Source organism: Streptomyces sp. NPDC058683 (assembly GCF_042716195.1).
Taxonomy (GTDB): domain Bacteria; phylum Actinomycetota; class Actinomycetes; order Streptomycetales; family Streptomycetaceae; genus Streptomyces.
Map to the genome: position 1 here is coordinate 1 of NZ_JBHXSK010000079.1, position 40,872 is coordinate 40,872.

The 40,872-nt window shown below is 72.3% G+C and carries 43 protein-coding genes; 39 read left to right on the forward strand and 4 right to left on the reverse strand.

Annotated features, from left to right (window positions below; translation table 11 throughout):
• Window positions 1-282 precede the first annotated feature (282 nt).
• From ACFWXC_RS49065 to ACFWXC_RS49095, 7 genes are all read left to right on the forward strand, one after another.
• Window positions 283-1,134 (forward strand): hypothetical protein, encoded by an 852-nt coding sequence (locus ACFWXC_RS49065; RefSeq protein WP_384490108.1) that lies wholly within the window; start codon window positions 283-285, stop codon window positions 1,132-1,134.
• 176 nt (window positions 1,135-1,310) lie between these two features.
• Window positions 1,311-1,604: a hypothetical protein gene (locus ACFWXC_RS49070; protein ID WP_384490110.1), complete on the forward strand. Its 294-nt coding sequence runs from the start codon at window positions 1,311-1,313 to the stop codon at window positions 1,602-1,604.
• A 128-nt stretch (window positions 1,605-1,732) separates the two neighbouring features.
• Window positions 1,733-2,233, forward strand: coding sequence for a DUF5949 family protein (locus tag ACFWXC_RS49075; protein WP_384490112.1), 501 nt, complete (start codon window positions 1,733-1,735; stop codon window positions 2,231-2,233).
• Window positions 2,233-2,817 (forward strand): vitamin K epoxide reductase family protein, encoded by a 585-nt coding sequence (locus ACFWXC_RS49080; RefSeq protein ID WP_384490114.1) that lies wholly within the window; start codon window positions 2,233-2,235, stop codon window positions 2,815-2,817. The genes ACFWXC_RS49075 and ACFWXC_RS49080 overlap by 1 nt, the downstream gene beginning before the upstream one ends.
• Window positions 2,818-2,958: 141 nt before the next feature.
• Window positions 2,959-3,474, forward strand: coding sequence for a hypothetical protein (locus ACFWXC_RS49085; protein WP_384490116.1), 516 nt, complete (start codon window positions 2,959-2,961; stop codon window positions 3,472-3,474).
• A gap of 139 nt (window positions 3,475-3,613) precedes the next feature.
• A complete protein-coding gene (locus ACFWXC_RS49090) occupies window positions 3,614-4,108 on the forward strand; it encodes a tyrosinase family oxidase copper chaperone (RefSeq protein ID WP_384490118.1) in 495 nt (164 codons plus the stop codon).
• Window positions 4,092-4,958, forward strand: coding sequence for a tyrosinase family protein (locus ACFWXC_RS49095; protein ID WP_384490120.1), 867 nt, complete (start codon window positions 4,092-4,094; stop codon window positions 4,956-4,958). Before ACFWXC_RS49090 ends, ACFWXC_RS49095 begins: the two co-directional genes overlap by 17 nt.
• 64 nt (window positions 4,959-5,022) lie before the next feature.
• On the opposite strand, the gene ACFWXC_RS49100 is transcribed toward ACFWXC_RS49095, so the two are convergent.
• The 3 genes from ACFWXC_RS49100 to ACFWXC_RS49110 form a co-directional block, all read right to left on the reverse strand.
• On the reverse strand, window positions 5,023-5,322 hold the full coding sequence (locus ACFWXC_RS49100; RefSeq protein WP_384490122.1) for a chaplin: 300 nt from the start codon (window positions 5,320-5,322) through the stop codon (window positions 5,023-5,025).
• A gap of 296 nt (window positions 5,323-5,618) precedes the next feature.
• Window positions 5,619-6,548, reverse strand: coding sequence for an NAD-dependent epimerase/dehydratase family protein (locus ACFWXC_RS49105; protein ID WP_384490124.1), 930 nt, complete (start codon window positions 6,546-6,548; stop codon window positions 5,619-5,621).
• Between the two features lie 27 nt (window positions 6,549-6,575).
• Complete coding sequence (locus tag ACFWXC_RS49110; RefSeq protein ID WP_384490126.1) at window positions 6,576-7,544, reverse strand: ScbA/BarX family gamma-butyrolactone biosynthesis protein; 969 nt, start codon at window positions 7,542-7,544, stop codon at window positions 6,576-6,578.
• 461 nt (window positions 7,545-8,005) lie between these two features.
• On the opposite strand from ACFWXC_RS49110, the gene ACFWXC_RS49115 reads away from it, so the two are divergent.
• Complete coding sequence (locus tag ACFWXC_RS49115) at window positions 8,006-8,812, forward strand: response regulator transcription factor (RefSeq protein ID WP_384490128.1); 807 nt, start codon at window positions 8,006-8,008, stop codon at window positions 8,810-8,812.
• A gap of 157 nt (window positions 8,813-8,969) precedes the next feature.
• Window positions 8,970-9,578, forward strand: a complete 609-nt coding sequence (locus ACFWXC_RS49120; protein WP_384490130.1) for a ScbR family autoregulator-binding transcription factor — start codon at window positions 8,970-8,972, stop codon at window positions 9,576-9,578.
• 61 nt (window positions 9,579-9,639) lie between these two features.
• Here the strand turns inward: ACFWXC_RS49120 and ACFWXC_RS49125 are convergent, their stop codons facing one another.
• A complete protein-coding gene (locus ACFWXC_RS49125) occupies window positions 9,640-10,221 on the reverse strand; it encodes a TetR family transcriptional regulator (RefSeq protein WP_384490132.1) in 582 nt (193 codons plus the stop codon).
• Window positions 10,222-10,621: 400 nt separating this feature from the next.
• Here ACFWXC_RS49125 and ACFWXC_RS49130 point away from each other — a divergent pair, with 400 nt between their 5' ends.
• The 30 genes from ACFWXC_RS49130 to ACFWXC_RS49275 all read left to right on the forward strand — a co-directional run bounded on the left by ACFWXC_RS49130 (window position 10,622) and on the right by ACFWXC_RS49275 (window position 40,752).
• On the forward strand, window positions 10,622-11,245 hold the full coding sequence (locus ACFWXC_RS49130; RefSeq protein ID WP_384490134.1) for an OvmZ protein: 624 nt from the start codon (window positions 10,622-10,624) through the stop codon (window positions 11,243-11,245).
• A complete protein-coding gene (locus ACFWXC_RS49135) occupies window positions 11,242-11,448 on the forward strand; it encodes a hypothetical protein (protein ID WP_384490136.1) in 207 nt (68 codons plus the stop codon). The genes ACFWXC_RS49130 and ACFWXC_RS49135 overlap by 4 nt, the downstream gene beginning before the upstream one ends.
• A 366-nt stretch (window positions 11,449-11,814) precedes the next feature.
• Complete coding sequence (locus ACFWXC_RS49140) at window positions 11,815-12,186, forward strand: dehydrogenase (RefSeq protein ID WP_384490138.1); 372 nt, start codon at window positions 11,815-11,817, stop codon at window positions 12,184-12,186.
• Window positions 12,183-13,187, forward strand: a complete 1,005-nt coding sequence (locus ACFWXC_RS49145) for an ester cyclase (RefSeq protein ID WP_384490140.1) — start codon at window positions 12,183-12,185, stop codon at window positions 13,185-13,187. The genes ACFWXC_RS49140 and ACFWXC_RS49145 overlap by 4 nt, the downstream gene beginning before the upstream one ends.
• 100 nt (window positions 13,188-13,287) lie before the next feature.
• Window positions 13,288-13,698 (forward strand): nitroreductase family deazaflavin-dependent oxidoreductase, encoded by a 411-nt coding sequence (locus ACFWXC_RS49150; protein WP_384490142.1) that lies wholly within the window; start codon window positions 13,288-13,290, stop codon window positions 13,696-13,698.
• Window positions 13,695-14,288 carry an NADPH-dependent FMN reductase gene (locus tag ACFWXC_RS49155; RefSeq protein ID WP_384490144.1) on the forward strand — a complete coding sequence of 198 codons (594 nt, stop codon included), beginning with the start codon at window positions 13,695-13,697 and terminating at the stop codon, window positions 14,286-14,288. The genes ACFWXC_RS49150 and ACFWXC_RS49155 overlap by 4 nt, the downstream gene beginning before the upstream one ends.
• Window positions 14,289-14,477: 189 nt before the next feature.
• A complete protein-coding gene (locus tag ACFWXC_RS49160) occupies window positions 14,478-15,785 on the forward strand; it encodes a cation:proton antiporter (protein WP_384490146.1) in 1,308 nt (435 codons plus the stop codon).
• A 151-nt stretch (window positions 15,786-15,936) separates the two neighbouring features.
• Window positions 15,937-16,596, forward strand: a complete 660-nt coding sequence (locus tag ACFWXC_RS49165) for a hemerythrin domain-containing protein (RefSeq protein ID WP_384490148.1) — start codon at window positions 15,937-15,939, stop codon at window positions 16,594-16,596.
• A gap of 60 nt (window positions 16,597-16,656) precedes the next feature.
• Window positions 16,657-18,129: an MFS transporter gene (locus ACFWXC_RS49170; protein ID WP_384490150.1), complete on the forward strand. Its 1,473-nt coding sequence runs from the start codon at window positions 16,657-16,659 to the stop codon at window positions 18,127-18,129.
• A 97-nt stretch (window positions 18,130-18,226) separates the two neighbouring features.
• The gene (locus ACFWXC_RS49175; protein WP_384490152.1) at window positions 18,227-19,267 is read left to right on the forward strand and encodes a methyltransferase; all 1,041 of its coding nucleotides are present in this window, start codon (window positions 18,227-18,229) and stop codon (window positions 19,265-19,267) included.
• A 138-nt stretch (window positions 19,268-19,405) separates the two neighbouring features.
• Window positions 19,406-20,326 carry a MarR family winged helix-turn-helix transcriptional regulator gene (locus tag ACFWXC_RS49180; RefSeq protein WP_384490154.1) on the forward strand — a complete coding sequence of 307 codons (921 nt, stop codon included), beginning with the start codon at window positions 19,406-19,408 and terminating at the stop codon, window positions 20,324-20,326.
• 233 nt (window positions 20,327-20,559) lie between these two features.
• A complete protein-coding gene (locus ACFWXC_RS49185) occupies window positions 20,560-22,275 on the forward strand; it encodes an NAD(P)/FAD-dependent oxidoreductase (protein WP_384490156.1) in 1,716 nt (571 codons plus the stop codon).
• A 31-nt stretch (window positions 22,276-22,306) separates the two neighbouring features.
• Window positions 22,307-22,882 (forward strand): flavin reductase family protein, encoded by a 576-nt coding sequence (locus ACFWXC_RS49190; protein ID WP_384490158.1) that lies wholly within the window; start codon window positions 22,307-22,309, stop codon window positions 22,880-22,882.
• Between the two features lies 1 nt (window position 22,883).
• The gene (locus ACFWXC_RS49195; RefSeq protein WP_384490160.1) at window positions 22,884-24,683 is read left to right on the forward strand and encodes an acetyl/propionyl/methylcrotonyl-CoA carboxylase subunit alpha; all 1,800 of its coding nucleotides are present in this window, start codon (window positions 22,884-22,886) and stop codon (window positions 24,681-24,683) included.
• A 16-nt stretch (window positions 24,684-24,699) separates the two neighbouring features.
• Window positions 24,700-25,650 carry a hypothetical protein gene (locus ACFWXC_RS49200; protein ID WP_384490162.1) on the forward strand — a complete coding sequence of 317 codons (951 nt, stop codon included), beginning with the start codon at window positions 24,700-24,702 and terminating at the stop codon, window positions 25,648-25,650.
• A 65-nt stretch (window positions 25,651-25,715) separates the two neighbouring features.
• On the forward strand, window positions 25,716-27,182 hold the full coding sequence (locus ACFWXC_RS49205; protein WP_384490164.1) for an FAD-dependent monooxygenase: 1,467 nt from the start codon (window positions 25,716-25,718) through the stop codon (window positions 27,180-27,182).
• Window positions 27,183-27,319: 137 nt separating this feature from the next.
• A complete protein-coding gene (locus tag ACFWXC_RS49210; protein WP_360483600.1) occupies window positions 27,320-27,649 on the forward strand; it encodes a TcmI family type II polyketide cyclase in 330 nt (109 codons plus the stop codon).
• Window positions 27,646-28,920 (forward strand): beta-ketoacyl-[acyl-carrier-protein] synthase family protein, encoded by a 1,275-nt coding sequence (locus ACFWXC_RS49215; RefSeq protein ID WP_384490166.1) that lies wholly within the window; start codon window positions 27,646-27,648, stop codon window positions 28,918-28,920. The genes ACFWXC_RS49210 and ACFWXC_RS49215 overlap by 4 nt, the downstream gene beginning before the upstream one ends.
• Window positions 28,917-30,125, forward strand: coding sequence for a ketosynthase chain-length factor (locus tag ACFWXC_RS49220; RefSeq protein WP_384490168.1), 1,209 nt, complete (start codon window positions 28,917-28,919; stop codon window positions 30,123-30,125). Before ACFWXC_RS49215 ends, ACFWXC_RS49220 begins: the two co-directional genes overlap by 4 nt.
• A 289-nt stretch (window positions 30,126-30,414) precedes the next feature.
• On the forward strand, window positions 30,415-30,690 hold the full coding sequence (locus ACFWXC_RS49225) for a phosphopantetheine-binding protein (RefSeq protein WP_384490170.1): 276 nt from the start codon (window positions 30,415-30,417) through the stop codon (window positions 30,688-30,690).
• Between the two features lie 110 nt (window positions 30,691-30,800).
• Window positions 30,801-31,586 (forward strand): 3-oxoacyl-ACP reductase FabG, encoded by a 786-nt coding sequence (gene fabG, locus ACFWXC_RS49230; protein WP_384490172.1) that lies wholly within the window; start codon window positions 30,801-30,803, stop codon window positions 31,584-31,586.
• 29 nt (window positions 31,587-31,615) lie between these two features.
• The gene (locus ACFWXC_RS49235; protein ID WP_384490174.1) at window positions 31,616-32,554 is read left to right on the forward strand and encodes an aromatase/cyclase; all 939 of its coding nucleotides are present in this window, start codon (window positions 31,616-31,618) and stop codon (window positions 32,552-32,554) included.
• Window positions 32,555-32,557: 3 nt separating this feature from the next.
• A complete protein-coding gene (locus ACFWXC_RS49240) occupies window positions 32,558-34,855 on the forward strand; it encodes an SDR family oxidoreductase (RefSeq protein WP_384490176.1) in 2,298 nt (765 codons plus the stop codon).
• A 4-nt stretch (window positions 34,856-34,859) separates the two neighbouring features.
• The gene (locus ACFWXC_RS49245; RefSeq protein ID WP_384490178.1) at window positions 34,860-36,596 is read left to right on the forward strand and encodes an MFS transporter; all 1,737 of its coding nucleotides are present in this window, start codon (window positions 34,860-34,862) and stop codon (window positions 36,594-36,596) included.
• Between the two features lie 2 nt (window positions 36,597-36,598).
• Window positions 36,599-37,054 carry an acyl carrier protein gene (locus ACFWXC_RS49250; protein ID WP_384490180.1) on the forward strand — a complete coding sequence of 152 codons (456 nt, stop codon included), beginning with the start codon at window positions 36,599-36,601 and terminating at the stop codon, window positions 37,052-37,054.
• 8 nt (window positions 37,055-37,062) lie between these two features.
• Window positions 37,063-37,908: a 4'-phosphopantetheinyl transferase family protein gene (locus ACFWXC_RS49255; RefSeq protein ID WP_384490182.1), complete on the forward strand. Its 846-nt coding sequence runs from the start codon at window positions 37,063-37,065 to the stop codon at window positions 37,906-37,908.
• A gap of 103 nt (window positions 37,909-38,011) precedes the next feature.
• Window positions 38,012-39,523: an acyl-CoA carboxylase subunit beta gene (locus tag ACFWXC_RS49260; protein WP_384490190.1), complete on the forward strand. Its 1,512-nt coding sequence runs from the start codon at window positions 38,012-38,014 to the stop codon at window positions 39,521-39,523.
• Between the two features lie 14 nt (window positions 39,524-39,537).
• Window positions 39,538-39,828 (forward strand): acyl-CoA carboxylase epsilon subunit, encoded by a 291-nt coding sequence (locus tag ACFWXC_RS49265; RefSeq protein ID WP_384490184.1) that lies wholly within the window; start codon window positions 39,538-39,540, stop codon window positions 39,826-39,828.
• Between the two features lie 35 nt (window positions 39,829-39,863).
• Complete coding sequence (locus tag ACFWXC_RS49270) at window positions 39,864-40,439, forward strand: nuclear transport factor 2 family protein (RefSeq protein WP_384490186.1); 576 nt, start codon at window positions 39,864-39,866, stop codon at window positions 40,437-40,439.
• Between the two features lie 4 nt (window positions 40,440-40,443).
• Window positions 40,444-40,752, forward strand: a complete 309-nt coding sequence (locus tag ACFWXC_RS49275; RefSeq protein WP_384490188.1) for an acyl carrier protein — start codon at window positions 40,444-40,446, stop codon at window positions 40,750-40,752.
• Window positions 40,753-40,872: the final 120 nt, after the last annotated feature.

Sequence of the window (40,872 nt, forward strand, 5' to 3'; positions counted from 1 at the left end):
GTCCCGACCCCCCCCGCCGCCCGCGCCCCGCCCCGCCCGCGCCCCCCCCCCGGCCGGTTCGTGCGTCCGGGCACGGTTCCCGCGCGTGTCCCGCTCGGGCGTTCCCTCGAACGGCCGGAGCCGGGGCGGAAGGGGCGAGGCGGCCTTGGCAGGGCACCTCATCAGGGGCGATGCCGACGGCACGGAAGGCGATCGGTGACGGTGGGCGGTCGAGCGGTTGCAGGCCGACGCGGGTGATTCCACGGTGGGCAGCACGTCCCATGCGCATCGAAAGGAACACCCATGCGTGCTCTGCCCGCACGGCGTCTCGCGTCCACCGCGCTCTGCGCCCTTCTTCTGGCCGGGATCACCGGCCCGGCGGCCGTCGCCGCCGACTCGGCCCATGAGCGCACCCACGCGATGTCCCAGGCGCCCGTCCCCGGGGCCGACGCGCTGCTCGCCCAGGTCAAGTCGCTGGGCAACCTCGGGACCGTGCTCAAGCCGGTCACCGACCTGCTCAACACCGTGCTCGCGGCGGACAACGGCCAGCTGAGCGCCGATCAGGCCACCCAGCTCGGCGACGCCGTGAAGGCGGCCATCGCCCAGGTCACGGCGGCGGCCCCGGCCGCGGCCCCGACATCCGCGGCCTCTCCCGCGGCGGCGAAGCCGGCGATCCCCGCGGCGATCCCGACGGCCTCCGCGGCGACCCCGACGACGACCGCGCCCTCCGCCGCGGCCGCCACCCCGAGCACCCCAGCCACCCCGAGCACCCCCGCGACCCCGACCGCCCCCGCCGCCCCGGCCCTGCCGTCGGCGCCCGCCGTGCCGAGTGCCCCCGCCGTGCCGGCCGCGTTCCCCGCGCCGGCCGCCGCCCAGGCCAAGGGTCTCGGTGGCGCCCCCGCCGCCAAGGACCTGACCGGCGACGCGCTGACCGCCCTGGGGACCGCGGTCGACAACCTCCTCAAGGCCGCCACCTCCGGTGACGTCAGCCAGGTGCTGCCGGCCGCCACCGCCGTCGTGACCGGCCTGGTCAACCTGCTCGCCGCGATCCTGCTCGGCAGCGGCCTGCCCGCGCCCAACCTGCCGGGGCTGCCGGGCCTGGCCGCCGTGCCCAGCCTGCCGGTCTCCCCGCCGCTCCCGCTGCCCACGGGCTGACCGGCCCGGCCCGGCCGGGCCGTCTTCGGCCGCCGGCCCTTTCGGGGATCTCATATGTCTTCCGAGCGCGGGGTTTCCGGCCTGCCGGGGCGTCGTTAGGCACGGCGTCAGCATTCCCCCTGGTGGCTTCCGTTGCGTGGCTCGCGCCGCCGAAAGCCGCCGAAGAAAGGAACACGATGAAGTCTCTGAAGGCTGCCGCTGTCGTTGCCGGTTCCGTGGCCCTCGCCGGCTTCGCCGCGCCCGCGTTCGCCCACAACAACGCCGACCTGACGCCCACCAGCCTCAACGGCGCCGTGAACACGCTCACCAAGAGCCCCCTGACCCTGGACCAGGCGATGCCGCTGAAGCACCAGTCGGACGCCCTCAACACCGAGAACAAGCGCTCCGTGCTCCACAAGGTCAAGCGGACGACCGGCGCCGTCAACCAGCAGCGCAGCCCGCTGCTCGGCGGTCTGCCGCTGCAGGGCTGAGGCCGGGCGGGAACGGTTCGGGGGACGCCGTAGCGGCGTCCCTCGTTCGTGTGGCCACACCGCCGGCTGTCCGCCGGTCGGGTGAGCGGGCGCCCGGCCGCCCCGCGGCCCGTCGATAAGGTCACGCGGTGACCTCAACCCCAAGCGCAACCCGCCCCTTCCGCCCGGCCGACCTCGGCACGGTCGCCGTGCTGGCCTGGAGCGGCGAGGCTCCCGACGGCAGTGACATGCCCTATCTGCTGGCCTACTCCCTCGGTGACGCCGCGGGCGGCGCGGAGGCCGGCTCGGCCGCCGTCGAGGCGCTGCTGGAGAACAACGGACTGCCGGTCGGCGGCGACCTCGTCGACGGCACCGCCCGGCCCCGCCTGCCCGTCACCCTGCTGGTCGAGTCCGGTACGGCCGTCCTCAACCTGGCCCCGCTCAGCGCCCAGTGCCCCGCGCCCGAGGAGTGGCTCGCCGCCGTCGACGAACGCGGCTACGCCTACCTGGTGTTCACCACCCGGCCGTGGCCCCAGGGCGAGCCCGGCAAGCCCGTCGAGGCGGCGGCGCTCAAGGACTTCGCCGGGGCCGAGGAGACCCTGACGGCCGCCGCGCACATCGTGCTGCCCGCCCGCAGCCTGCGCGGCTGATGCCGGGAACCGCAGCCGCCGGCCGGGGGTTCGCGCTGCTCACAGTGGTCGCGGGGGCGGCCGGGCTGCTGGCCTCCTGGGTCATCACCCTCGACAAGTTCAAGCTGCTGGAGAACCCGCACTTCGTCCCCGGGTGCAGCCTGAACCCGGTGGTGTCCTGCGGCAGCGTGATGAAGAGCGACCAGGCGGCGGCGTTCGGGTTCCCCAACCCGATGCTGGGCCTGGTGGCCTACGCCGTCGTGATCTGCGTCGGCATGAGCCTGCTGGCCGGCGCCCGCTTCCCCGCCTGGTACTGGCTGACCTTCGACGCGGGGTGCCTCTTCGGCGTCGGCTTCGTGTCCTGGCTGCAGTTCGAGTCGCTGTACCGGATCAACGCGCTGTGCCTGTGGTGCTGCCTGGCCTGGGTCGCCACCATTCTCCTGTTCTGGTACGTCACCTCCTTCGCCGTACGCCATCGATTCCTGCCCGCGCCCGCATGGCTGCGGGAATTCCTCGGTGAATTCACCTGGGTACTTCCGCTGCTGCACATCGGGGTCGTCGGCATGCTGGTCCTGACCCGCTGGTGGGACTTCTGGACGAGCTGAACAAGGGACTTCGGGACGAGCTGATGAGTGAACAGCCGACTAATGCTGCACCCGGGCGAAATGTGAACTGATGCCGTTTTCCGGCTCGTTACCCGGTACGGATGTCGCTCCTCCCGCCTCCTGAAAGGGCCCGTACCCGACATGAAGCCGACCACCCGAGGAACTCTTGCCGCCGTCGTCACGGGCGTCGCGGCCGTCGTGGGTGCCGCCGCCACGCCCGCCGCCGCGACCCCGACGGTGCCCGTCCCCGTACCGCTGGACGGTGTCGAGAAGTCCCTCCACATGGAGGTGCCCAAGCTCGGCATGGAGCTGCCGCTGCTGATCCCCGGCGTCCCCGAGGGACCGCGCTACGTCCAGGGCCGGCTCCTCCCGGACCGGACGCTGCCGCAGGTACCGCTCAACGGCGGGCTGCCCGGCGTCGGCCTCAGGGCGCCGCTGCCGCACCTCCTCGGCGACGGCTACGACCACATCGGTGTCGGCACCCCGGCCTCCGGCCTGCGCGCGCTCACTCCCGGCCTGGCGCTGGTCGCCCCGCTCACCGCGCCCGACCCGCAGCATCTCGGCATGCCGGCCCCGCAGATGCCCGACGCCGGCGTGCTCGCCCCGGCCCTGCAGACGGTCGTCGGCGGCGACCTGGGCGCCGGCCCCGGCCGCTGACCCGCCGGTGAGTACGGCCGCCGCACCGGCCGCTCCCCGGTCCCGGCCGTGCGCCGGATGGCGGCGCGGCGGTGACCGGGCGGCCCCTCGGGCGGTTACCGGTACCGACAGCGATCGGTGAACCGTAAGAGGAGTGAGCATGGTCGTCGGAGCAGGCGGTGTGGCGGTGGGCGCGGAGCCGGGGGCCGGGCGGCCGGACAGAGCCGGGGCGGGCGGGCCGACGCGGCGCGAGGTCACCCGGGGGCTGCTCGCCTCCGTGGCCGCCCTGGCGCTCGCCCCGGTCGTCGCCGCCTCCCGCCCGGTGCCCCCGGCGGACGGCCCCGCGGGCACCTCCTTCGACGAGACCTACCGGGGCCGCCGCATCCACGGTGTCCTGGTGCCGGTGGCGGGGCGGACCGACGACCGGGTCGAGTGGCAGGTCACCGTGGGGGGCCGGCCGCTGCATCTGATGCGGCGGGCCGACGGCACCTGGCTGAGCATGGTCGACCACTACAGCTCCTACCCGACCCCGCTGGAGGCGGCCCGGGCGGCCGTCGACCAGATCGGGCCCGGGCAGCGGCTGCGCGACCTGGCCCCGGGACCGATGGGCGGGGGGCATCTGCACATGGGGGGCGACCATGGCGTACGTGCGTAAGGACGTCGGCAGGCTGACGGCCGGCGAGCGCAAACGGCTCGTCGACGCCTTCCTGGAGGTCAAACGGCGCGGCGAGTACGACGAGTTCGTGCGGATGCACATCGACCACTACACCGCGGACGGCGAAAGAGGGCTGCGCACCGCCCACATGGCCCCCTCCTTCCTGCCCTGGCACCGCCGCTTCCTGCTGGAACTGGAGCGCGCCCTGCGCCGCGTGGACGGGTCGGTGACCGTGCCGTACTGGGACTGGACCAGGGACCGTACGGCGTCCTCCGTCCCCTGGACGAGGGACCTGCTCGGCGGGAACGGCCGGGCCCGGGACCAGCAGGTGATGACCGGCCCGTTCGCCTATGCGGCCGGGCACTGGACCATCAAGGAGGGCATCACCGACGGCCGGTTCCTCGCCCGGGACCTGGGCCGGGCCCGCGACCCGATCGCCCTGCCCACCAGGACCCAGCTCGCCCAGGCGCTCGACGACCCGGTGTACGACGTCGCCCCCTGGGACTCGACCGTCAGCCGGGGCTTCCGCAACAAGCTGGAGGGCTGGGGGTCCGGCAGCGGCAGCGCGTCCTGGCGCAACCACAACCGGGTGCACCGCTGGGTCGGCGGGGCGATGCTCGGCGGCGCCTCCGTCAACGACCCCGTCTTCTGGTTCCACCACGCCTTCGTCGACCTGCAGTGGGAGCGCTGGAAGGCCCGGCACCGCGGGCAGCGCTACGTGCCGGCCGGGCCGCCCGGCCGCGGCGACCCGCAGCACCGACGGGTCGTCGCCCGCGGCGAGAAGCTGCCGCCGTGGGACGTCACCCCCGGGTCGCTGGAGGACCTGAGCCGGATCTACCGGTACGCCTGAGGCGCCCCGGACACGGGAAGAGCCCCGGCACCCAGGGTGCCGGGGCTCCTTCGCCGGCGGTGGCTCAGTTGCCGTAGCCGCCGTTCTTGCCGTCGCCGCCCTTGTTGTCGCCGGCCTTGCCGTGGCCTTCGTTGACGCAGGTGTTGCCGAACGCCGGGTTCAGCAGACCGATCACGTCGATGGTGTTGCCGCACAGGTTGACCGGGATGTTGACCGGGACCTGGATGGCGTTGCCGGACAGCACGCCGGGGGAGCCGACGGCCTCACCCTGGGCGCCCGCGTCGGCCAGAGCCAGGCCGGCTCCGCCGATCACCACTGCGCCGGTGCCGAGAGCGACGGCGGCAGCCTTCGCGATGCGAGACATTCAGTTCTCCTTCTTGTTGCTCGGGGAGTGCGGCGGCAGGACCAGCCGCCGCACTCCCCGTTCAACGCCACGACCTGCGGCTGGTCACGCCGATCACCGGACGATCACTCCAAGGGCCCGAGTCGGGGCAGCCGCCGTACCGGGGAACCCGCCGGGAAGGCCCGGATGTTCTCCACCGCCCGGCCGTGGTGCGTCGTGTGGTTGGCGTAGGAGACACGGCCGTCGGCGCGTCCGAAGGGGCCTGGGCCGTACGCGAGATGCGGCTAACGGCGCGTGGGCGCCGCAAGCCCCCGCGGTCAGACCCCCGCCAGCGTCGAGCGGTACCACCGTTCCGCACGGCGGAAGCAGCTCGCGAAGCCCGCGGCCGGCGACTCGCCGAGGTCGGACCAGAGCGCGTCCGCCTCGAAGAAGTGGTCCGTGGTCAGGATGTCGAGCGTGCCCGGCGGGACGCCCTTCGCCGCGAGGATCGCCTTGGCCCCCTCGACGGTGAGGTTGTCGTGCGGCCAGGCGATCCCGGCGCACTCGGCGACCGCCCGCAGCGCACTGTCCACGGTGACCGGCAGCGGATCCGCCGCGTGGTACACCGGCGAGGTCAGCGCCGCGTCCGGCGCGAGCGCCGTGGCCACCAGCAGCCGGGCCAGGTCCGGCGCGGTGATCACCGACGCCCGCGCCGGCCAGCCGGCCACCACACCCGGCAGGGCGCGCAGCAGCCGTGCCAGGTTGGGCCCGACCCACAGGTCTCCTTCGCCGAAGACCAGATGGGGGCGGAGCACCACACCGCCGGCGGCGAGGACCGCGTCCTCGGCCGCCGCGCGGGTGCGGGAGGTGACGGAGCCCGGATTGCGCGTGAGCTCCTCGGGGCGGGAGCCGCGGAACGTGCCGCGGCCGTAGACGGAGGCGGTGCTGAGCTGGACGATCCGGCGTACCCCCGCGCGCCGGGCCTCGGCGACCAGCGCCGCCGTACCCCGTGCGTTGACGGCCTCGTTGGCCGCCGCGCTGCCGCCGATCTGCGAGGCGCAGTGCAGCAAGACGTCGACCCCGTCGCAGACCCCGCGCAGCGAACCGGGGTCGGTCAGATCGGCGGCCACGGTCCGCACCCCGGAGCAGGTCCGGGGCAGGGTCCTGCGGTGGGTCATGAGCCTGAGCTCGGCGCGCCGCAGCCGCGCCTCGTGTGTCACATGCGCCCCGACGAACCCGGACGCGCCGGTGATGAGGATGGTGGGCACGGGGACTCTCCCGGAAGGCGGTCGGGGTCAGCGGACACGTGGCCGCAGGACCAGTTCGGCGGTGAAGACCGTCTCCTGCCGCTGGCTGCCGTGCACCCGTACCAGCAGGTCGCCGGCGCAGCCGTACGGTTCGGGGTCGGCCGTGATCCAGCAGGGCGCGTCGAGTTCGGCGTACCGCACGAACTCGCTGCGCATGTCGAGCAGGAGGGCGCCGGGCACCCCGGTGCGGGCGTGCGCGGCCTGCCGGGCGGCCTCCAGGAGGAACATGCCGGGTATGTGGTCGACGGGGTGGTCGAAGTAGGTCGGGTGCGCGGTGTCGACCCGCAGTTCCCACCGGCCGCGGGTGCCCGGCGCGGGCTCGCCGAGGACGACGTGCCGGGGGCCGGCGTGGCCCACGGCGGCCGGGTCGAGGGCCGGCGGCGGGGTGTGGCCGGTGGTGGTGGGGCGCTCCCCGCGCATCCGCCGGTACACGTCCGGGCTCATGCAGCGGAACGCGGCCGAGGCGGTGGCCCGGGCGCCGTTCTCGCGGAGCACCGTCACGTCGTAGCGCATCTCCCGCAGCCGGCCCGCGCGGCGGACGACGTCGCGGCAGACCGTGTGCATCTCGACATCGGTGGGGACCGTGTCCGCGACGAGCAGCTCAGACTCCGTGGTCACGGACATGTCAGACATGAGGAACTGGTGGCCGAACGGCACGTCGAACTCGGCGTGGGCGAGCAGGGATCCGATCTGGCGGACGGACTCGATCAGCAGCATGGGGTCCTGGTAGCCCCGGTCGGGGGCGAACAGGGCGTGGCAGCGCGGCCACTGGGCCCGGACGACGAAACCGGCGTCGTCGCCGGCGCCCCGGGGGGCGCCGGGGGACTCGTCGGGTTCCCAGCCGGTGAGGAGGACCTCGGAGACGGCCGCGCGATGGACGTACTCACGCGGCACGGTCGTGGTCAGTCCGGGGAGCAGGGGCTTCTGGGCGAGGGCCTGGTCGGTGAGGTGCGGCATGTGCAGCGCTCCTGTGTCGGTGTGACGGGGAGGGGGCAACAAGCCGTACGTCGGCTGTCACCCCCCGTGGCCGACGTTCTAGCCACAAGATACAGACAGGTCGGTCCGGTTCTGCAAGAGGCGAGTCGATTTCTTGGGGGAGTCCGGGACTCCGATGGTCCGGCCGTCCGGGCCAACTGACCGTTATGTCTGGATTGCATCCGCGAAACGAACAACCCTGTATGGTTTGTTGAAGGGGCATAGTCCTTGGTCAAGTCTTTCCTCGGGTCGCCCTAGTGGAGTCTCGCCTCCCACTTGTCCGGTAATCCGATGAAATCGCAGCTCATCGTGGCGTGGGTCGAGCGAGGTCGAGGCGCCGCGCCGTGCCACCTCGGCAGTTGACAATCAGACAAGTCTGTTTGGTACGGTCTGCTCGTGAACCCGCAGTCCGAGATGACGTGGATGTGCCTCAGGGGGAACAGATGAACCGCCAGTACGCGGATCTCGTGGCGCCGTCGGCGCGGCGCCACCGCTCGCACGGCCCGCTCGTCCCGCTCACCACGGGCGGGCACCCGGCCCGCCCGGCCCCCGCGCAGGGCGCGTCCCGGGCGGCGGGCCTGAACGTCCTGGTCGTCGAGAACGACCCACGGGCCGCCGACACCCTCCGGCAGGGTCTGGTCCGGCACGGATACGCCACCCACGGCGCGACCACCGGCGCCCAGGCGCTGCGCGGGCACCGCGAGGCCGACCTGGTGCTGCTCGACCTCGATCTGCCGGACCTGGACGGTCTCGAGGTGTGCCGGGGCATCCGGGCGGTCAGCGATCTGCCGATCATCTCCGTCACCGCGCGCGGCTCGGAGCTCGACTGTGTGCTCTGCCTGCAGGCCGGCGCGGACGACTACCTCGTCAAACCGTACGGATTCCGGGAGTTACTGGCCCGGATGGAGGCGGTGCTGCGGCGGGTGCGGGTGCAGCCGGCGAACCAGCCGGCCGCCGGCCGGGTCGTCGCCCACGGGCCGCTGCGCATCGACCCGGGCGCCCGGACGGCCACCCTCGACGGACGGCCGCTGGACCTGACGCGCAAGGAATTCGACCTCCTCCACCTGCTGGCCTCGCAGCCCAGCACGGTGATCCCGCGCCGCCAGATCATGGCCCAGGTGTGGGACGACGCGTGGTCCCCGCGCGGCCGCACGGTCGACACCCATGTCGGCACCCTGCGCGGCAAACTGGGCTCCAGTGCCTGGATCGTCACCGTCCGGGGGGTTGGTTTCCGGATCGGCTCTCCCTAGCGCCTGCGCGCGTTCCCCGAGGTCATGCCCCGTTCGGGCGGCCGGCCCCGGAACCGCTTTCTGACAACTCCCGCCGCGGTACTGACCGTGGGCCGTGGATGCGGCTTACGATACAGACAAGTCTGTTGAATTCAGTGGGAGAGCGTAGGGATCTGGCATGGCTCAGCAAGAACGCGGCAAGCGGTCACGGCGGTCGATCCTGGAAGCGGCGGCCCAGGTCTTCGACGAGCGCGGCTACGACGCCGCCAGCACCAACGAGATCCTGGCCCGCACCGGACTCACCCGCGGGTCCCTCTACCATCACTTCCCCTCCAAGGAAGCCATCGCGCTGGCGCTGGTGCAGGCGCACGCCGAGGCCCTGGAAGTGCCCGAACGGCCGGTCAGGCTGCAGTCGGTGATCGACCTGACCCTGGAGTTCGCCCGGCGCCTCCAGTACGACGCGGTGCTGCGCGCGAGCGTGCGGCTGACCATAGAGCAGACCTCGTTCGACTGCCCCCCGCAGACCACCTACGAGCAGTCCACGGACACCATCCTGACGCTGCTGCAGGAGGCCGAGAAAGGGGACGAGATCCTGCCCGGGGTGGATGTGCGCGAGGTCACCTCGCTCATCGTCGGCTCCTTCACCGGCCTGCAGATCATGTCCCAGGCCTACTCCGGCCGCGCCGACCTGCCCGAACGCACCAGCGTCTTCTGGAAGTTCCTGCTGCCCGGCCTCGCCACGCCCGGCCTGGTCGGCCGGCTGCGCACGACGCCGCCGACGGACTGACTGGCCCTACCAACCGGTTCCCGGCCCGCCCCCCAGGCGGGCGGGGCGGACCGGCGGCGGGTCAGATCCGGCGCTCCCCGCCCCGGTTGGGCCGGTCGCGGTCGAACAGCGGGCGCAGCAGCCGCCACAGCCGCTGGGTGATCTCGCCGTCCCACCAGCTCGGGTCGGTGTGCCCCAGGGTCTCGATGCCCGCGGCCATCACCACGGCCAGGTCCGCGAGGTCCTCGGCCGGTTCCGCGGCCTCCTTCTGCGCCTCGGTGACCCGCTCGTGGACCGCGGCCAGCAGGTCGTCACGGAGCCGGGGCGGTCCGGCCGAGCCGTCCGCGGCCAGCTGCATGCCCGCCCGGACGATCTTCTCGGTGCGCATGGCCTCGCCGAGCGCGATCAGAAAGCGCTTCGGCGCGTCCGCCACCGGACCCGCGAACGCCTCCTCGGTCAGCGCCTCGACCCGCTGCCGGGCCTCCTCGTACACGGCGGCGGTCAGGGCCGTGGTGGAGGAGAAGTGGTGGTAGAGCGCCCCCCGGCTGACACCGGCCCGGCGGCAGATGTTGACCAGCCCCGCGTCGGACAGCCGGCCGTCCGCGATGAGCTCGGCGGTGGCATGGAGGAGAGCCTGACGCGTCTGCTCGGATCGCGCCTGCATCAGGTCGCACCCGCCTTCCCTGCCCACAGAGTTGCCCGGTGCACGCCATGCTCACGGACACCGATGTCAATGATGGTGAGAATCATACAACCATGCCTGTTTCCTGGGAGGACCCCGGTGAGGACCTACCTCCGCATGACCTCCACAGGATCCGAACGTCCCAGGCGGCAAGGGTGGTTGTCCGGAAACATGCGCGACGGGCGAAGATCCGAATTGATCCTCAATCAGACAGGTCTGTTTGTAACAGTGATCATATCCGGCCACTTGACACGGGTTTGACACTCCGCTGACAGAGCTGCGGAGGATTGTGGGAACCCTGAACCGTCGTGCGTTGAAGGCCCCGGCGACCCCCGTGAGACTGGTGGCAGTTCCGCAGGGACCAAGGATTCGGGGGATCCGAATGGAAGAGTTCGAGCGACTCACGGACGAGCACCACAGCCGCGACTGCAGACGGCGCTGCGGACGGATCTGCGTCCGCTGCCTGGACCGGATCGACGGCGCCCTGCGCGCCCTCCTCGACCTGTACCGGGAGAGCGACCAGGCGCTGGCGCCCGGCGGGCCGGTGCTGCGTGAGCGGGTGAGCGGCAGCCGCGCCACCGTCGGCATCGTGCTCGACGAACAGGCCCTCGCGCTGCGCACCCGGACCGTCGAGGTGATGGCGTTGTGGGCGTGCCTCGTCGTGGACGAGCGCACCGGCACCCGGCCCGCCGACCGCCGGCTGGGCGCGCTGGTGCGGTTCCTGCGCCGGCAGCTGCCCTGGCTCGCCGGGCACCCGGCGGGCCCGGACTTCGACGAGGAGCTCGCCGAACTGCTCGGCGACCTCCGCGCACTGCTCGGCCCCGGCCCGGTGCGCCGGTTCGCACTGGGCCCGTGCACCCGGCCGGAGTGCGCCGGGACGCTCTACGGCGTACTGCCGGCGGACGGCGGCGACCGGGTGCCGAGCCATGTCGCCTGCGACGACGGCCACGCGCTGCCGCCGCGCCAGTGGCTGCTGGTCGCGGACCGGATGCGGGAGGCGGCATGACCGAGCCGACACCACCGGCGGGCCGGCCGGCGAAGCCGCGCCGGGTGCCGACGGAGCTGGCGGCCCTCGCGATGGGCGTCACCCAGGCGACCATCCGCAAATGGGCCAGCCGCGGCAAGATCACCCGGCACGGCGGCCCGCGCCGGGCGGAGTACGACCTCGACGAACTGTTCGCACTGGCCCGCAGGGGCGAGACCGAATAAGCGGCGCGAGACCCTGTAACAGCAGTGAATTCGAGTAATCCTTCGCCGTCGCACCGAATTCACCGACCATCACCTGCAAGAAACCGGATCCGTGCGGGGATCCGGTGCGAAGCAGCCCCCGCGGCCCATCCCCCTGCCGCGGGGGCTGCTTTGGTTGCTTGACCGTCAACTCGCTTAGCCATAACGGAAGTTGACGCACCCGAACAGAGGTGTCACACTCTTTTCGGCGCCCCCATGTCCTGACGGCGGTGGCGCTTCTCCCGGGCTTCTGCTTTCGAGCCCGTGGCATCCTTCTCGAAATCCGCGCCCCGACCGGGGCGCGGATTTTTTGTTTCCCTCCCGCCCCGACTTGAGGAAGTGTGCTCGATGCCTGTTTCCACCTGGACACCCGTCGGTCAATGGACGGGTACGGTCACGCACGACGGCGAGGTGGACCAGTACACCGTCGACTTCGCCCCGGACGGCTCGCTCTCGGTCACCACGCAGAAGAGCACCGGCACCGGCTCCTGGACCGTCACCGGTGACGACTCGGTGGAGTTCTCCCTGCGTGAGGACTTCAACCTCGACGTCACCCAGATCAGCCCCAACGGCCACCGGGCCGCGTACATACAGATCGACATCATCGCGCGGCACGAGGACGGTGCGCTCACCGGCGAGGGCAAGGCCGTCGTGCACGGCCCCGACGACGTCGTGATCTACGCGACGGACGCCCGGACCGAAGCACGCCGGGTGTCATGACGGCCGAAGTCTCCCGGCTCGTCGACGTGCTGAGCCTGCGGGACCTGGCCGGGCGCTATCTGGCCGGCCTCGACGAGGGCGGCTTCGACGAGACCTGGGCGCGGTCCCTGTTCACCGAGGACGTCGAGATGACGTTCCCGGTGGGCAGCCACCAGGGCCTCGCCGGGGTGGCCGGGTTCACCACCGAGATCATGGCGCGCTGGGGCCGTACCCACCACCACGGCTCGGAGAGCCAGGTGGAGGTGGACGGCGACACGGCCCGGCTCAGCTGGAGCCTGATCGCCTCCCACGTGCACCACGGCTCACCGCTTCCCCCGGACCCCACCCAGTACTTCCAGCTCGGCGGCCGCTTCACCGGCACCGCCCGGCGCACCCCCGACGGCTGGCGCTTCGACCGGCTGCGGCTGCGGATCGTGTGGACCACCGGCGCCGTGCCCAGGGGAGTGACCCAGGTCGACCGAAAGACCCTCGACACCCGAGGAAACACGACCACTTCAGCCACTTCAGCCACGTCAGCAGAGGAGAACCCGCCCATGCCCACCACGCTCACTCCGGACCAGCAGAAGGAACTGATCGAGAAGGTCTTCCACGAGGGCCTGGACCTGGGCGACCTGTCGGCCGCCGACCGCTACCTCACCGCCGACTTCCGCAACAACGGCAGCCACGACGACTCCATGCGCGGCCCGGAGGCGTTCAAGCACACCATCAGGATCCAGCAGTCCGCGTTCAGCGGGATCAAGTACGAGATCCTCGACTTCATCTCGATGGGCGACAAGGCCGCCATCCGCTGGGTCATGCACGGCAAGCACACCGGCCCCTTCATCGGCATCAAGCCGACCGGCCTCCAGGTGCAGCACCAGGCGATCATCTGGTTCCGCTTCGAGGGCGACAAGATCGCCGAGCGCTGGGGCATCGTCGACAACTTCTCCCTGCAGAAGTTCCTCCAGTCCGGCGGCAAGCCGGTCGGCCCGCTGACCCCGGCGGGCAAGCCCGCGGCCTGAGCCGCCGCCCGGCCGTGCGGCCCGGCCCCCGCTGACGGCGGCGGGGGCCGGACCGCACTTCCACGGAATGAAGTGCCCGACGGAGCAAGGGACTTGAGACATGCCGATCGACAGGAAAGTCGCCCGCTTCAACCGGCGGTTCGCCAACCATCTCGTCGGGCCGCTGTTCAGCCGGCTGCCCGGGTTCGGGAAGGTCCACCACCGCGGCCGCAAGTCCGGGCGGGAGTTCGCCACGCCGGTCAAGCTGTTCCGGCGCGGCGCGGACATCGTCATCACGCTGCCGTACGGACCCGGCTCCGACTGGGTCAAGAACGTACTGGCGGCGGGCGGCTGCGAGATCACCACGCGCGGCCGCCGTATCCAGGTCGCCGACCCGGTGGTCTTCAGCGACGACGGTACGACGAAGATGCCCGCCCTGACCCGGCGGATCCTCTCCCGGGTCGAGGCCACCGAGTTCATCGCGCTGACCCCGGTCCCGGCGCCCGCGCAGGTGCCGGCGGGCCGGACATGACCGCCGTCGGCCAGGTCACCCGCCCGCTGCGGGTGGCGCTGCTGGTCGGCTCCGCCCGCGACGGGCGGCTCGCGCCGGACGTCGCGGGCTGGTTCGCCCGGGTGACCGCGCACCGGGACGACCTCGTCCTGGACGTCGTCGACGTGGCCGAGCACCCGCTGCCGGCGAGCCTCGACGCGGCCGACCCCCGGGCGGCGGCGCTGCGCCCCCGGCTGGCCGGGGCGGAGGCGTACGTCGTGGTCGTACCGGAGTACAACCGCAGCGTCCCGGGGCCGCTGAAGACCCTCATCGACAGTTTCCAGTCGGAGTGGGAGGCCAAGCCGGTCGGCTTCGTCGGCTACGGGCTCGGCATGGCCGGCGGGGTGCGGGCGATCGAGCACCTGCGGCAGATCTTCGCGGAGTTCCACTGCGTGGGGATGAAGGACGTGGTGACGTTCCCGCGGGTGCTGGAGCACTACGACGCGGACGGCAACTTCCCGGCGGAGCCGGAGGGGGCCGAGGCCGCGGCCAAGCTGATGCTCGACCAGTTGCTCTGGTGGGCCGCCGCGTTGCGCGAGGCCAAGTCACTCCGCCCGTACAACGCCCCGTAAAGGGGCGCGGGGAACTGCGCGACCGGCCACGACGGCGCCGCAGCCGTCCGCTCCACCGTGCCCACCCACTGCGCGGCGAGTACGGCGATCGGCTGTGGGCCGTCCACCGGTCCGTGGTGGCTGATCGCGCAGTTCCCCGCGCCCCCGAGGGGGCGCGTCACCTGACCCCCCTTTCGACAGGAGAACCCGATGGCAGCTGCTGCCGCCCCCGATCCGCTCACCCCTCTACTCGTCGCCGTGCCCGTGGTGATCCTCGCCTGCCGGGCCGGGGCTCAGCTTCTCAAGCGGCTCGGGCAACCCCCGGTCGTCGGCGAGATCCTCGTCGGTATCCTGCTCGGTCCCTCGCTGCTGGGCTGGCTCTGGCCGGACGCGCAGGGCTGGCTGTTCCCCGCGTCGGCGCTGCCCTACATCGGCGTGCTCGGGAACGTCGGACTGCTCGTGTTCATGTTCCTCGTCGGACTGGAGCTCGACCTCAAGTCCCTGCGCGGCAACAGCAGAACCGCCGTCGCCGTCTCGCAGGCCGGGATCGCGCTGCCGCTGGTGCTGGGCGTGCTGCTGGCGCTCGGCATGTACGGGCGGTTCGCCCCGGACGGCATCGGGAAGCTGCCGTTCGTGCTGTTCATCGCCGTGTCGATGAGCATCACCGCGTTCCCGGTGCTGGCCCGCATCCTGACCGACCGGGGCCTGTACCGGACCAGGGTCGGCGTGCTCGCGATGGCCAGCGCGGCGGTGGACGACGTCACCGCCTGGTGCCTGCTGGCGGCCGTCGTCGCCGTGACGAAGAGCGGCTCGCCCATGGACGCGCTGGTCACCGCGGGCTACGCGGTCGGCTTCGCGGCCGTCATGTTCGTGGCCGTACGACCGCTGCTCGCCCGGTGGGCCGCGCGGGCCGAGCGGCGCTACGCCGACGGTGTCGTGCTGGTCGTACTGTTCGGCGGGCTGAGCCTGTCCGCGTACGCCACCGACCGGATCGGCGTGCACGCGCTGTTCGGCGCGTTCCTGTTCGGCGTGATCACCCCGCGCGGCAGCCGGCGGATCGAGGTCACCGCGGCCCGGATGCGGGCCTTCGCCGTGCCGGTGCTGCTGCCGCTGTTCTTCGTCAGCACCGGGCTCAAGACCGACATCGGGCTGCTCGGCGGCAGCGCCACCCAGTGGCTGTGGGCGGGCGCGGTGCTCGCCGTCGCCGTGGCCGGCAAGTGGGGCGGCGGCACGCTCGCGGCCCGGCTCTCCGGCCGTGACTGGCGGGACTCCATGTCGCTGGGCGCGCTGATGAACTGCCGCGGCCTGACCGAGCTGATCGTGCTCAACATCGGGCTGGGCCTCGGTGTCATCGGCCCCGAGCTGTTCACCGTCCTGGTGCTGATGGCCCTGCTCACCACCGCCATGACCACCCCCGCGCTGACCCGTATCCGCAAGGGGGTCGACGAGGACCTCGGACAGGAACCGGCCGGAATCGGCCAGGACGAATCCGTCCTGCAGCCCGCGAGAACCCGCTGACCTGCGCCTTCGGGCGCGGCAGCGGCGTCAGCCCCCGACCGGCGAATAGTTCTGGCCCTGATGGTTGGCAGATTGCTAGTTGGAAGCTTGATAGATAAGCAGGTTGACGATACTCTCGCAGTACGACGACGCAGCAGTGAGGGAGAGAGTGATGAGCCAGGAATTCAAGAACCTCGACATGACGATGATGTTCGCGATCCACGACGCCCTGCGACGCGAACTGGAGCGGATCGCCCGGATCACCGCGCGGGTCGACGAGGACCCCCGGCACGTGCTGAGCACCGCGGTCGGCTGGGAGCTGTTCAAGAAGTTCCTGACCGTCCACCACACCTCCGAGGACGACATGGTCTGGCCGGTCATGGAGGCGGCGCTGGTCGGCAAGGACGCCGAACTGGCCCTGCTCGCCGACATGGAGGCCGAGCACGGGGTCATAGACCCGCTGCTCGCCGACATCGACGCGGCCCTCGCCGACCGGGACTCCGGCCTGGAGCGCCTGACCGGCCTGACCGACACCCTCTACACCCGGCTCGGCGGCCACCTCGACCACGAGGAGCGGGACGCCCTGGCGCTGATGGACATCACGCTCTCCCAGGAGCAGTGGCAGGCCTTCAGCGCCGAGCAGCGCACCCGGATCGGCGACGACTCCTCCCGTTACCTGCCCTGGCTGCTCGACGACATCGGCGCCGTCAAGGTCGCCGACATCATCGGCAAGATGCCCGCGCCGCTCCGCAACGCCTACGAGAACGACTGGCGCCAGGCCTACGAGGACCTCGGCATCTGGACCCCCAAGACCGCCTCCACCACCCGCTGACCGGATCCCGAGGGTTCCGCTCGACACCCCCCAACCCTGAGACAGACACGGAGACATCCCATGTCGCTGCAAGACCGCACTCAGGCCGTCCCCAAGGCCGCGGCTCCGCCGCAGCAGGACGGCAAGCTCGGACTCGCGTTACTCGTGATCGCCACGGCCCAGCTCATGCTCGTCCTCGACAACACGATCGTCGCCGTCGCGCTGCCGAGCATGCAGAGCGCCCTGGGGCTGAGCGAGTCCAGCCTCGGCTGGATCGTCACCGCCTACGCCCTCGCCTTCGGCGGTCTGCTGCTGGCCGGCGGCCGCGCCGGTGACCTCTTCGGCCGCCGCCGGGTCTTCCGCACCGGCCTGATCCTGTTCACCGCGGCCTCGCTGCTCGGCGGCCTGGCCCAGAGCGGCGAACTCCTGATCGCGGCCCGCGTCATCCAGGGCGCGGGCGCCGCGATCGCGGCCCCCACCGCCCTGTCCCTGCTGGCCACCACCTTCCCCGCGGGCCCCGCCCGCAACAAGGCGCTCGGCGTCTACGGCGCGATGGGCGGCCTCGGCTCGGTCGCGGGCCTGCTGCTCGGCGGCGCGCTCACCGAGTACCTCAGCTGGCGCTGGGTGATGTTCGTGAACATCCCGATCGCCCTGGCCGTCCTGTTCGGCACCAGCGTCCTCGTCGAGGGCGAGCGCGAGCGCGGCAAGGTCGACGTGCCCGGCGCGCTCACCGCGACCCTCGGCTTCGGCTCACTCGTCTACGCCATCAACCGCGCCGGCGACAAGGGCTTCGGCGACGGCGTCACCCTGATCGGCCTCGGTGCCGCACTCGTCCTGATCGTGGCCTTCGTGGCCATCCAGCGCTCCAGCCGGGCGCCGATGATCCCGAGCGGTGTGCTGGCCGACAAGGGCCGGGTCGGCGCCAACGTGATCATGTTCCTGGTCGGCGCGGGCATGCTCGCCACCTTCTACTTCCTGACCCTCTACATGCAGATCGTCAAGGGCTACGCCCCGATGGTCACCGGCGTCGCCTACCTGCCCTTCGCCCTCGGCATGGGCATCGCGGCCGGCGGTCTCGGCCCGCAGCTGCTCGCCAAGATGCCCGAGCGCAACGTCGTCGCCCTCGGTCTGCTGATCGGTGTCGCGGGCATGGTCTGGTTCAGCTTCATCGAGCCCGGCCAGAGCCCGTGGGCGGCCCTGCTGCCCGCCCAGCTGGTCGCCGGTCTCGGCCTCGGCATGGTCTTCGTGGCCGTCACCATCGTGAGCGTCCGCGGGGTCGCCCCGCAGGCCACCGGCGCGGCCTCCGGCCTGGTCAACACCGCCCAGCAGATCGGCGGCGCCATCGGCCTGGCCGCACTGGCGGCGGCGGCGACCGCCATCACCAATCACGAGCTGCCGGGCAGCGTCCCGCACGCCCTGACCACCGGCTACTCGTACGGGTTCCTGTTCGGCGGCGGCCTGTACCTGCTGGCCCTGATCGTGGCCCTGATCACCCTGCCGGCCACGGCCCCCCAGCACCACCAGGACGGCGAGCCCGCTCCCGCCGCCCTGTGACCTGCCCCGGCGGCCCCGCCCTGTCCACCCGGGCGGGGCCGCCGGCACCCCGGCACCCTCATGCCATCTCACCCCCCACGACCGCCAGGAGGCTGACATGACCGACCGGAGCGAAGTCCAGGGACAGCGGCGTTCCCTCGCCCTGTGGGAGCTGGCCGACCTGGTCACCCCCATGGCCGTGCGGGTGGCCGCCACCTACCGGGTCGCCGACCACATCGCCGCCGGCACGGCCACCGCGGTCGGCATCGCCCAGGCCGAGCGGCTGCACGCCGAGTCCCTCGACCGGGTGCTGCGCCACCTCGTCACCGCCGGCGTCCTCACCCGCGCCCAGGACGGCGAGACCTACGGGCTGACCGGACTGGGCGAGCAGCTGCGCTCCGACCACCCCGGCGCCCAGGTCCGGCTGATCGACACCGAGGGTGCGATTGGCCGCGGCGACCTCAGCCTGGTGGACCTGCCGCACACCGTCCGCACCGGCGAACCCGCCTACCCGGTCCGCTACCAGATCGCCTTCTGGGACGACCTGGACACCGACCGTGCGCTCGCCGAGTCCTTCGACGCGGTGATGGCCGACAACCTCTCCCGTGACGTCCCCTCGATCGCCGCCGCCTACGACTGGTCCGCGCGCGGCCACGTCTACGACCTCGGCGGCGGCAGCGGGGTGCTGCTCGCCGGCCTGCTCGCCGCCCACCCGACGCTGCGCGGCACGGTCGTCGACCTGCCCGGCACGGTGGGCCGGGCCGAGGAGCGCTTCCGGGCCGCCGGCCTGGACGGCCGCGCCGACGCCGTCCCCGGCAGCTTCTTCGAGGAACTGCCCGCGGGCGGCGGCGCCTATGTGCTCTCCTCCGTCCTGCACAACTGGACCGACAAGGAGGCCCTGCAGATCCTGCGGCACTGCGCCGACGCCGTCGCCGAGGACGGGCGCGTGCTCGTCGTCGAGGAGACCGGCGAAGGCACCGAGACCGGCATGGACCTGCGGATGATGGCCTACTTCGGCGGCGTCGAACGCTCCCTGGAGGAGCTGGAGCAACTCGCCGCGCAGGCCGGTCTCGCGGTGGCCGGGGTGTACCGGGCGAGCGGGCAGGCGTCCGCCGTCCGCTCCTTGATCGAACTGGTGCGCGACGATCGAGCGCACTGACCCACCCGTGCCGCCGGACCGCCCCGGACGTTCCCGGGGCGGTGCAGCGGGCCGAACAGCGTGCGAGCCGGTGCATATACTCGGGAAGGAGGTGCTGTCTTGCGGAGTTCAGGCGATTCCAGCGGTGCGCGGGGTCCGGTGACCCGGACCGAGGAGACCGCGGAGATCCCCGGAGTCCTCCCGGATTCGCTCACCGGCTTCATCGGCTACCTCCTGCGCCGGGTCTACGCCCAGTTCGCCGCCAGCGGCGACGGCGGCGACAGCGACTCCCGCGACTTCCTGGTCCTCGACGCGCTCACCGGCCACGACTGGGAGTCCCAGCTCGACCTCGCGGAGCGGCTCGGCATCAACCGCACCATCATGGTCGGCGTCATCGACCGGCTGGAGGCCCGGGACGAGGTGCGGCGCACCCGCAACCCCGACAACCGGCGCCAGTACGTGCTCTCCCTGACCGACCGGGGACGGGAGGCCGTGGAGGCCAGGCGGCGGGCGGTCGCCGAGCGGGACGCCCGGCTCACCGCCGTACTGACCCCCGAGGAGACCGCACGGCTCGACGAGCTGCTCGCCCGGCTGCTGCCGGAGTCCGCGCAGCCGCTCGTGCAGGGCACCGAGTACCTGGTCGCGCAGGCCCATCACCGGCTGCGCAAGCACGGCGACGACAAGCTGGCCGGCACCGGGCTCAGGGTGCGCCACTACGGGCCGCTGTACGCCCTCGACGTCCTCGGGGCCATCTCCCAGCAGCGGCTCGCCGAGCTGCTCGCCATCACCGGGCCCGCCGCCTCCCAGCTGGTCGACGAACTCGTCAAGCTGGGCCTGGTGCGCCGCGGCCGCGATCCGCACGACCGCCGCCGCTACGCCCTCGAAGTGACCGGACTCGGCCGCGAGCAGCTCGCCGTGGTGGTCCGGGCCGTCGCGGAACTCGCCGGGGACGTCTCCGCCATGCTCGGCCCCGGCGGCGAGGAGGAGCTGCGCGAGCTGCTGCTGAAACTCCTCGCCCCGACCCATTCCGGACCCGCATTCTCCGAGAACGCCAAGTCATCTGTCTCCGCCAGGGGTTGACCCTCTGGCCAAAGGCTGTCACGCTTTATCCAGCGGCTTCCCCGCGCCTTTTTCCAGGCCGTTCACGGGCCCCCTCCAGGCTCTTCTCTCCAGGCTCTTCGTAACGCTTCCAGGCTCTTCGCAGCGCCCTTCCGAATCATTCCGGAAGGGCCACGAGGGGCCTTTTTTCATGCGGATTTCCCGCTCCACGCGGAATTCCCGTTGCGCACCGCCCCTCGACGAAGGAGACAGTCATGGTCGCGCAGAAGACCGACGGCTCGCCCGAACCGGCGCGCATACCCGAGGACATGACCTACGACGTCATCATCCTCGGCTCGGGCCTCGCCGGCTCCGTCACCGGCACCATCCTCGCCCAGCACGGCGCCAAGGTGCTGCTGGTCGACGCGGCCGCACACCCGCGCTTCGCCATCGGCGAGTCCATGACCCCGCAGCTCGTGGAATGGATCCACATCCTCGCCGAGCGCCACGACATCCCCGAACTGAAGAGCCTGTCCAGTGTCCAGGCCTCCACCCGCGACATCGGCCCGACCTTCGGCACCAAGGCGCACTTCGGCTTCATGAAGCACGAGGTCGGAAAAGAACCCGACCCGCGGGAGGCCACCCAGCTCGCCCTGCCGAAGATATTCCACCAGAACAGCCATATGTTCCGGCAGGACAGCGACGCCTTCATGTTCCACGTGGCGATCAAATACGGCTGCACCCCCCGGCAGAACTGGCGCGCCAACGAAGTCGATTTCGACGACGACGGCGTCACCGTCACCGGGAAGAGCGCCGCCCCGGGCGCGGAGCCCGAGCGGTACCGGGCCAGGTACCTGGTGGACGCCTCCGGCTTCCGCTCGCCGCTCGCCGACAAGTTCGACCTGCGCGACAAGCCCACCGCCCGCTTCAAGCACCACTCCCGCTCGATGTTCACGCACTACGTCGGCATCAAGCGGTTCGACGACGTCAGCGGCCACCCGCAGGACCTGCGCCCGCCGGCCGACTGGCACACCGGCACCATGCACCACCTGATCGAGCGCGGCTGGTTCTGGATCATCCCGTTCGACAACCACCCCGACTCCCGCAACCCGCTGTGCAGCATCGGCCTGACCATGGACGAGCGCACCTACCCCAAGCCCAAGGACCTCACCCCGGAGCAGGAGTTCCAGCTCTTCCTCGACAAGTACCCGGCGGTCAAGCGCCAGTTCGCCGGCGCCACCCGGGTCCGCGAGTGGATCTCCACCGACCGGCTGCAGTACTCCTCGAAGCAGACCATCGGCGACCGCTGGTGCCTGATGTCCCACGCGGCCGGCTTCCTGGACCCGCTGTTCTCCCGCGGCCTGTCCAACACCATGGAGGTCGTCGACGCCCTGACCTCGCGGCTGATCCCCGCCCTCAAGGACGGCGACTTCTCCGCCGAGCGCTTCGCCTACGTCGAGCAGGTCGAGCAGGGCCTGCTCCAGTACAACGACGACCTGGTCAACAGCTCCTTCATCGCCTTCTCCCACTTCCGGCTGTGGAACGCGGTGTTCCGGGTCTGGGGCTCCTTCATCACCCCCGGCACCATGCGGCTCACCCGGGCCCGCCTCAAGCACTTCAAGGACCGCGACGTCCGGCACTTCGACGAGCTGGAGCAGGTGCCGTACCCGGGCCTGTGGTGGCCGCAGAGCGACTCCTTCAAGAAGATCCTGGAGGCCACCGCCGAGACCTGCGAGAAGTACGAGGCCGGCGCGCTCAGCGGCGACGAGGCCGCCGACATCGTCTTCGGGCTGCTCAAGGAGTCCCCGGTCGTCAACCCGGTCTTCGGCTGGAAGGACGAGGAGCAGCGGTTCATCTACCCGTCCGTGGCGACGATGGCCCGCTTCCTGTACTGGGCCTCGGTCCAGGCCCCGCCCGAGATGAACAGCGTCGGCCGCGAGTTCCTGCTCGGCATCGTCAAGGCCGGGGCGAAGGTCCGCAAGCTTCTCTGACCACTGCCAGACAAGCCAGAAAGGGATGCGCATGTCCGCAGCAGCGCGGTCGCTGACCCGCGCCCAGGAGACCCGGACCGCCGAGCAGACCCTGCCGGTCGAGCCGACGAGCCTGCGCCGCGTGTGCGGCCTGTTCACGACCGGCGTCACGGTCATCACCACCGGCCCCGACGGCGACGCGGACGGCACCACCGTCAACTCGTTCACCTCGGTCTCGCTGGAACCCCCGCTGGTGCTGTTCTGTCTGCACCAGCAGTCCCGGCTGCACACGCTCCTGGAGCAGAGCGGCGGGTTCACCGTCAACTTCCTCTCCGGACGCCAGCAGCCGCTGGCCCGGCACTTCGCCGGACGCCGGTCCACCGCCTTCGAGGGCGTCCCGCACCACTTCACCGAGGACGGGCTGCCCGTGCTCAGCGAGGCCCTCGCCTACCTGACCTGCACCACGGTCGACATCCACACGGCCGGCGACCACGACATCGTCATCGGCGAGGTGGTGGACCTGGGCGTGCCCGAGCACGGCCAGGAGCCGCTGGTCTTCTTCGACGGCTCGCTCGGCCCGCTGCAGTCGGGCACGGACCGCTTCCACCACACCGAGCAGGCGTCCTGACATGCGCCGGGTGCTCATCGCCAACCGTGGCGAGATAGCCGTGCGTGTCGCCCGGGCCTGCCGGGACGCCGGGATCGCGAGCGTCGCCGTCTACGCGGACCCCGACCGGGACGCCCTGCACGTCCGGGTCGCCGACGCGGCCTACGCCCTGGGCGGTGACACTCCGGCCACCAGCTACCTGGACATCGACAAGGTCCTGCGGGCCGCCCGGGAGACCGGCGCGGACGCCGTCCACCCGGGCTACGGCTTCCTCTCCGAGAACGCGGAGTTCGCCCAGGCCGTCCTGGACGCGGGCCTGACCTGGATCGGTCCGCCGCCGCAGGCCATCCGCGACCTCGGCGACAAGGTGGCCGCCCGGCACATCGCCCAGCGCGCCGGCGCCCCGCTGGTCGCCGGCACGCCGGACCCGGTGGGCGGCGCCGACGAGGTCGTGGCCTTCGCGGCGGAACACGGGCTGCCGATCGCCATCAAGGCCGCGTTCGGCGGCGGCGGGCGCGGGCTGAAGGTCGCCCGGACGCTGGAGGAGGTGCCGGAACTCTATGAGTCGGCGGTGCGGGAGGCGGTGGCCGCCTTCGGACGCGGGGAATGCTTCGTGGAGCGCTACCTGGACCGGCCACGGCACGTGGAGACGCAGTGCCTCGCGGACCGGTACGGCCACGTCGTCGTCGTATCGACGCGTGACTGCTCGTTGCAGCGTCGGCACCAGAAGCTGGTGGAGGAGGCTCCGGCGCCGTTCCTGACGGCGGCGCAGACCGCCGAGCTGTACCGCGCCTCCAAGGCGATCCTGCGGGAGGCCGGGTATGTCGGCGCGGGGACCTGCGAGTTCCTGGTCGGGCAGGACGGCACGGTCTCCTTCCTGGAGGTCAACACCCGTCTCCAGGTCGAGCACCCGGTGACCGAGGAGGTCGCCGGCATCGACCTGGTCCGCGAGATGTTCCGGATCGCCGACGGCGAGGAACTCGGCTACGACGACCCCGAACTGCGCGGTCATTCCTTCGAGTTCCGGATCAACGGCGAGGACCCGGGCCGCGGGTTCCTGCCCGCCCCCGGCACGGTCACCCGCTTCGACCCGCCGACGGGTCCGGGCGTACGGCTGGACGCGGGCGTGGAGTCGGGCAGCGTGATCGGTCCCGCCTGGGACTCGCTGCTGGCCAAGCTGATCGTGACCGGCCGGACCCGCAAGGAGGCCCTTCAGCGGGCAGCCCGCGCCCTGGACGAGTTCCGCGTCGAGGGGATGGCCACGGCCATCCCCTTCCACCGGGCCGTGGTCAGGGACCCGGCGTTCGCCCCGCAGGAAGGGCCCTTCACCGTCCACACCCGGTGGATCGAGACCGAGTTCGTCAACGGGATCGAGCCCTTCACCGCACCCGCACCCGCCCCCGACGCCGGGACGGCGGAGGACGGGCGCGAGACCGTGGTCGTCGAGGTCGGCGGACACCGGCTGGAGGTCTCGCTGCCGGCGGTGCTCGGACGGGTCCCGGACCGGGTGCCGAGCCTGGCCGGGGCGGCCGCGCCGCGGGCCCGCCGCCGTACCGCGTCCGGCTCCGCGCCGGCCGCGTCCGGGGACACGCTCACCTCGCCGATGCAGGGCACCGTCGTCAAGGTCGCCGTCGCCGACGGGCAGACCGTCGAGAAGGGCGACCTGGTCGTCGTCATCGAGGCCATGAAGATGGAGCAGCCGCTCACCGCGCACCGCTCCGGCACCGTGACCGGGATCGCCGCCGAGGTGGGACAGGCCCTCGCCGCCGGCGCGGCCGTGTGCGACATCAAGGACCGAGACACCGACCGAACACCGACTTGATCGAGGACTGGTCGACTTGGCACACCTCACCTACACCGACGCCATGAACGGAGCGCTGGAGCGGCTGAGTTCCGTGGGGTACGAGCACGGGCGCAGCTTCGTCAACCACGCCCCGATGGCCGCCGAGGCCCTGGCGCACATGGGTTACGCCGACGAGGTGCCCGACTGGGTGGAGGGGCATCTGCGCAGCCACTCCTTCCACGACGTGCCCGAGCGGCGGTTCACCATCGACCCGGCGGACGAGGCCGACTGGCGGCAGGCGCTCGGCGACTTCGGCCGGGTCGCCGACTGGACGACGCTGTTCGAACGGGAGCTGGCCGAGGACCGGTGGGCCGACGTCCTGGCCCGCTGGTGGCCCCGGCTGCTGCCCGGCATGTCCGGGGTGCTCACGCACGGGGTGATCCGCACCGCGCACGCGGTCCGTGCCGTGGTGACCGCGGGCCCCGACCACCGGATGCAACTGGCCGAACTCGCCCAGGGCCTGGGCTACTGGGCGGCCCGCTACTCGGAGGGCGGGGTCGTCGTCGAGGAGCACCCGGGCGAGGACGGCGCCGCCGGGGACGTCGTACCGGCCCTGGACGAGCTCGTCGCCGAGTTCTCCGGGATCTACGCCACGCTCTCCCTCAACCACCCCGTCCCGCTGATCCACTCGGTCACCGGGCCCGCCGCCGTACGCCTGGTGGTGGAGCACCTCCCCAAGGCGCAGCGGTGGCCGTCGTACCAGGTCGCGCGGGCCGTCAGCCGCACGATGCTCGACTGGTTCCACGTCGTGCCCCGGCCCGCGGCCCCGCTGCCGGACGCCCCCGACGTGGCCGGCCTCTTCGCCGAGGCCGTGGGGATCGGCGACGAGCACGCCATCAAGCTCGCCGAAGTGGCCGTACGGCACCAGGCATGGGCGCCCGATCCGCGGCACGCGGCGGCCGCGCACGTGGCGAACCGGGCCATCGGGCGCCTCCTGCACCGCTGACAGATCGTCTTCGACGGTCCCGCAGACCGGACCGTACGGACCGTTACCCGTTCCCGAGGAGTGTCATGGACGCACAAGTCATCGTCGTGGGCGCCGGGCCGGCCGGCATGATGCTCGCGGGCGAGCTACGGCTCGCGGGCGCCGACGTCATCGTTTTGGAGAAGCTGCCCGCGCGCACCGGAGAGTCGCGCGGCCTCGGCTTCACCGCCCGCACCATGGAGGTCTTCGACCAGCGCGGACTGCTGCCCCGCTTCGGGGACATCGAGGTCAGCAACGTGGGCCACTTCGGCGGCCTGCCGGTCGACTTCGGTGTCCTCGACGGCGCCCACCAGGCCGCCAAGACGATCCCTCAGTCGGTCACCGAGACCGTCCTGGAGGAGTGGGCCGGCCGGCTCGGCGCGGACATCCGGCGCCGGCACGAGGTGCTGTCCGTCAAGGAGAAGGAGGACAGCGTCGAGGTCGAGGTGCGCGGCCCCGAGGGCGTGCACCGGCTGCGCGCCGAGTACCTGGTGGGCTGCGACGGCGGCCGCTCGACCATCCGCAAGGCCGCCGGGTTCGACTTCCCGGGCACCCCGTCGACGCTGGAGATGTACCTGGCCGACGTGCGCGGTATCGAGCTGGAGCCCCGGATGATCGGGGAGACCCTGCCCGGCGGCATGGTCATGGTCGGCCCGCTGCCCGGCGGCATCACCCGGCTGATCATCTGCGAGCGCGGCACCCCGCCGCAGCGCCGCGAGAAGCCGCCCACCTGGGCGGAGGCCGCGGCGGCCTGGCAGCGGCTGACCGGCGACGACATCTCGCACGCCGAGGCGGTGTGGGTGTCGTCGTTCGGCGACGGCACCCGCCTGGTCACCGAGTACCGGCGCGGCCGGATCCTGCTCGCCGGGGACTCCGCGCACATCCATCTGCCGGCCGGCGGCCAGGGCATGAACACCAGCATCCAGGACGCCGTGAACCTCGGCTGGAAGCTGGGCGCGGTGGTGCGGGGGCGGGCGCCCGAGGCCCTGCTCGACACGTACCACGACGAGCGGCACCCGGTCGGGCAGCGGCTGATGATGAACACCCGGGCCCAGGGCCTGCTGTTCCTGTCCGGACCCGAGGTGCAGCCGCTGCGCGACGTGCTGAACGAGCTGATCCGCTATCCCGAGGTCAGCAAACACCTGGCGGCGATGGTCTCCGGGCTTGAGATCCACTACGACCTCGACGGGGGCGCGGGCGCGCTGCTGGGCCGACGGCTGCCGAACGTGCCGCTCGCGGGCCACAAGAGGGTGGCCTCCAGCACGGAGGCGCTGCGGTCCGGGCGGGGTGTCCTGCTCGACCTCGCCGACAACGCGCGGCTGCGGGAGCGCGCCTGGGCCTGGCGGGACCGGGTGGACGTGGTGACGGCGGTGGCGGAGCTGCCGGCCGACAGTCCGCTCGCGGGTGCCACGGCCGTGCTGGTGCGGCCCGACGGTTATGTGGCCTGGGTGGCGCCGGGCAGTCATGCGGATCTGCCGATGGCTCTTGAGCGGTGGTTCGGGCCGGTCCACTGAGGGCGCCGCAGAGAGTGCCGCGTCGTGTTGTCGTGCGGCTGCCCCGGCGTCGTGGCTGGTCGCGCAGTTCCCCGCGCCCCATCGGGCGCTGCCCCTTGCGGGGCGCTGACAAGTGGCCCCCCTTTGAGGAGATTCCCATGCACAGCACCCTGATCGTCGCTCGTATGGAGCCGGCGCACAGCCAGGACGTCGCGCGGTTGTTCAAGGAGTTCGACGAGACCGAGATGCCGCATCTCATGGGCACCCGGAGGCGTGAGCTGTTCGCCTACCGCGGGCTGTACTTCCACCTCCAGCACTTCGACACCGACAACGGCGGTGAGCTGATCGAGTCCGCCAAGACCGACCCGCGGTTCGTGCGGATCAGCGAGGACCTCAAGCCGTTCATCCAGGCGTACGACCCCGCCACCTGGCGGTCTCCCGCCGACGCGGTCGCCACGCGCTTCTACGACTGGGAGGGCCGGGCGTGAACGCCAGGCGAGTGGTCATCACCGGGGTCGGGGTCATCGCCCCCGGCGGTGTCGGCACGAAGAACTTCTGGAACCTGCTCAGCGAGGGCCGCACCGCGACCCGCGGCATCACCTTCTTCGACCCGTCCTCCTTCCGGTCCCGGGTCGCCGCCGAGGTCGACTTCGACCCCGAGGACCACGGGCTCGGCCCGCAGGAGATACGCCGGATGGACCGTGCGGCCCAGCTGGCCGTCGTCAGTGCCCGCGAGGCGCTCGCCGACAGCGGGCTCGACCTGTCCGGCGCCGACCCGCACCGGGTCGGGGTCACCATCGGCAGCGCGGTCGGCGCGACCATGGGCCTCGACCAGGAGTACCGGGTGGTCAGCGACGGCGGCCGGCTCGAACTGGTCGACCACACCTACGCCGTCCCGCACCTCTACAACTACCTGGTGCCCAGTTCCTTCGCCGCCGAGGTGGCCTGGTCGGTGGGTGCCGAGGGCGCGGCCACCGTCGTCTCCACCGGCTGCACCTCGGGTCTCGACTCCGTCGGGCACGCCGTCGAGCTGATCCGGGAGGGCTCCGCCTGCGCGATGATCGCCGGCGCCACCGACGCCCCGATCTCCCCGATCACCCTCGCCTGCTTCGACGCCATCAAGGCCACCACCTCGCGCAACGACGACCCCGAGCACGCCTCCCGCCCCTTCGACGGCACCCGCAACGGGTTCGTGCTGGGCGAGGGGTCGGCCGTCTTCGTCCTGGAGGAGCTGGAGGCGGCGCGGAGCCGCGGTGCGCACATCTACGCCGAGATCGCCGGGTACGCCTCCCGCTGCAACGCCTTCCACATGACCGGACTGCGCCCGGACGGCGCCGAGATGGCCGAGGCGATCTCGGTCGCGCTGGACGAGGCCCGGCTCAACCCCGAGGCCATCGACTACATCAACGCGCACGGCTCCGGCACCAAGCAGAACGACCGGCACGAGACCGCCGCGTTCAAGAAGAGCCTCGGCGACCACGCCTACCGGACCCCGGTGTCCTCGATCAAGTCGATGGTCGGGCACTCGCTCGGCGCGATCGGCTCCATCGAGATCGCCGCGTCCGTCCTCGCCATGGAGCACAACGTGGTGCCCCCGACGGCGAACCTGCACACCCCCGACCCCGAGTGCGACCTGGACTACGTGCCGCTCACCGCCCGCGAGCACCGCACCGACGCGGTGCTCACCGTGGGCAGCGGGTTCGGCGGCTTCCAGAGCGCGATGGTGCTCGCCCGACCGGAGAGGAACACGGCAGCATGAGCACGCGCACGGTTGTCACCGGGCTCGGCATCGCCGCGCCCAACGGCCTCGGTACCGCCGACTACTGGGCGGCCGCCCGCGCCGGCAAGAGCGGGATCGCCCGGATCACCCGGTTCGACCCGTCCGGGTACCCGGCGAAACTGGCCGGGGAGGTCCCCGGTTTCAGCGCCGGCGACCACCTGCCGAGCCGGCTGCTCGCCCAGACCGACCACATGACCCGGCTCGCGCTCGTCGCGACGGACTGGGCGCTGGCCGACGCGGACGTCAGCCCGGCCGACCTGCCCGCCTACGACATGGGCGTGGTCACCGCCAGCTCCTCCGGCGGATTCGAGTTCGGCCAGGGCGAGCTGCAGAAGCTGTGGAGCCAGGGCAGCCAGTTCGTCTCGGCATACCAGTCGTTCGCCTGGTTCTACGCCGTCAACAGCGGCCAGATCTCCATCCGCAACGGGATGAAGGGGCCGAGCGGGGTCGTCGTGTCCGACCAGGCGGGCGGCCTCGAGGCGCTGGCCCACGCACGCCGGCAGATCCGGAAGGGGACGCAGCTCATCGTCTCCGGGGCGATCGACGCGTCCGTCTGCCCGTGGGGGTGGGTGGCGCAGCTGGCCAGCGACCGGCTGTCCACGGCGGAGGAGCCCGAGCGGTCGTACCTGCCGTTCGACCCGGCCGCGGCCGGGCATGTGGCCGGCGAGGGCGGGGCGATCCTGATCCTGGAGGCCGAGGAGACGGCCGCGCGGCGGGACGCCCGGGTGTACGGGGAGATCGCCGGGTACGGTGCGACGTTCGATCCGGCGCCGGGGAGCGAGCGGCCGCCGGGGCTGCGCAAGGCCGTCGAACTGGCCCTCGCCGACGCGGGCGTGGACGCGGCCGACGTGGACGTCGTGTTCGCCGACGCGGCGGCCGTGCCAGAGCTGGACCGGGTGGAGGCGGACGCGCTCAGCGACGTGTTCGGGCCGCACGGGGTGCCGGTGACCGCGCCGAAGACGATGACCGGGCGGCTGTACTCCGGGGCGGCGCCGCTGGACGTGGCGACGGCGCTGCTCGCGATCAGGGACGGGGTGGTGCCGGCGACGGTGCATGTCTCGCCGGAGGCGAGTTATGACCTCGACCTGGTGGTGGGGGAGCCGCGGCTGACCGAGGTACGGACGGCGCTGGTGCTGGCGCGCGGCTACGCCGGGTTCAACTCGGCGATGGTCGTACGGGCGTAGCGGTTCGGCCGCGGGCCGGTGGGGGCTGATCGCGCAGTTCCCCGCGCCCCTCAAGGGGCGCTGCACTCACGCCGGCTACATAGCTGCGGGCAGTCGTGCCGCTGGGGCGGCACGGGTGGGCGCAGCGGCACCCTGCAAGCGCCGGCAAGCGTCCCCCCGGGCCCCCCGCCGACCCCCGCCCCCCAAGACACACCCGCCCTTCCGGCCCACCACTCTCTCCCACGCCGGGCCGGAAGGGCGGGTGTTCCCGTTCGTGGAAACGATTCGTAGAACCGAAAGGAAGATCACCGTGGCCACCCAGTCCTTCACCCTCGACGACCTCAAGCGGATCCTGCTGGAGGCCGCCGGCGCCGATGAGAGCGTCGATCTCGACGGGGACATCCTCGACACCGACTTCGAGGAGCTCAGCTACGAGTCGCTCGCCATCCTGGAGACCTGCGGACGCATCGAGCGGGAGTACGCCATCACGCTCGACGACACCGTGGTGACCGAGGCGAAGACCCCCCGTGAGCTGCTCGTCCTCGTCAACACGCAGCTCGGTGACGTCACCGCCACCGCGGCCTGACCGACCCCTCTCCCCCCTCCGGCCGCCGGCGCCCGCCCCCCGTTCGTTCCGGGCGCCGGCGGCATCCCCATGCCCGAAAGACCTGAACGCCCTGAAAGGGAGCGGCAGACATGTCCGAACAGCAGCAGAAGGTCGCCCTGGTCTCCGGGGCCACCAGCGGAATCGGCCTCGCCTCGGCGCGGCTGCTGGCCCAGCAGGGCCACCGCGTCTTCATCGGCTCCCGCGACGCCGCGAACGTGGAGCGGACCGTCAAGGAACTGCGCGCGGAGGGACTGGAGGTCGACGGCACCACTCTCGACGTCCGGTCCGCGCTGTCCATCGCGAACTTCGTCCAGGCGGCCGTCGACCGCTACGGCACCGTCGACGTCCTGGTCAACAACGCCGGCCGGTCCGGCGGCGGGGTGACCGCCGACATCGACGACGAGCTCTGGTACGACGTCGTCGAGACCAACCTCAACAGCGTCTTCCGCCTCACCCGCGCCGCCCTCACCACCGGCGGCATGCGGGACAAGAGCCGGGGGCGGATCATCAACATCGCCTCGACGGCGGGCAAGCAGGGCGTGGTGCTGGGGGCGCCGTACTCCGCCTCCAAGCACGGGGTGGTGGGCTTCACCAAGGCCCTGGGCAACGAGCTGGCCCCCACCGGCATCACCGTCAACGCCGTCTGCCCGGGATACGTCGAGACCCCCATGGCCCAGCGCGTCCGCGCCGGCTACGCGTCCGCCTACGCCACCTCCGAGGAGGCCATCCTCGACAAGTTCCAGGCGAAGATCCCGCTCGGCCGCTACTCCACCCCCGAGGAGGTCGCCGGACTCGTCGGCTACCTCGCCTCCGACACGGCCGCCTCCATCACCGCCCAGGCCCTCAACGTCTGCGGCGGCCTCGGCAACTTCTGAAACCCCCGGCACCCTCTAGGAGTTCACGCATGTCCGAGCCCAAGGAAGTCGAGCACGAGATCACCGTCTCGGCGCCGGCCGCCGAGGTCTACCGGCTGATCGCCGACGTGGCCAACTGGCCGCGGATCTTCCCGCCGACCATCTACGTCGACCACCTGGAGCGCTCCGGCCACGAGGAGCTCATCGGGATCTGGGCCACCGCCAACGGCGAGGCCAAGAACTGGACTTCGCGCCGGGTGCTGGACCCCGACGGCCTGCGGATCACCTTCCGGCAGACCGTCTCCACGCCGCCCGTCGCGAGCATGGGCGGCACCTGGATCATCGAGCCGCTCGACGACGGCGCCGCCCGGATCCGGCTGCTGCACGACTACACCGCCGTCGACGACGACCCGGCCGGGCTCGCCTGGATCGACGAGGCCGTCGACCGCAACTCCCGTTCCGAGCTGGCCGCGCTGAAGACCAACGTCGAACTCGCCACCGCCTCCGAGGAGCTGACCTTCTCCTTCGAGGACACCGTCGAGGTCGACGGCTCCGCCAAGGACCTCTACGACTTCGTCAACGAGGCCGACCGCTGGTCCGAGCGGCTGCCGCACGTGGCGACCGTCCGCCTCACCGAGGACACCCCGGGTCTGCAGACCCTGGAGATGGACACCCGCGCCAAGGACGGTTCGACGCACACCACCAAGTCGTACCGGGTCTGCCTGGACGGCCGGAAGATCGCCTACAAGCAGACCACGCTGCCGGCCCTGATGAACCTGCACACCGGCTACTGGACGTTCCGCGAGACCGACGCGGGCACCTTCGCCTCCTCGCAGCACACCGTCGTGCTGCGCCCGGAGAACATCGAGAAGATCCTCGGTCCGGACGCGGGTGTCGCCGAGGCCCGTGAGTACGTCCAGGGCGCGCTCAGCACCAACAGCCGCGCCACCCTGAACCACGCCAAGGCGTACGCCGAGGCGAGGCGCTGACCCATGGCCGGTGCCGACGCTGTCGAGACGCACGTCGTGGTGGTCGGCGCCGGGCCCGTCGGGCTGATGCTCGCCGGGGAACTGCGCCTCGGCGGCGCCGAAGTGACCGTACTGGAACGGCTGGACGCCCCGACGACCCAGTCGCGGGCGTCCACCCTGCACGCCCGCACCATGGAGCTGCTGCGGCAGCGCGGCCTGCTCGAAGGGCCCGGCGGCTTCGGCGACCCCGAGCCGCCGCCCCACGAACCCCGCGGCCACTTCGGCGGCCTCCCGCTCGACCTCACCCTGCCCAGCAGCCATCCCGGGCAGTGGAAGGTCCCGCAGACCCGCACCGAGGAACTCCTCGGCGCCTGGGCGGAGCGGCTCGGGGCGCGGGTGCTGCGCGGCCACGAGGTCGTCGCCCTGCGGGAGGACCGGGACCGGGTGGTCGTCGTCGCCGAACACGGCGGCCGACGGCGGGAGTTCACCGCGGGGTACGTCGTCGGCTGCGACGGCGAGCGCTCGGCCGTACGACGGCTCGCGGACATCCCCTTCCCCGGCAACGACGCCGGACGGGAGCTGATCCGCGCCGACGTCGACGGCATCGACATCCCCAACCGGCGGTTCCAGCGGCTGCCGAACGGGCTCGCCATCGCCGCCCGGCGCGGCGACGGCGTCACCCGGGTGATGGTCCACCGGTTCGGCACCCCGCCCCGCGGCTCGGGCGAGGCGGAGTTCGCCGACATCGTGACCGCCTGGCGGGAGGTCACCGGCGAGGACATCGCCCACGGCACCCCGCTGTGGGTCAACTCCTTCGGCGACGCCTCCCGGCAGGCCGAGCGCTACCGCGCGGGCCGGGTACTGCTCGCCGGCGACGCGGCCCACCAGCAGATGCCGATCGGCGGCCAGGCCCTCAACCTCGGCCTCCAGGACGCGGTCAACCTGGGCTGGAAGCTCGCGGCCACCGTCCTCGGCCGGGCCCCGGCGGGGCTGCTGGACACCTATCACGACGAACGGCACGCGGTCGGGCGTCGCGTCCTGTCCAACATCCGCGCCCAGGCCCGGCTGCTGCTCGGCGGGCCCGAGGTGGACCCGGTGCGCTCGGTCGTCGGCGAACTCACCTCGTACGAGAAGGTCCGCGCGCACCTCGCCGGGATGATCAGCGGTCTCGACGTGCGGTACGGCGGCGTGCCGCACGGCGAAGAGCAGACCGGGCTCGTCGGCGCGCGGCTGCCCGAGCTGCGGCTCGACTCGGGGGCGACCACCGCCGAGCTGCTGCACTCGGCACGCGGGCTGCTGCTCGTGACGGACGAGGCGCTGGCCGGGGCGGCCGGCGACTGGTCGGCCCGCGTCGACACGGTCACCGCACGGCCCCTGGACACCGGTCCGCTCTCCTTCGGGGCCGTGCTCGTACGACCCGACGGTTACGTCGCCTGGGCCGGCGGCTCGGCGGACGGGCTGCGCGAGGCCCTCGGCCGCTGGTTCGCACCCACCGCGCCCACCGCACCCACCGCGCGTGCCGCCGTCCGCTCACCACAACTGACTGGCAGGAGAAGGAAGATGGGCAACCTGACCGGAAAGACCGCCCTTGTCACCGGCGCCAGCCGGGGCATGGGCCGGGCCACCGCCGAGCGGCTCGCCGCCGACGGCGCCCTGGTCGCCGTGCACTACGGCACCAGCGAGGAGGCCGCCGCCGAGGTGGTCGCCGGGATCGAGAAGGACGGCGGCCGGGCGTTCGCGGTCAAGGCGGAGCTGGGCACCCCCGGCGACGTCCACGAACTGTTCCTCGCCCTGGAGGCGGGGCTGAAGGAGCGCACCGGCGAGACCGAGCTGAACATCCTGGTCAACAACGCCGGTGTGATGGGCGGGGTCAAGGCCGAGGACACCACCCCGGAGCAGTTCGACCGGATCTTCGCGGTCAACGCCAGGGCGCCGTTCTTCGTCATCCAGCGGGCGCTGGTGAACATGTCCGACGGCGGCCGGATCGTGAACATCTCCTCGGGGCTGACCCGGTTCGCCAACCCGGACGAGATCGCGTACGCCATGAGCAAGGGCGCGGTGGAACAACTCGCCCTGCACTACGCCAAGTTGCTGGGCCCGCGCGGGATCACCGTGAACAGCGTCGCGCCGGGCATCACCCGCAACGGCAACCCGGTGTTCGGCATCCCCGAGGCCGTCGAGGCCATGTCGGCGCTGTCCACCTTCAACCGGGTCGGCGAACCGCAGGACGTCGCCGACGTCATCGCCTTCCTCGTCTCCGACGACGCCCGCTGGGTCACCGGCTCCTTCGTCGACGCGAGCGGCGGCACGCTCCTCGGGTGACGCGGTGACCAGGACCCTTCCGTCACCGGTCGCCGCCGGTCCGGACGAACGGTTCGGCCCCCGGCTGTGGGGCCTGCTGCTCGTCCTCGCCGGCAACATGCTCATCGACGCGCTGGAGGTGTCCGTGGCGGTGGTGGCGCTGCCCGCCATCGGCACGGACCTCGGGGTGGCGCCGACCGTCAGCCAGTGGGCGATGACCGGCTTCGCCGCCGGCTTCGGCGGCCTGCTCCTCTTCGGCGCCCGCGTGGTGACCCTCCTCGGCCGCCGCCGCGTCTACCTGGCGGCCCTCCTCGTCTTCGCCGCCGCGTCCGTGCTCAGCGCCCTCGCCCAGGACCCGTGGCTGCTCCTCGCCACCCGCCTGACCAAGGGCTTCTGCGCGGCCCTCACGGCCCCCACCGGCCTCGCCATCATCACCAGCACCTTCCCGGAGGGCCGCCCCCGATCCCGGGCCGTCTCGGTCTACACCCTCTTCGGCGCGGGCGGCTTCACGGCCGGCCTGCTCCTCTCCGGCTGGCTGACCGAGACATCCTGGCGCTGGGCGTTCGCCTTTCCGGCGCCGGTGGTACTGCTGCTCTTCGCATGCGGACTGCGCCTGATCCCGAAGGGCGACGAGGAGGCCACCCTGACGGCAGCCGCCCCGAGCCCCCTGAGGAGGGGCGCCGGGAGCACCCTGAAGGCAGCCGACCTGAGCCTTCCAAGAAGGGGCGCCGAGAGCGCCCCGAAGGCAGCTGACCTGAGCGTTCCAGGGAGGGGCGCCGAGAGCGCCCCGAAGGCAGCTGACCTGAGCCTTCCAAGGAGGGGCGCCGAGAGCGCCCCGAAGGGGCGCGGGGAACTGCGCGACCAGCCCCCACGGCGCCGCACCCGAACATGGACGGCGGACCGTTACGACATCCCGGGCGCCCTCACCCTCCTAGGCGCCCTCCTCGCCCTCGTCCAGGGCGTCACCCAACTCCCCGGCCACGGCTGGAGCGACCCGAGAGCCGTCGGGCCGCTCACCGCGGCCGGGTTGCTCCTGCTGCTGCTCTGGCGAGTGGAGCGGCACGCACCCGCCCCCCTCCTGCACATCGGCCCCTCGCTGCGCAGCAACTCCGCACTGCTCCGCTCCGCGGCCGGCGCAGCCTGTCTCAACGGCTCCTACCTGGGCCTCCTGTTCGTCCTGACGTACCAGACCCAGACCCTCGCCGGCTGGTCCCCCCTCCGCACCGCCCTCGCCCTCACCCCGGCCGCCGCGCCCCCGGCGCTCACCGCGCTCGCCTCCGGCCGCCTGGTCGCCAGGTTCGGCGCCCCCCGCCTCATCGTGGCCGGCGCCGCCTGCGCCTTCGCGGGCTACCTGCTCCAACTGCGCCCGGATCCATGGCCGTTGGACTACCCCGGCCGGATGCTGCCCACGCTCCTGCTGGTCGGCGCCGGCTTCGTGCTGTCCTTCGCCGCGCTGAACATGCAGGCGATGTCCCGCCTCGCGCCCGCAGACCGGCTCACCGGCAGCGGCCTGTACCAGACGGCCGTACAGCTCGCCGCGGTCGTCACGGTCGCGCTGGTCGCCGCCCTGCTCGCCGCATACGCACCCGCATACGCACCCGCACTCACACCCGCACTCGCACCCGCCCCGGGCCCGGCCGCAGCGGCCGCCGCCTGCCGGCCCGCGCTGACCCTGGTCGCCGTGCTCGGTTTCCTGGGCCTGCTCGTCGGCCTCACCGGCCTGATCCGTACCCCACCCTCCTCACTCCACGACGGGGAATGACCATGGACCAGACAACGCAGACCTGGGTCTTCGACGACCTGGAGGACGAACTGGACGACCTGGACTACGAGTTCGAGCGCGACCAGATCGTCGAGGTGGTCCCTCCCAGCCTCGTGCACCTCGCCTCCGTCGGCCTCGCCGAGCGCACCCGGATCATCGACGCGTACGTGCGCGGCGAACTCGCCCGGGTGCTGCGGGTGTCACCCGAGAACATCGACACCGTGGGCCGCCCGATGAACAGCCTGGGCATCGGGTCCATCAACGGCCTGGAGCTCCAGCGGCGGATGGAGGCCGCGCTGCGCGTCGACGTCAACCTCAACCGGCTGCTGCGCGCCAACAGCGCCGCCGAGCTGGTCGAGTGCCTGGCCGGACAGCTCGGCCCGGAGGACAGCCCGCACAAGCACGCCGGGAAGGGCGAGTACCACCTCGTCGCGCACGACGTGCCGAGCCCGAGGTGATCGGGCAGATGCCGGTCCTGGAGTTCGGCGCGGCCACCCTCGCCACCGAGCCCCGGGTGCCGGCCGCCGGGCAGCTGGACGTCTGGATGGTCCGCCGGGCGCCTCTGGAGACCGCGGCCGAACTGCTCGACCTGACCGAGCTGAGCGAGGCGGAGCGCAGGCGGACCGCGTCCTTCGTCCGGCCCACGGACGGGGTGACGTACGCCTCCGCGCACGTCGCCCTGCGCCGGCTCCTGGGGGCCTACCTGGGGCTCGCCCCGCAGGACGTGCCGTTCGTGCGGGAGCCCTGCCCGGGCTGCGCCGAACCGCACGGCCGCCCGGCGGTCGCCCACCCCGACCCGCCCCTGCACTTCTCGCTGGCGCACAGCCACGGCATGGCCGTGGTCGCCGTCTCCCGTACGGTCGTCGGCGCCGACGTGGAGCGGCTGCCGCGGGCCGAGACCGTCGAGGTGTGCACCCCGGCGCTGCACCCGGGGGAGCAGAAGGAGCTGGCGGCGCTCGACGACGCCGGGCAGCGGCGCGCGGCCTTCGGGCGGCTGTGGACCCGCAAGGAGGCCTTTCTCAAGGCGCTGGGCACCGGTCTGTCCCGCGACCCCGGCCACGACTACCTGGGTGCCGACCCCTACCGCAGGCCGGCCGGCTGGACGCTGCTCGACCTGCCGTCGGGGCCCCGGCACAACGCGGCCGTCGCGGTACGCGGCGGTGCGCCGGAGCAGGTCACCGTGCGCTGGGTGCCGCCTTTCGCGCTGTACGCGGGACGGACGGTCGACCTGGACGCCGACGGCACCGTGGGCGTGCCCGTGCACCGGGGCGCCGAAGGCACGACCACCGGAGTATCCGACTGGGGAGCGTGACCCACCAATGTCACTCGAACAGAAAACCGGCCGCCCGAGCCTGCACTACCGTGAGCATCGCGGCCAGTGGAGCGCCGCCGAGCGGATCGAGGAGCTCGGCCTGATGAAGGAGGCCGCCCGGCACGGCGACCCGCTCGCCACCGAGCGCCAGCACGCCAAGGGCAAGCTCACCGCGTACGAACGTATCGAACTCCTGCTCGACGAGGGGTCGTTCAACGAGGTCGAGATGCTCCGCCGGCACCGCGCCACCGGCTTCGGCCTGGAGAAGAAGCGGCCGTACACCGACGGTGTGATCACCGGCTGGGGCACGGTCCACGGCCGTACCGTCTTCGTCTACGCGCACGACTTCCGCATCTTCGGCGGCGCCCTCGGCGAGGCCCATGCCCAGAAGATCCACAAGATCATGGACATGGCCGTCTCGGCGGGGGCCCCGCTGGTGTCCCTCAACGACGGTGCCGGCGCCCGGATCCAGGAGGGCGTCTCGGCCCTCGCCGGCTACGGCGGCATCTTCCAGCGCAACACCCGCGCCTCCGGGGTGATCCCGCAGATCAGCGTGATGCTCGGCCCGTGCGCGGGCGGCGCGGCCTACTCGCCGGCCCTGACCGACTTCGTCTTCATGGTCCGGGACATCTCCCAGATGTTCATCACCGGGCCGGACGTGGTCAAGGCGGTGACGGGCGAGGAGATCACCCAGAACGACCTCGGCGGCGCCGACGTCCACGCCACCGCCTCCGGCGTGGCCCACTTCGCCTACGACGACGTACGCAGCTGCATGGAGGACGTACGGCACCTGCTGTCGCTGCTGCCGTCCAACAACCGTGACCTGCCGCCCCGGGCGCCGACCGAGGACCCCGCCGAGCGGCGCACCGACCACCTCCTGGAGCTGGTCCCGGAGGATCCCGGCCGGGTCTACGACATCCGGTCCGTCATCGAGGAGATCGTCGACGACGGCGACTACTTCGAGATCCAGCCCGGCTGGGCGACCAACGTGGTGTGCGCGCTGTCCCGGCTGGACGGCGAGGTCGTCGGCATCGTCGCCAGCCAGCCCGCCTCCTTCGCCGGCGTCCTGGACATCGACGCCAGCGAGAAGGCGGCGCGGTTCGTGCAGTTCTGCGACGCCTTCAACATCCCGCTGGTCACCCTGATCGACGTACCGGGGTTCCTGCCGGGCGTCGCCCAGGAGCACAACGGCATCATCCGGCGCGGCGCGAAGCTGCTCTACGCGTACTGCAACGCCACCGTGCCGCGCATCTCCCTGGTGCTGCGCAAGGCGTACGGCGGCGCGTACATCGTCATGGACTCCCGCTCCATCGGCACCGACCTGGCGCTGGCCTGGCCGTCCAACGAGATCGCCGTGATGGGCGCCGAGGGCGCGGCGAACGTCATCTTCCGCCGGGAGATCGCGGCCGCCGACGACCCCGAGTCCACCCGCGCCCAGAAGATCAAGGAGTACCAGGCCGAGCTGATGCACCCCTACTACGCGGCCGAACGCGGTCTGATCGACGACGTCATCGACCCGCGGGCGACCCGTGGCACCCTGATCCGCGCCCTTGCCATGCTGCGCGGCAAGCAGGCCGACCTGCCGTGCCGCAAGCACGGCAACCCGCCGCAGTGAACGCGGCGGAGGGCATGAACGGCACAGGTGGCGCAGGTGGCGCAGGTGGCGCAGGTGGCACAGGCGGCACAGGCGGCGCAGGCGGCACGGACGGCGCCCTGGTCATCAGGGTCGTCAAGGGCGCGGCGAGCCCCGCCGAGCTGGCCGCGCTGACCACCGTCCTGCTCGCCCGCGCGGCCGCCCTGACCGCGGTGGACCCGTGCCCGCTGGAGTCCCGTCCGGTGGCCGGCTGGCGCCGCCCGGAACGCCTCGCGGCGCACCGCGACCCCCGCGGCTGGCGTCTCGCGGGCAGTCCAGCGGCCTGACCGGCCCCCTCACCCGAATTGGAGCCACGGATCCCATGACGTCCCCGTCCCTCGACCGCGCCGGCACGGTCCTCGAACTGCGTGCCGAACTCGACGCCCTGCGCGCCGAGTTCGCCGTACTCGCGGACCGTGCGGCCGTCGCCGAACTGATCGACCGCTACATCAGCCTGCTCGACACCCAGGACGAACACGGCTTCGACCCCGCCTGGCCGGCCACGGTCTTCACCCCGGACTGCCGGCTGGAGTTCCCGGTCGGCACGGTCGAGGGCCGCGACCAGGCCGCCGCCTTCCACTACGACCGCAAGTCCCGCTTCGCCCGCACCCACCACCTGGCCGCCAACTATGGCATCCGGGTCGACGGGGACACCGCCCGGATCCGTATCCACCTCGTCGCGTCCCATGTGCACCACGACGACGGTCCGGACCCGGACGGCCGCTTCGACATCGGCGGCCACAGCGAGGGCGAGGCGGTCCGCACCCCGGACGGCTGGCGGCTCAGCCGCTGGCGCTTCCACCTGATGTGGTCCGACGGGGCCGGCCCGCGCCCCGGCCCCGACCCGCGCGCCCTGCGCAGTTCCCAGCCACGCCCACGCCCCACGAAAGGACGATGAGACCGTGCCAGCCACACCGACCACCGCGCTCGACCTGGGCGCTCTGCGCGAGACTCCCGGCGACGACCGCCGGCGCGCGTTCGAGACGTTCCTCTGCCGGAATCTGGCCCAGCACCTGGACATCCCTCCGGCCCACCGCATCGCCCGCAACCGCCCCCTCTACACCCAGGGCATCGACTCCCTCACGGCCCTGACCCTGCAGCGCACCCTGGAGTCGGCCCTGAACATCCCGGTGCCCGCCCACCACCTCCTGCGCGAACAGTCGGTGGGCGAACTGGCCGCGACACTGAGCGACTTGGTCGACCGGACCTGAGCCTTCCGGGCTCCTGTGCCGTTGGGGGGGGGGTTGGCCGGCGCAACCCCCCCACACGCCACGAAGCAGTAGTAAAAAATATTCTAAACAGACCGCAACCGGGGGGGTGGGCCCCCGCCG

Bases quoted from the DNA above. Each gene is read 5' to 3' on its own strand.
- ACFWXC_RS49165 (WP_384490148.1), top strand. From the start codon at position 15,937: ATGAGCCAGGAATTCAAGAACCTCGACATGACGATGATGTTCGCGATC.
- ACFWXC_RS49270 (WP_384490186.1), top strand. From the start codon at position 39,864: ATGACGTCCCCGTCCCTCGACCGCGCCGGCACGGTCCTCGAACTGCGT.
- ACFWXC_RS49100 (WP_384490122.1), bottom strand. From the start codon at position 5,322: ATGTCTCGCATCGCGAAGGCTGCCGCCGTCGCTCTCGGCACCGGCGCA.
- ACFWXC_RS49205 (WP_384490164.1), top strand. From the start codon at position 25,716: ATGGACGCACAAGTCATCGTCGTGGGCGCCGGGCCGGCCGGCATGATG.
- ACFWXC_RS49145 (WP_384490140.1), top strand. From the start codon at position 12,183: ATGACGGCCGAAGTCTCCCGGCTCGTCGACGTGCTGAGCCTGCGGGAC.
- ACFWXC_RS49080 (WP_384490114.1), top strand. From the start codon at position 2,233: ATGCCGGGAACCGCAGCCGCCGGCCGGGGGTTCGCGCTGCTCACAGTG.
- ACFWXC_RS49095 (WP_384490120.1), top strand. From the start codon at position 4,092: ATGGCGTACGTGCGTAAGGACGTCGGCAGGCTGACGGCCGGCGAGCGC.
- ACFWXC_RS49185 (WP_384490156.1), top strand. From the start codon at position 20,560: ATGGTCGCGCAGAAGACCGACGGCTCGCCCGAACCGGCGCGCATACCC.
- ACFWXC_RS49085 (WP_384490116.1), top strand. From the start codon at position 2,959: ATGAAGCCGACCACCCGAGGAACTCTTGCCGCCGTCGTCACGGGCGTC.
- ACFWXC_RS49155 (WP_384490144.1), top strand. From the start codon at position 13,695: ATGACCGCCGTCGGCCAGGTCACCCGCCCGCTGCGGGTGGCGCTGCTG.
- ACFWXC_RS49250 (WP_384490180.1), top strand. From the start codon at position 36,599: ATGGACCAGACAACGCAGACCTGGGTCTTCGACGACCTGGAGGACGAA.
- ACFWXC_RS49175 (WP_384490152.1), top strand. From the start codon at position 18,227: ATGACCGACCGGAGCGAAGTCCAGGGACAGCGGCGTTCCCTCGCCCTG.
- ACFWXC_RS49090 (WP_384490118.1), top strand. From the start codon at position 3,614: ATGGTCGTCGGAGCAGGCGGTGTGGCGGTGGGCGCGGAGCCGGGGGCC.
- ACFWXC_RS49115 (WP_384490128.1), top strand. From the start codon at position 8,006: ATGAACCGCCAGTACGCGGATCTCGTGGCGCCGTCGGCGCGGCGCCAC.
- ACFWXC_RS49160 (WP_384490146.1), top strand. From the start codon at position 14,478: ATGGCAGCTGCTGCCGCCCCCGATCCGCTCACCCCTCTACTCGTCGCC.
- ACFWXC_RS49210 (WP_360483600.1), top strand. From the start codon at position 27,320: ATGCACAGCACCCTGATCGTCGCTCGTATGGAGCCGGCGCACAGCCAG.
- ACFWXC_RS49150 (WP_384490142.1), top strand. From the start codon at position 13,288: ATGCCGATCGACAGGAAAGTCGCCCGCTTCAACCGGCGGTTCGCCAAC.
- ACFWXC_RS49195 (WP_384490160.1), top strand. From the start codon at position 22,884: ATGCGCCGGGTGCTCATCGCCAACCGTGGCGAGATAGCCGTGCGTGTC.
- ACFWXC_RS49235 (WP_384490174.1), top strand. From the start codon at position 31,616: ATGTCCGAGCCCAAGGAAGTCGAGCACGAGATCACCGTCTCGGCGCCG.
- ACFWXC_RS49260 (WP_384490190.1), top strand. From the start codon at position 38,012: ATGAAGGAGGCCGCCCGGCACGGCGACCCGCTCGCCACCGAGCGCCAG.
- ACFWXC_RS49130 (WP_384490134.1), top strand. From the start codon at position 10,622: ATGGAAGAGTTCGAGCGACTCACGGACGAGCACCACAGCCGCGACTGC.
- ACFWXC_RS49120 (WP_384490130.1), top strand. From the start codon at position 8,970: ATGGCTCAGCAAGAACGCGGCAAGCGGTCACGGCGGTCGATCCTGGAA.
- ACFWXC_RS49110 (WP_384490126.1), bottom strand. From the start codon at position 7,544: ATGCCGCACCTCACCGACCAGGCCCTCGCCCAGAAGCCCCTGCTCCCC.
- fabG (WP_384490172.1), top strand. From the start codon at position 30,801: ATGTCCGAACAGCAGCAGAAGGTCGCCCTGGTCTCCGGGGCCACCAGC.
- ACFWXC_RS49265 (WP_384490184.1), top strand. From the start codon at position 39,538: ATGAACGGCACAGGTGGCGCAGGTGGCGCAGGTGGCGCAGGTGGCACA.
- ACFWXC_RS49220 (WP_384490168.1), top strand. From the start codon at position 28,917: ATGAGCACGCGCACGGTTGTCACCGGGCTCGGCATCGCCGCGCCCAAC.
- ACFWXC_RS49140 (WP_384490138.1), top strand. From the start codon at position 11,815: ATGCCTGTTTCCACCTGGACACCCGTCGGTCAATGGACGGGTACGGTC.
- ACFWXC_RS49190 (WP_384490158.1), top strand. From the start codon at position 22,307: ATGTCCGCAGCAGCGCGGTCGCTGACCCGCGCCCAGGAGACCCGGACC.
- ACFWXC_RS49255 (WP_384490182.1), top strand. From the start codon at position 37,063: ATGCCGGTCCTGGAGTTCGGCGCGGCCACCCTCGCCACCGAGCCCCGG.
- ACFWXC_RS49170 (WP_384490150.1), top strand. From the start codon at position 16,657: ATGTCGCTGCAAGACCGCACTCAGGCCGTCCCCAAGGCCGCGGCTCCG.
- ACFWXC_RS49240 (WP_384490176.1), top strand. From the start codon at position 32,558: ATGGCCGGTGCCGACGCTGTCGAGACGCACGTCGTGGTGGTCGGCGCC.
- ACFWXC_RS49070 (WP_384490110.1), top strand. From the start codon at position 1,311: ATGAAGTCTCTGAAGGCTGCCGCTGTCGTTGCCGGTTCCGTGGCCCTC.
- ACFWXC_RS49065 (WP_384490108.1), top strand. From the start codon at position 283: ATGCGTGCTCTGCCCGCACGGCGTCTCGCGTCCACCGCGCTCTGCGCC.
- ACFWXC_RS49135 (WP_384490136.1), top strand. From the start codon at position 11,242: ATGACCGAGCCGACACCACCGGCGGGCCGGCCGGCGAAGCCGCGCCGG.
- ACFWXC_RS49125 (WP_384490132.1), bottom strand. From the start codon at position 10,221: ATGCAGGCGCGATCCGAGCAGACGCGTCAGGCTCTCCTCCATGCCACC.